Here is a 57,671-nt window from a genome sequence, read left to right as displayed (position 1 = left end):
GCACGCATGCGGCAGCTCACCATCGAACGCCAGTTCTCCGGGCGAAGCCTCAGGCTTTCCACGCTGATGCGCATTCGCTGGCTGGCCATCGGCGGCCAGACGGCGGCCGTGCTGGTCGTCGGCCTCTGGTTCGATTTCCCGCTGCCGTTCGGGGCCTGCTTCACGCTGATCGCGATTTCCGCCTGGCTGAACATCGCGCTGCGGATACGCTTTCCCTCCTCGGTGCGGCTGATCCCGACCTGGTCCTCGGCGATCCTCGCCTTCGACATCCTGGAACTGAGCGGGCTCCTCTATCTCACGGGCGGGCTGGAAAACCCCTTCGCCGTGCTCCTGCTGGCGCCGGTCGTGCTGTCCGCCGGCACGCTGCAGCCGGACAAGACGTTTCTGCTGGGCGCGCTGGTGCTGGCGGCCGCGACGGCTTTGGTCTTCGAGCACATGCCGCTGCCGTGGTTCGCTGGCAGCCGGTTCGTGGCGCCTCTGCATTATCTCGGCGGCGTGTGGATCGCGCTCATGTGCGCGCTGGGCTTCATCGGCTTCTACGGCTTCCGCGTGGCGCAGGAAGCGCGGGAACTGGCGGAAGCGCTGGCGGCGACCGAACTGATCCTGCAGCGCGAACAGCACCTTTCCGCCCTCGACGGGCTGGCGGCGGCGGCGGCGCACGAGCTCGGGACGCCGCTCGCCACCATCGCGCTGGTGGCCAACGAGCTGGAAAGCGAGATCACCGACGACGATCCCCGCGCCGACGACATCCGCCTCCTCAAGGCGCAGTCGCGCCGCTGCCGCGAGATCCTGTCCAAGCTGACCTCGCTCTCCTCCGCGCCGGAAGAGCATCTCGGCCGCATGTCCTTCTCGCAGATCCTGGAGGAGGTCAGCGATCCGCATCATGATTTCGGCATCGATATCCGCGTGGAGCAGAACGGCGTCGGCGCCGAGCCGGTGGCGGTTCGCAATCCGGGCCTGATGTACGGCCTCGGCAACCTCGTGGAGAACGCCGTCGATTTCGCCCGCGAGGCGGTGGAGCTGGAAGCCTTCTGGGATTCCCGCACCGTGTCGGTGAAGATCTGCGACGACGGACCGGGCTTCTCGCCGGAAGTGATGGACCGGATCGGCGAGCCCTATGTGACGACGCGGCGGACCGACGCGAACGCGCTGCCGACGGGCGAGCATGGCGGCATGGGGCTGGGCTTCTTCATCGCCAAGACGCTGCTGGAGCGCTCGGGCGCGGAGCTCACCTTCACCAACCGCAAGGCACCCCGAACGGGCGCCGTGGTCAGCGTCACCTGGCCGCGTGGCGCCTTCAAGGAGCCGGAAACCGCCCCCTACAGGACCAAACCCATCGCGGTAACTTGATTACCCCGGGCGAGTTCTTACTTTAAGAAGAACCAGCCGGCGTGCGACGAAATGCCGGGCTGACTTTCATGAAAGTGGACCGATGTCGGATGTTTCTTCCGCCTTGGCCGCATCTGGCGACCAGACGCTTCTTATCGTTGACGACGACAAATCCTTCTCCCAGCGGCTCGCCCGCGCCATGGAGAAACGCGGCTTCCTGACGGAAACCGCCGAATCCGTTTCCGAGGCGAACGCCAAGGTGGACGCATCCGCCCCGGCCTTCGCCGTTGTCGATCTCCGGCTGGAAGACGGCAATGGCCTCGACGTGGTCGAGGCGATCCATTCCCGCCGGCCGGAGGCTCGCGCCGTCATCCTGACCGGCTACGGCAACATCGCGACGGCCGTGACCGCCGTGAAGCTCGGCGCCATCGACTATCTGTCCAAGCCGGCCGATGCCGACGACATTCATGCCGCGCTGACGCAGCGCCCGCACGACAAGGCGGAGCCGCCGGAAAATCCGATGTCGGCCGACCGCGTCCGCTGGGAGCATATCCAGCGGGTGTACGAACTCTGCGACCGCAACGTCTCGGAAACCGCGCGCCGCCTCAACATGCATCGCCGCACCCTGCAGCGCATCCTGGCCAAGCGCGCCCCGCGCTGAAGCTTCTTCCGCCTCCGCCGCATTCCTAGTGCGGCGGCGGGGGACAATCGGCCGACTCAGACTCGGTCCGGCGATCGGCCCGGGCGACGTCCAGCGATGAGATCGCGGGCCGTTTGCAGGATCGGCATTTGCCGGCTGGCGCGATCGAGCCGGCCATAGGCTTCCGGCGAAATCCACGGCATGATCCGCGAACGCCGATCCAGGAACAGGCTGAAGAAGCGTTCCGGGTCACTCCCGGCATAACGCGGCACGTTCTCCAGCCATTCCGCGCTGAGCCGGGCATCCCGTGCCGGCGCGGCCATCGCACGACGGCGCTCGCGCTCATAGGCCGACAAGGCAGCCTTGACCGTGAATTCGCGCGCGAGATGCCCCGCCAGGGCGGCCGCGTCCTGCATGGCCAGCCGCGTGCCGGAGCCGATGGAGAAGTGGGTGGTGTGCGCGGCGTCGCCGACCAGCACGAGATTGCCGTGAGACCAGCGCCGGTTCCGCACCAGACGGAACCTGCGCCACGCCAGCCGGCCCGGTGAGCCTTCTTCAGCGCTCAGGAGCGCGTGCCCGCCCAGCTCCCGCGCGAACAGCCCTTCGAGCTTCCTCAGGCTTTCCGCCGCTCCCATCCGGTCGAAACCGAGCCCGGCCCATGTCTCCGGCGCGCATTCGACGATGAAGGTGCTCGTCCCAGGGGCGAAGCCATAGGCATAGAACCAGATCCATCCGGCATCGGTGCGGGTAAAGCCGATGGTGAAGGCCTCGAAGAGCCTGGACGTGCCAAGCCAGACATATTTGTTCCGGCCGATGCCTATATTCGCCCCGAACTCTCGCGCGTGACCCTGCCGCAGGACGCTGCCCGCGCCATCGGCGGCCACCACGATGTCCGCTCCGGGCACGTCCGCCGGCGTCCGGATTTCGCTTTGGTGAAAGATCTCCACTCCGACATCGTTCGCGCGTTTCGTCAGGAGGTCCAGCAGGGTCTGGCGGCCGATGGCGAGGCCCGAATTCGCCCGGAAAAGCGGGGCGGCCCCGTTGATGAACATGGCCATGCTCGACCACGAGAGCGATTGTCGGAGAATCTCCGCGGCAACGGTCGCGTCGGCCGCATCGAGGTCGCGCAGGAAGTCCTGCCCGAAGGTCACGCCCCAGCCAAAGGTCGTGTGCGGCGCATTTCGCTCATGGACGGTCACCTGATTGCGGGCATTCTGCCGCTTCAGCAGGATCGAGACAAAAAGGCCTGCCGGTCCGCCGCCGATGCAGACGATCCTCATGGCACTCCCCTAGCGTTCTCCGGGATATTTAAGGACGCAGAAGGCGGAGGCAATTCTCCGATCGAGGTATGGGCAGGATCGCCCGCCGCGACTCAGAACCCCCCGGCGAGGGCCTCCGGGTCTTCCAGGTCATGCAGCCGGTGCGCGACGGCGCGGGCGATGCGGATCAGCATCTCCTTGCGCGTGGCGGCCGCGAGCTTCCGCTCCTCGCTGCCCCGGATGATCTCCGCTCCATAGGGATCGGCGACGATCAGGCCCGCTTCCTCCGGGAAGATCTCCGGCGGGACGTGAGGGCCGGTGGCGAAGAAGAACCGGTCGGAATGCATGAGGTAGTCCGGCCATTTGTTGTCGGCACGGAAATCCTCGATCGACGACTTGATCTCGATGATGGTGACGCCACCCTTGGGGCAGAGCGCGACCAGATCCGCGCGCCGGCCGGAGGGCAGGGTCACTTCCGGCACCGTGGCCAACCCCTCGGCCCGCAGGCGGCGGCAGACGCCGCGCCGGATCGCCAGCGCGCGTTCCGACTGGCGGCCGTCGACCGGCAGCGCGATCCGTTGCGGCACGGCGAGTTGTGACCCGGTAATGATCTGGACGGAGGTTCTGGACGCCATGGATTCACGCGAGGCCGTTCTGCGCCCCATTCTGGCACAGGTGGAGCTGCGGATCAAAGCATGAACGTTCAGGTGGCCGCCGGCGTGGCGAGCAGTCGGCCGCTCGACCGGTCCGCTGCCTCGATCTCCTTGAAGACATGCACCATGAAGGCGGTCGCGAAGAGAGGCGCGATCAGGTTCACGATCGGGATGGCCACGACCAGCGCGATCATGCCTCCCGCCATGAAGAGCTGGATCCCGTGCCGCTCGCGCATCGCCCTCACCGTCCGGGGATCGTGAAAGCGGAGCGCGGCCAGCTCGAAATATTCGCGGCCCAGGAGATAGGCGTTCGCCACGAAGAAGATCACCGCGCCGAAGCCCAGCACCAGCACCAGCGGCAGGGCCACCGCGTTGACGAGGAGAACCACCAGCGTGAAGCGCAGCGTGGCGACGATGGAGCGAACCGCCGGCATCGCCCGGCCGGGCGGGTCGCCGGCATAATGCGTCCGCTCCACGACCTCGGCGATATCGTCGAGGAACAGGCCGGCGAAGAGCGCGGTCACCGGCGCAACCAGGAAGGCCAGCCCGATCAGGAGACCGAGGCCGGACAGGATCGAGAACAATGTCTCGATCCAGCCGCGCGAAAAGCTGATGTAGTGGTGCAGGAGATAGTGGCCCGCCGTCCAGAAGACGGCGAGCAGCGCGAGCGTCAGCGCCAGCGATTTCCACAGCACCGCGCGGAACGGCCGGGTCCAGATTTCGGAGAGGGCAAGCGAGGCGGCTTCGATCACGGGCGCTCTTTCCGGCGGGGGAACCATCGTCGCGAGATAGGCCGCGGCGGGGAAGCCCGCAAGCCAGGCCACCCGGAAGGCGCGGCTTTATGAATTTGCCATGGCCGCCGCGATTCGCTACGCGACCCCGTCAAGCAAGGCGGGGACCATGGCCCAGGCGGATATCGATGTTCTGACGATCGGCAACGCGATCGTCGATGTGCTTACCCAGACGGAAGAGGACTTCCTGGTTCGCGAGAAGCTGGTGAAGGGCTCCATGCGCCTCGTGGATGCCGGGGAATCGGAGCGGATCTACGGCCTGATGGGGCCGGGCCAGCTCGTGTCCGGCGGCTGCGCCGGCAACACCGCCGCGGGCGTCGCCTCGCTCGGCGGCCGCGCCGCCTTTATCGGCAAGGTGCGCGACGACGATCTCGGCCGCTTCTTCCGCCACGACATGAATTCCATCGGCGTGCGCTTCCCCACCAACCCGCTCGGCGCGGACGGCACGGCGACCGGCCGCTGCATGATCCTGATCACGCCCGACACCGAGCGCACCATGAATACGTTCCTCGGCGCATGCCAGGAACTGACGCCGGCCGATCTCGACCGCCCGACGATCGAGGGCGCGGCGATCACCTATCTGGAAGGCTATCTCTGGGATCCGCCGAAGGCCAAGGAAGCGTTTATCGAGGCGGCGCGCATCGCCCATGCAGCCGGCCGGCAGGTGGCGCTCACCCTCTCCGACTTTTTCTGCGTCGACCGCTACCGCGAGGAATTCATCGACCTGATGAAGACCGGCACGGTCGACATCGTCTTCGCCAATCATCCCGAGGTGATGGCGCTCTACGGCACGGAGGATTTCAATGCAGCGCTTGAGCAGCTGGAGCGGGACGTGAAGCTCGCCTCCGTGACGCTCGGCGCCGAAGGCTCCCTGGTTCTCGGCGGCCCGGAAGGTCGTGTCCAGGTCGGCGCGCCGCCGGTCGACACCATCGTCGACAAGACCGGCGCGGGCGACCTCTATGCCTCGGGCTTCCTGTTCGGCCTGTCGCGCGGGGCGCCGCTCGGCCGCTGCGCCGAACTGGGCGCGCTTTCGGCCGGCGAGATCATCTCGCATGTCGGCGCGCGGCCCCTTGGTTCGCTGAAGAACCTCGCCGCACAGCGCGGGCTGTCGCTCTGACGCTCATTGTCGGCTGACAAAAAAAGGGCGGCCCGTGGCCGCCCTTTTGCTCTCCGGGAATGTTTTCCGCCTCAGAGAATAAAGCGGCTCAGGTCCGTGTTGCGGGCGAGATCGCCCACATGCTTCTCCACATAGGCGGCGTCGACCGACACGGCTTCGCCGGAGCGATCGGGCGCGGTGAACGAGATGTCGTCGAGGATCCGCTCCATCACCGTCTGCAGGCGGCGGGCGCCGATATTCTCCACCGAGGAATTGATCTCCACGGCGATCCGGGCGATCGCGTCGATGGCGTCGTCGGTGAAGTCGAGGTTCACGCCCTCCGTGCCCATCAGGACCTTGTACTGCTTGATGAGGCTCGCCTCGGTTTCCGTCAGGATGCGGCGGAAATCGCTTTCCGTCAGCGCCTGCAGTTCCACGCGGATGGGCAGGCGGCCCTGCAGCTCCGGCAGGAGGTCGGAGGGCTTGGCGACATGGAAGGCGCCGGACGCGATGAAGAGGATGTGGTCCGTCTTGACCGGCCCGTATTTGGTCGCCACGGTCGTGCCTTCCACCAGCGGCAGCAGGTCGCGCTGCACGCCCTCGCGGGACACGTCCCCGGCACGGCCCTCGCGGGCGCAGATCTTGTCGATCTCGTCGAGGAAGACGATCCCGTCATCCTCCACCGAGCGGATGGCTTCCTGCACGATCTGGTCCTGGTCCAGGAGCTTGTCGGCTTCCTCGTCGATCAGCAAGGCATAGCTGTCGCGGACATTGGTGCGCCGCGACTTGGTGCGGCCCTGCCCGAAGGCCTTGCCGAGCATCTCGCTCATGTTCATCACGCCGATGGACGCGCCCGGCATGCCCGGCACCTCGAAGGAGCCCGCGCCATTGCCGGAATCCTTGACCTCGATCTCGATCTCCTTGTCGTCGAGCTCGCCGGCCCGGAGCTTCTTGCGGAAGCTCTCGCGGGTGGTCGGGCTGGCATGGGCGCCGACCAGCGCGTCGAGCACGCGCTCTTCCGCCTGCTGGTGCGCCTTGGCCTCAACGCCCTTGCGCTTGCCTTCGCGCACGAGGCCGATCCCTGCCTCCACGAGATCGCGGATGATCTGCTCCACGTCGCGGCCGACATAGCCGACCTCGGTGAACTTGGTGGCCTCGATCTTGATGAAGGGCGCGTTGACCAGCCTGGCGAGGCGGCGGGAAATCTCCGTCTTGCCGACACCCGTGGGCCCGATCATCAGGATGTTCTTGGGCAGGATCTCGTCGCGCATCGGGCCTTCCACCTGCTGGCGGCGCCAGCGGTTGCGGAGCGCGATGGACACGGCGCGCTTGGCGTCGTTCTGGCCGATGATGAAGCGGTCGAGTTCGGAAACGGTTTCGCGGGGCGAGAAGGTGGTCATGATGATACTCCCACGGGGGGCAAGCGATTGAGCAGGGAATGCGGCCAGGGCAGGCCGCGAAGGAGGAAGGCGCGGATGGGCTGCCAGCCGGCGCCGAGACCGACGACGAGGGCGCCCAGAAGCAGCAATGTGACCGCCGAGATGCCGCCGGCGGAAACATTCGCGCCGTGCATCAGCGAGGCGATGGCGAAGCCGAGATAGCTGAGGGCGGCGACCAGCAGGGCGCGTCGGTCGATGGTCACGGCGACGACCGCAAGGACGATCACCAGGGCGATCACCGTGACCCCTTCGGCCGGCGTGAAGTCCATCCGGTCGTCCGGCACGATCAGCGAGATCACGGACTGCACGATCAGCGGCGAGGCGAAGAGGTGCAGCCAGAACGCCCGGTCGGACCGGAGGGTCACGCGGGCCGGATCGGAAAGATCGAAGGCCATCGCGATCACGAAAGTGACGATGCCGCAGCCCAGGATTATCAAGGCATGCCAGCGCCAGATCGCATCCGGTGCCCATTGCGCGATGACGGCCAGCAACGTGCCGACCGTTGCCGCGGCGATGGTGAGGACAGCGAAGGGCAGGCGGAAGCGTGCATAGAACAGGCAGGACGCCACGAGCCCGGTGATCGCCGCCGGCAAGGCTCCGGTCCGTGTCGCCGGGGCCCAGAGAACGGACCAGCTGACGCCATCCGCGAGCCCGGCCGCAGCCGCCGCGAAGGCGGTGAAGCCAAGCGCCAGCACGATGCCCGGCAGCACCAGCTTCTGGCGCGCCACGAAGAATTCCGCCAGCGCCCAGGCGAGCACCGCGCCGATGACCGGGCCGGCCACCAGCGGCAGGCCGTTGCCGCCCAGGAGCGGCCCGGCAATGCCCGCGCCGAAGAGCAGGATCACCACGCCGACCGTCAGGAAGACATCATGGAAGCCGCGCGCGAAGCGGACATGCTCGTCGTCGGGCGAGTGGGTGCCCTGGTCCGAGGCGAATGTCGCAGTCGAAGCCGGCCGGCTTTTCAGGAAACTGTCGAGCCTGTCCGCCTGCTCGGCACTGAGGATGCCGGCGCGGATCGCCGCGTCCCGTTCCTCAGGACTGAGCATCGAGCTGTTCCAGGATCACGCTCGCATTGGTGTAGACGCAGATTTCGCCGGCGATCTGCATGGCGCGACGGGCGATGTCCTCGGCGCTCCTGTCGGTGTCGGCGAGCGCGCGGGCGGCCGCCAGCGCGTAATTGCCGCCCGAGCCGATGGCGGCGATGCCGTTCTCCGGCTCCAGCACGTCGCCGTTGCCGGTCAGCACGAGTGTCGTCGCCTTGTCCGCCACGATCATCATGGCTTCCAGCCGACGGAGATATCGGTCCGTGCGCCAGTCCTTGGCGAGTTCGACGGAAGCACGCATGAGCTGCCCCGGATATTGCTCCAGCTTGGCTTCCAGCCGCTCCAGCAGGGTGAAGGCGTCGGCGGTGGCGCCGGCAAATCCGGCGATGACCTCGCCCTTGGCCAGCGGGCGCACCTTGCGCGCATTGCCCTTCATCACGGTCTGGCCCATCGTGACCTGCCCGTCGCCGGCCACCACGACCTTGCCGCCCTTGCGCACGGTGACGATGGTCGTGCCGTGCCAGGTTGCGTAGGGGGATTGTTCGCTCAAAGGAAACTCCTGCAGCAGGCCTTCCGGATCTCGTCGAGCCTCCGGGCAGCCCCTTGTTCACCGCGCTTATGTAATCATCCCGCCAAGTCGTGCAAACCGGGGCTGCAAACAGGAGCTTCGATGACCGCCGAAGCGCGCCGTCGCGCGGCTGTAGCGCGATGCGGACGAGCCTGTTAAAAGCCGGCGGGAGACATCGGGAAAGAGCCGCTGTGCGCACCGCAGAGATTTCGCGCAAGACCAACGAGACGGATATCTCCGTCGCTGTCGCTCTCGACGGGACCGGACGCTACGACGTCCAGACCGGGATCGGCTTTCTCGATCATATGCTGGAGCAGCTGTCGCGCCATTCGCTGATCGACATGACGATCCGCGCGAAGGGCGACCTGCATATCGATTTCCACCACACGGCCGAGGATGTGGGCATCGCCATCGGGCAGGCCATTTCCAGGGCGCTGGGCGACCGGCGCGGCATCACGCGCTACGCCTCGCTCGACCTCGCCATGGACGAGACCTGCACGCGCGCGGCGGTGGACGTCTCCGGCCGACCCTATCTGATCTGGAAAGTCGAGTTCTCCCGCGACAAGGTGGGCGAATTCGACACCGAGCTCTTCCGCGAGTTCTTCCACGCCCTCGCCCACAATGCCGGGATCACGCTGCACGTGGTCAATCATTACGGCGAGAACAACCACCACATCGCCGAGACCTGTTTCAAGGCGGTGGCGCGGGTGCTGCGGCAGGCCATCGCGATCGATCCGCGTACCGCCGACAGCGTACCGTCCACGAAGGGCACGTTGACGGGCTGAGCGATGAAGATCTTCACCATCCACACTCCGCCCGGCACGACAGGTGATGTGCCGCTTTCCGCCGGCGAGGCGGAGCGGGTCCGCTTCGTCAAGGACGGCTTCTCGTGGCCGGCCTTCTTCTTCGGCTTTCTCTGGTTCCTCTGGCACCGGCTCTGGCTGGGGCTTCTCGGCTACGTCGTCTATCTCGTCCTGCTGGGCGTGCTGGCGCAGTTCACCGGCGGCTTCGGCGGCATCCTGATCGCGTTCCTGGCCAAGCTGTTCCTCGGCTTCCAGGCCAACGAGATCAGGCGCTGGAGCCTGCGCCGTCGCGGCTGGCGGGAAACGGGCGGCATCGCCGCCGGCAGTCTGGGCGAGGCGGAGGTCCGCTACTTCGCCCGCCCCGCCAGTTCCCGCGCCACGGTCGAGGAAGAGGCGTCGGCGTCTTCGAACGGCGCGCCTCCGCCGGTGCGCCCCCCGCTGTCGATCTGGCGCGGCCGGGCCGACGAGGACAATCGCGTCGTCGGTCTGTTCCCGGAGGCGGAAGGGTGAGCGTCGCCATCATCGATTACGGCTCCGGCAATCTCCGCTCCGCCGCCAAGGCGTTCGAGCGGGTGGCTCGCGAGCAGGGCGCCGAAACGGTGCACGTCACCGCCGATCCGGACGTCGTCGCCCGCGCGGAACGCATCGTGCTGCCGGGCGTCGGCGCCTATGCCGATTGTCGGCGCGGCCTCGATGCGGTCGGCGGCATGGTGGAAGCGCTGACGGAAGCGGTGATGCGGCGCGGAACGCCTTTTCTCGGCATCTGCGTCGGCTGCCAGCTCATGGCTTCGCGCGGCGTGGAAAAGGAAGTGACGGCAGGCCTGGGCTGGATTCCCGGCGACGTGGTGGAAATCACCCCCGCCGATCCGCGGCTCAAGATCCCGCATATGGGCTGGAACAGCCTCGACGTGGCGCATCCGCATCCGCTCCTGGCCGATGTGCCGACGGGCGAGAACGGCCTCGACGCCTATTTCGTCCATTCCTATCACCTGAGGGCCGTCGATCCCGGCGACGTGGTCGCCACGGCGGATTACGGCGGCCCGGTCACAGCCATCGTCGGGCGGGACAATTACGCCGGCACCCAGTTCCATCCCGAGAAGAGCCAGGCCCTCGGCCTCGCCTTGATCGGCAATTTCCTGAGGTGGAAGCCTTGATCCTGTTTCCCGCGATCGATCTGAAGGATGGCGCCTGCGTCCGCCTGGTAAAAGGCGAGATGGAGCAGGCGACCGTCTATAATGCCGATCCCGCCGATCAGGCGCGCGCGTTCCGCGACATCGGCTTTCCCTGGCTGCACGTGGTCGATCTCAACGGCGCCTTTGCCGGAGAAAGCCGCAACGGCGAGGCCGTCGAGGCGATCCTGAAGGCGGCCGGCACCGAGATGAAGGTGCAGCTGGGCGGCGGCATCCGCGACCGCGCCGGCATCGAAGGGTGGCTGGCCAAGGGCGTCAGCCGCGTCATTCTCGGCACGGCGGCGCTTCGCGATCCCGATCTCGTGCGCGAGGCGGCGGCGGCGCATCCCGACCGTATCGCCGTCGGTATCGACGCACGCGGCGGCAAGGTCGCGGTGGAAGGCTGGGCGGAGACCTCCGACATGGAGGCCGTCGATCTCGCCCGCGCCTTCGAGGATGCCGGCGTTGCGGCGATCATCTACACCGACATCGACCGTGACGGCGTGCTGGCCGGCATCAACTGGGATGCGACGATCGCGCTGGGACAGGCCGTGTCGATCCCCGTCATCGCCTCCGGCGGCCTCGCCTCCATGGTCGACATCGAGCGGCTCACGAAGCCCGACGCGGCGATCCTCGAAGGCGCGATCTCCGGCCGCGCGCTCTATGACGGACGGCTCGACCCGTCCGAGGCCCTCAACACGCTGCGCGCCGCCCGGTGCTGGCCGATGACCCCCGGTCTCGGAGCCTTCTGATGATGCCGAAGGCCCGCGTCATCCCCTGCCTCGTTGAGAAGGACGTCCCGACCGCCCGTGGCGGCTCTGCCGCGAGGACGGGCAGAACAGGAAAGGAGGCCGTCCGATGCTGAAGGCCCGCGTCATTCCCTGCCTCGATGTGAAGGACGGCCCGTTCGTCCGCAGCGGCGTTGCCGCGAGGACGGGCAGAACAGGAAAGGCGGCCGTCCGATGCTGAAGGCCCGCGTCATTCCCTGCCTCGATGTGAAGGACGGCCCGTTCGCCCGCAGCGGCGTTGCCGCGAGGACGGACAGAACAGGAAAGGCGGCCGTCCGATGCTGAAGGCCCGCGTCATTCCCTGCCTCGATGTGAAGGACGGCCGCGTCGTGAAGGGCGTCAACTTCGTCGACCTGATCGATGCCGGCGATCCCGTGGAAGCGGCGAAGGCCTATGACGCGGCGGGGGCGGATGAGCTCTGTTTCCTCGATATCGGCGCGAGCCACGAGGGCCGCGAGACGATCTACGACGTGGTGGCGCGCACGGCTGAGCAGTGCTTCATGCCGGTGACCGTCGGCGGCGGCGTCCGCACCGTGGAGGATATCCGCAAGCTGCTGCTGGCTGGCGCCGACAAGGTTTCCATCAACACCGCCGCCGTCAACGACCGCTCCTTCGTGGCGCGCGGGGCCGACAAGTTCGGCGACCAGTGCATCGTGGTCGCCATCGACGCCAAGAAGGTGTCCGGCGAAGGCGAAAGCGAACGCTGGGAGATCTTCACCCATGGCGGCCGCAACCGCACCGGGCTCGATGCGGTGGAGTTCGCCCGGGAGGTCGTGAGCCTCGGGGCGGGCGAGATCCTGCTGACATCCATGGATCGCGACGGCACCAAGGCCGGGTTCGACCTGGCGCTGACCCGAACCGTGGCGGATGCCGTGCGCGTGCCGGTGATCGCGTCCGGCGGCGTCGGCACTCTCGACCATCTGGTGGAGGGCATTCGCGACGGCCATGCCGGGGCGGTGCTCGCCGCCTCGATTTTCCATTTCGGCACGCATACGATCGGCGAGGCGAAGGCGCGACTGGCGCAAGCGGGCATTCCCGTGCGCCACACCGCTTCTGCCTGACGCGCCACGGAACCCGCTCAATGACCGACTTCACGCTGGAAGACCTGGCCGACACCATCGCGCTGCGCGCTCGCTCCGAAGATCCCTCGTCCTATACGGCGAAGCTCTTCCGCAAGGGCCCGGCGAAATGCGCGCAGAAGCTCGGCGAGGAAGCCGTCGAGGCGGCGATCGCCGCCGTGCAGGGCGACCGCGCCGGCCTCGTGGGCGAGGCGGCCGACCTCCTCTATCATCTCCTCGTGGTGCTGGAAGTGTCCGGCGTCAGCCTCGACGAGGTGAAGCAAGAGCTCGGGCGCCGCACGCAGCAGACGGGGCTGGAAGAAAAAGCGGCGAGAAACCCCGCATGAGGATGCCGTGATGATGGTGGCCCCGAGAAGCGTGGGAGTCCGGGCATGATGGATCAGATCGCCCGGGGCTCGCTGTCGCCCTACCGATTCTTCGCGCTGGAGGACTGGGCCAAGCTCCGGGCCGACACCCCGATGACGCTTTCGGCCGAGGACGTGCGGGCGCTGAAATCGCTCAACGATCCGATTTCCCTGGCGGAGGTGGAGCAGGTGTTCCTGCCGCTGTCGCGCCTGCTGAGCTTCTACGTGGAGGCGATGCAGGGCCTCTTCGACGTGACGCGGCGCTTCCTCAACACCGACGAGGGCCGCAAGACGCCCTTCGTCATCGGCATCGGCGGCTCCGTCGCCGTGGGCAAGTCCACGACCGCGCGCATCCTGCGCGAACTCCTGAAGCGCTGGCCTTCCGCGCCGCAGGTGGAACTCGTCACGACCGATGGCTTCCTGTTTCCGAACGCGGTGCTGGAAGCGGAAGGGTTGATGGGCCGCAAGGGCTTCCCGGAAAGCTACGACGTCGGGACGCTCCTGAACTTCCTGTCCGACATCAAGGCGGGCAGGGAGCGGGTGACAGCGCCGGTCTATTCGCACATGGAATACGACATCGTCCCGGGCGCGGTGCAGGAGATCGGCCAGCCGGATATCCTGATCCTGGAGGGGCTCAACGTCCTGCAGACCCGCGATCTTCCGTCCGCCGGCAAGATCATCCCCTTCGTCTCCGACTACTTCGACTTCTCGATCTATATCGACGCCGACGAGGATGCGATCCGGCACTGGTATATCGATCGCTTCATGCGGCTGCGCGAAACGCGGTTCCGCGACCCCAAATCCTACTTCCACAAATATGCGGAAGTCGGCGAGCCCGAGGCGCACGAGATCGCCCGCGATCTGTGGGAGCGGATCAATCTCGTCAACCTGCACCAGAACATCCTGCCGACGCGCCCCCGAGCGGACCTGATCCTGCGCAAGGGGGAAGACCACGCGGTGGTCGAAGTCGCGCTGCGGCGCCTCTAATCCCGGAGACCAGCCTTGCCTTCGCCCTTCACTCCCCGCACCGCGCGCGACCGGACCATCGTCGCGCTCGACCTGCCGACCCCGCGCGCCGCCTCCGATCTGGTTGACCGGCTCGGCGATGCCGTGAGCTTCTACAAGGTCGGCATGCAGCTGGTCTTTGCCGGCGGCCTGCCGCTGGTGCAGGAACTCGTCGGGCGCGGCAAGCAGGTCTTTCTCGACATGAAGCTGCTCGACATCGACAACACGGTGGCGGGCGGCGTGAACAGCATCGCGGGCCTCGGCGCGACCTTCACCACGATCCACGCCTATCCCAAGGCGATGCGGGCCGCCGTCGAGGCGCGCCCGGCCGGCAGCGTCGGCCTGCTCGCCGTTACCGTGCTCACCTCCATGAGCGATTCCGACCTGCGCGATGTCGGCTATTCCGCCCCTGCCGCCGAACTCGTCGCGCGCCGGGCCGAGGATGCGCTCGCCGCCGGCATGGACGGGATCGTCTGCTCCGGCGAGGAAGCGGCCGTCGTCCGCAAGATTGTCGGTCCTGACATGATGATCGTCACGCCCGGCATTCGCCCGGCCGGCGGTGCCGCCGGCGACCAGCGCCGGGTCATGACGCCCGCCGCCGCGATTTCCGCCGGCGCGGATTACCTTGTGGTCGGGCGTCCGATCACGGCTGCCGCCGATCCGGTGGCCGCCGCCAACGCAATCGTCGCCGAAATCGAACAGGCGCTTTGAGGGAGAAAACAATGGCGAAGGGCTACTGGATCGTCCGCATGGACGTCACCGACCCCGAAATCTACGGCAAGTACGTCGCGGCGAATGCCGAGCCGTTCGCGCGCTACGGCGCCCGATTTCTGGTGCGCGGCGGCAGCTTCGAAGCGCCGGAGGGCACCGCCCGCAGCCGCAACGTGGTGATCGAGTTCGACAGCTACGAGACGGCGCTCGCCTGCTTCCACGATGAAGCCTACCAGGCGGCGAAGGCGATCCGCGATCCTGTCGCGACCGGCGAGGTGGTGATCATCAGCGGCTATGAAGGCCCGCAGCCGGGCGCCTGAGATGAGCGGCGCGCCGGGCACTCCCTTCAGTTCCGACGAAGTCGGCCGCTATGCCCGCCACCTCGTGCTGCCGGAGGTGGGCGGCGCGGGTCAGCAGCGCTTCCGGGGCGCGCGCGTTCTGGTGATCGGCGCGGGAGGGCTCGGCTCGCCGGTCGCTCTTTACCTTGCCGCGGCGGGGATCGGCACGCTCGGGCTCGTCGACGACGACGAGGTGAGCCTGTCCAACCTGCAGCGGCAGGTGCTGCATGACACGGCCGCGATCGGCTCGCTGAAGGTCGAAAGCGCCCGCGACGCGCTCGCTCGGTTGAACCCGCATGTGCGGGTGGAGATCCATCCCGTGCGGGTGACCGGCGACAATGCCCGCGCGCTGATCGGCGGCTACGACGTGGTGGTCGACGGCTCCGATAATTTCGCGACCCGCTATCTCGTGGCGGATGTTGCGGCCGAAATGGGAAAGCCGCTGGTGACCGGCGCAGTCGGCCGTTTCGACGGCTCCGTGACGACGCTGCTGCCGTTCGAGGGCGACAATCCCTCCTATCGCGATCTCTTTCCGGAGAAGCCGCCGGAAGGGCTGGTGCCGAGCTGCGCGGAGGCCGGCATTCTGGGCGCGGTCACCGGCGTCATCGGCTCGCTGCAGGCGCTGGAAGTCCTGAAGGTGGTAGGCGGCTTCGGCGAGCCGCTGGTGGGGCGGATCCTGCTTTACGACGCCCTGTCGCAGCGGTTCGACGAGATCCGCTACCGGAAAAAGCGCGCCGAATTCACCTCGCGGTAACCATGAGCGGAGCATCCTAAGCCTGAGAGGCGCTGCCGCGCGAGACCGTGTGCGGCTGGCGACCATTCAGGAGAACACTCATGTCGATCGCCCGGTTTCCGGTGAAGGCGCTCGCCCTTGGCGCCGTCCTGCTGGCCTCCTGCTGCGGGATCGCCTCGGCGGCCGCACCCAGCAAGGACGCCAGCGGCCTTCCCGTTCCGCGCTTCGTCAGCCTGAAGTCCAATCACGTCAATATCCGCAAGGGGCCGGGGCAGGACTATCCCATCGCCTTCATCTTCGTGCGCGCGGGGCTGCCGGTCGAGATCGTCCAGGAGTTCGGCAACTGGCGGAAGATCCGCGATTCTGAAGGCGACGAGGGCTGGGTGCTGCACAGCCTGCTCTCCGGCCGGCGCACCGCTCTGGTGACGCCGTGGCAGAAGGACGGGACCATGGCGCTCCATCGCACGGCCAGCGATGCCGACCAGGTCGTGGCCTATCTGGAGCCCAGCGTGATGACCGTGGTCGACAAATGTTCGGGCAGCTGGTGCCTTGTCGACGGGACGGGTTTCCGCGGCTGGATCGAGCAGGAACGGCTCTGGGGCGTTTATCCCCAGGAGAAGGTCGACGAATAAGGAGCCCGCAGGCCCCCGATGCAAAACCGATGAAGATGCCGCCGAAGGGCCGCCGGCGACTTAGCCGCGCGGCTCTTTCTTCTTGCGCACGCGAACGACCACCTCGACGGATGTGACTTCCATGCCTTCCGGGGCGGCCGGGATCTGGTCGAAATGCACGTCCCCATGCATGTCGATCAGCTTGTGCTCGCCTTCCACGAAGAAGTGATGGTGGTCGGAGATATTGGTGTCGAAGTAGGTGCGGCCACCATCGATCACGACTTCGCGCAGGAGACCGGCCTCGGTGAACTGATGCAGCGTGTTGTAGATCGTGGCGACGGAAACGCGCACCGATTCCGCCAGCGCTTCCTCGTGAAGGCCTTCCGCCGAGATATGCCGGTCGCCCTTGGCGAAGAGGATGCGCCCGAGTGCCACCCGCTGACGCGTCGGCCGCAGCCCGGCGTCCCGCAGCTTGGCCACGATGTCGCCGCTGGTTTCCGCGCCGCTTTCCGGCTGCCATGAAGTCACGTCGTGATGCATTCCGATTTCACTCAGTCTGCCGCTCGGAATTGAACAAGTTTTTCTTATATGACGATTATGGCGCGATGCACAACCGCATGGCGCTTCCGTTTGCCGCGGCCTGGCATTTCCCGCGCGGCATCCCTGTGTTAGGACGACGCGAAACATGATGACGAAAAGCCCCGGGGAGGGCAGAAGCGAGCTTATGACCGAGCGCCAGACGCGATACGAATACGAGGATCTGCTGGCCTGCGCCCGCGGCGAGCTCTTCGGCGAAGGCAATGCCCAGCTGCCGCTGCCGCCCATGCTGATGTTCGATCGGATCTCCGAAATCTCCGAAACGGGCGGCGAGCACGGCAAGGGCTTCATCCAGGCCGATCTCGCGATCCGCCCGGACCTCTGGTTCTTCGCCTGCCATTTCAAGGGCGATCCGGTCATGCCGGGCTGTCTCGGCCTCGACGCCATGTGGCAGATGCTGGGCTTCTTCCTGGGCTGGCTCGGTGGCAAGGGGCGCGGCCGTGCGCTCGCCGTCGGCGAGGTCAAGTTCTCCGGCATGGTGCTGCCCACCGTGAAGCAGGTGCAGTACGGCATCGACCTGAAGCGCGTCGTACGCTCGCGGCTGGTGCTCGGCATCGGCGACGGCTGGCTCAAGGCGGATGGCGAGGTCATCTACCGGGCGAACGACCTGAAGGTCGGCCTTTTCCAGACTTGAACGAAGGATGGGGCTCCGCGCCCTCGTCACCGATGTATAGAAGGAGTTCGCCATGAGGCGGGTCGTCGTCACCGGCATGGGCATCGTTTCGTCCATCGGGAACAACACGCAGGAGGTGCTGGCGAGCCTCCGGGAAGCGCGCTCGGGCATCGTCTTCGCCGAGGACTACAAGAAGCACGGCTTCCGCTCGCAGGTGCATGGCGCGCCGACGCTGGATCCCGCCGAAGTTCTCGACCGCCGCGCGCTCCGCTTCCATGGCGGCGGCACGGCTTGGAACCAGGTGGCGATGGAGCAGGCGATCCGCGACGCCGGGCTGGAAGAGCGCGAGATCTCCAACGAGCGCACGGGCATCATCATGGGCTCCGGCGGCCCTTCCACCCGCGCCATCGTCGAGGCCGCGGACAAGACCCGCGAATCCGGCTCCACCAAGAAGGTCGGCCCCTTCGCCGTGCCCAAGGCGATGTGCTCCACCGCCTCCGCCACGCTGGCGACCTGGTTCAAGATCAAGGGCGTCAATTATTCCATCTCCTCGGCCTGCGCGACGTCCAATCATTGCACCGGCAACGCCTACGAGATGATCCAGTACGGCAAGCAGGACGTGATGTTCGCCGGCGGCTGCGAGGAACTGGACTGGACGCTGTCGGAGCTTTTCGACGGCATGGGCGCCATGTCCTCCAAGTTCAACGACACGCCGCAAAAGGCGTCCCGCGCCTATGACGCCAACCGCGACGGCTTCGTCATCAGCGGCGGCGCCGGCGTGCTGGTCCTGGAAGAGCTGGAGCATGCCAAGGCGCGCGGCGCGCGCATCTACGGCGAAGTGACCGGCTACGGCGTCACCTCCGATGGCAGCGACATGGTCGCGCCGAGCGGCGAGGGCGCGGCGCGCTGCATGCGCCAGGCCCTTTCCACGGTGAAAGGCAAGGTCGACTACATCAACCCGCACGCCACCTCCACGCCGATCGGCGACCTCAAGGAGATCGAGGCGATCCGGGAAGTCTTCGGCAACGAAGACAAGTGCCCTCCGATCGCGGCGACCAAGTCGCTCACCGGTCACTCGCAGGGCGCCACCGGCGTGCACGAATCCATCTACTCGCTCCTGATGCTGAACAACGGCTTCATCTGCGAGAGCGCGAATATCGAGGAACTGGACCCGCTCTTCGAGGACATGCCGATCGTCCGCGAGCGGCGCGACAATCAGGAACTCGACTGCGTGCTTTCCAACTCCTTCGGCTTTGGCGGCACCAACGCCACGCTGGTCTTCCAGCGCCACGATTCCTGAGGTCACAGAATGACGAAGTTGCTGGAGGGCAAGCGTGGCCTGGTGATGGGAGTGGCGAACGACCACTCGATCGCCTGGGGCATCGCCAGGGCTGCCGCGGAGCAGGGCGCCGAGATCGCCTTCACCTATCAGGGCGATGGCTTCGGCCGGCGCGTCGAGCCGCTGGCCAAGTCCATCGGGTCGGACCTGCTGCTCCCCTGCGACGTGGAGGATGCCGCATCGGTGAAGGCCGTGTTCGAGCGGATCGGCGAGAGCTGGGGCAAGCTCGATTTCGTGGTCCATGCGATCGCCTTCTCCGACAAGACGGAGTTGAAGGGACGATACGCCGATACGTCGCGTGACAACTTCGTCCGCACGATGGTGATCTCCTGTTATTCCTTCACTGAGGTGGCGAGGCATGCCGCGCCGCTGATGACCGATGGCGGCTCGCTCTTGACGCTGACCTATGCCGGCTCCCAGCGGGTCATGCCGAACTACAACGTGATGGGTGTCGCCAAGGCGGCGCTGGAAGCCTCCACCCGTTATCTGGCGGCCGATTACGGCGAACTCGGCATCCGGGTGAACGCGATCTCGGCCGGTCCGGTGCGGACGCTGGCCGGCACGGGCGTCTCCGACGCGCGGCTGATGTTCAACTATCACCGCGATAATGCCCCGCTTCGCCGTTCGGTGACGATCGAGGACGTGGGCGGTGCCGGGGTGTACCTCGTCAGCGACCTCTCACGGGCGGTAACCGGTGAGATCCATTATGTGGATTCTGGTTACCACATCATCTCCATGCCGCGGCTTCAGGCGCTGAAGGCCCAGGAGACGCCCGCGCGATCGTCTCTCGCGGCCGAGTAACCTCGGCATTCCGCGTTCTTCGCAGGCGTTCGTTTCAGCGCGTCGGACCCCTCCGACGCGCTTTTCTCTTCCGATTTGATCGAAATTGATCTGAACTGACGGCAATCCGCGGCTTTGTGGTCCGATGCCAAGGGAATTTCTGCAAATTCGCTTGATTTCATTCATCAATGCATAAGACCCTGCTCGCTATCTTGGGTTTATCGGGCTGTACGTTGAAAAGCCCCATGGGAAGGGCACCTGTGGCTGGACGTCTGAACAGGCGAATTGCGTTGCTTGCCAAGATCGCGGCCGTTCTGGCCGTGACGGCGATCGCGGCCGGCCTGATCGGCAACAGCGGCATCACGGCGGGACTGAAGCACAACGCGCTGATGAACTCGGCGCTGTGGGCGCGCTCCGCCGAGCGGCTGGGGCTCACCGGCGAGAACGGCGGCCCGGCTCCGGATGTCCAGGGCCTGAGCGACCTGATGAACGCCACCTCCGCGGATGCCGTGGTGCTTCTCGACGAGCGTGGGCCGATCCGCGCGCTGGCGCCCGGCGCGGCGGACGGAACCCGTCGCTTCAAGGTCGACGTGCCGGAGTGGAAGTCTCGCGATCCGTCCACGCAGGCCTATAGCGCGGGCCACCTCAGCCCCTTCTTCACCTCCGACTTCCGAACCTGGGTGGTGCTGCCCGAACTTCAGGCATCGAACGGCCGCCGGGTGGCGATCCGCATCGACCAGTCGGACGAAGCCTCGTCGCTGGTCCACTTCTATGAGCGGCAGATCCTTTATCTCCTCAGCGTGGCGGCGATCACCTTCTGCTCCTTCATGGCCGGTTATACCTACCGCTCGCGCAAGCTGGCGCTGGAAGACATGCACATCCGCCATCTCGCGACACATGACGGGCTGACGGGACTGCCCAACCGTAAGCAGTTCCTGGAACATCTGCAGGAGGCGGTCGCCCTTTCCAACCAGGGCGGCACCAAGACGGCGCTGTTCCTGCTCGATCTCGACGGCTTCAAGGCGGTCAACGACACGCTGGGCCATCCGATCGGCGACGAGCTGCTCCGGGCAGCCTCGCAGCGGCTCAAGCAGTCGCTGCGGGCGCAGGACATGCTGGCGCGTCTTTCTGGCGACGAGTTCGCCATCGTCCTGTCCGACGTCACTGCGTTCGGCGTGCTGCCTCCCTTCGCCGAGCGCGTGCTCCAGCTCCTGCACACGCCGTTCCGTATCCAGGGACATGACGTGACGGTCGGCTGTTCCATCGGCCTCGCTGTGGCGCCGGACAATGCTGACGATAGCGAAAAGCTGATCCGCAACGCCGATTTTGCCCTCTACCGCGCGAAGAGCGAGGGCCGCGGCTCCTGGCGGTTCTTCGATCCCAAGATGGAAGAGGACCTCGCCAGCCGCCGAATGCTGGAAGACGGGCTGCGCCATGCGCTGGAGAACGATCTTTTCCAGGTGCTCTACCAGCCGCAGATCGATCTCGCGAGCGGGCGTGCCGTAGGCTACGAGGCGATGCTGCGCTGGGCCCTGCCCGGCAAGGGCCTGATACCGGCCGGCGTCTTCGTTTCGCTGGCGGAAGAGACGGGCCTCGTCGTGCCCATCGGCGAATGGGTTATCCGGCAGGTTGCGCGCGATGCGGCTCGCCTTCCCCGCGATCGGCGGATTGCCATCAACATCTCCGCTACCCAGCTGCGCCGCGAGAACATCGAGCGCGTGCTGATGCAGACGCTGGCCGACGAGAAGCTGGAGAGCTCCCGCATCGAGATCGAGGTGAACGAGGGTGTGCTCGGCCGCGACGAGGAGATGATCTTCGCCCGTCTGATGCGGCTGCGCGAGAAGGGCTTCACGATCGTGATGGATTCCTTCGGTGTGGGCGCCATGAGCCTGGGATTGCTGGCGCGCTTCACCTTCGACAAGGTCAAGATCGACCGGGCGCTGATCTGGGATACCGGTGCCGGCAAGAACGCCCATGCGGTGCTGACCGCCATCTGCGATGTCTGCCGGTCGTTGGGCGTGCGGGTCGCCGGGCAGGGCGTCGAGACGTACGAGCACACGCAGGTCCTGCGCAGCGTCGGCTGCGCGGAGGCGCAGGGCTTCTATTTCGCCCCGCCGATGACGATCGACGAGATCCTGCAGCAGGAAGACGGGCAGCTCCAGGCCATCGCCTGAGGCTCGACGAGCCGCTCGCCGGGCGCGTCATCGGTCGGTGCGCTGACGCCCAGCCCGGTCCAAGCTAGCCGGATCCACCGCAGCGTGGCCCTGCCGGAAGCGGCTCATTCGCCCCCTTCGACTACCCATTCCGCCACCGAGTGCTCGCCCATTCTGACGTCGCCCCGTGCCGCGATCAGTCCCGGCGAGCGTTTCCCCTGAGCTGCCCTCCATGGGGCGGTGATCGGTGATTGGGTGCAACCAGTTGAAACAAGTGGCCGGATGTTGCCTCTTCGCACCGCCACGGCGCCGCGATCGGGGCGTCGTTCCCGTCTGCAGTCTACGGGCGCCATGGCTTTCCCGGCACGCCGGACGGGAGTGCGCCAAGCCATGCGGGATGAGCAGAAGCGCGCCTGAATACGTCAATCGGGACGGCTCCCGATAGGTCCCACCCTGAGAAACCACGATACTGAGCGCACCCGCCCGGGTCGGGAACGCGCCTGTCGCATCGCAACTATCCCCGGACATAGGGGCAAAGAAAAAGGGCGCCCGAGGGCGCCCTTCTTGTTCCTTGCTGCCGGAGCGATCAGGCGGCGGCTTCGCCGCCTTCGATCTCCTTGCCGGTCGTCTGGTCGACGATCTTCATGGAGAGGCGGACCTTGCCGCGCTCGTCGAAGCCGACGAGCTTGACCCAGACCTTGTCGCCTTCCTTGACGACTTCGGTGGTCTTCTCCGGGCGCTTCTCGCTGGTGAGCTGCGAGATGTGCACGAGGCCGTCACGCGAACCGAAGAAGTTCACGAAGGCGCCGAAGTCGACCGTCTTGACGACGGTGCCCTGGTAGATCGCACCGACCTCCGGCTCGGCGGCGATGCCGTTGATCCAGCGGATGGCCGCGCGGATCGACTCGCCGTCGGCGGAGGCGATCTTCACCGTGCCGTCGTCCTCGATATTGACCTTGGCGCCGGTCTTTTCCACGATTTCGCGGATGACCTTGCCGCCCGAGCCGATCACTTCACGGATCTTGTCGACGGGGATCTTGATGACTTCGATGCGCGGCGCATGCTCGCCGAGCTCCGGACGGGCGCCGCTCAGCGCCTTTGCCATCTCGCCGAGGATGTGGATACGGCCGCCCTTGGCCTGATCCAGCGCGGTGCGCATGATCTCTTCGGTGATGCCGTTGATCTTGATGTCCATCTGCAGCGCAGTGACACCGTTCTCCGTGCCGGCCACCTTGAAGTCCATGTCGCCGAGGTGATCCTCGTCGCCCAGGATGTCGGAGAGCACGGCGAAGCGCTCGCCTTCCTTGATGAGGCCCATCGCGATGCCCGCGACTGGCGACTTCAGCGGAACGCCCGCGTCCATCAGCGACAGCGAGGTGCCGCAGACGGTCGCCATGGAGGACGAGCCGTTGGACTCGGTGATCTCGGAGACGGCGCGCAGCGTATAGGGGAACTCGTGCGGGGCCGGGAGCATCGGATGGACCGCGCGCCAGGCAAGCTTGCCATGGCCGATCTCGCGACGACCGGGCGAACCCATGCGGCCGGTCTCGCCGACCGAGTAGGGCGGAAAGTTGTAGTGCAGCATGAAGCGCTCCTTATAGGTGCCCTCCAGGCTGTCGATCATCTGCTCGTCCTCGCCGGTGCCGAGGGTCGCGACCACGAGGGCCTGCGTCTCGCCGCGGGTGAAGAGGGCGGAGCCATGCGCGCGCGGCAGAATGCCGACTTCCGCGACGATCGGGCGGACGGTGACGAGGTCGCGGCCGTCGATGCGGCTGCCGTCGTCGAGGATGCGACCGCGGACGATTTCGCTTTCGAGCTTCTTGAAGAGCTCGGAGACGACCTGCGGGGCTGCGGGCGTCTCGGCACCTTCACCGGAAAGCGCGCTCTTGACCTTGGCCTTCGCGGCGTCGATCGCTTCGCGGCGTTCGGCCTTGGCGGTGATGGAATAGGCGCTGCCGAGATCGGCGGCGGCGATTTCCTTCACACGGGCGAACAGGGCCGAGTGGTCCTCGGGATTGTGGGCGCGGGGTTCCTTGGCGGCGCGCTCGGCCAGCTTGATGATCGCTTCGATCACCGGCTGGAAGCCCTTGTGGCCGAACATCACGGCGCCGAGCATGATATCCTCGGCGAGCTCGTCGGCTTCCGATTCAACCATCAGGACGGCGTCGCCCGTACCGGCGACGACGAGGTCCAGCTTGGATTCCTTGATGTCGTCCACCGACGGGTTCAACACGTAGCTGCCGTTGATGTAGCCGACGCGGGCGCCACCGATCGGACCCATGAAGGGCACGCCGGACAGCGTCAGGGCGGCGGAGGAGGCGACCATCGCGACGATGTCGGGATCGTTCTCCAGGTCATGCGACAGGACGGTGATGACGACCTGCGTCTCGTTCTTGTACCCATCGGCGAAGAGCGGGCGGATGGGACGGTCGATCAGGCGGGAGACCAGGGTCTCCTTTTCCGAAGGACGGCCCTCGCGCTTGAAGAAGCCGCCCGGGATGCGACCGGCGGCGTAGGCCTTTTCCTGGTAGTTGACGGTCAGGGGGAAGAAGTCCTGGCCCGGCTTGGCCTCCCGGGCGGAGACCACGGTGGCGAGCACGGTGGTTTCGCCATAGGTGGCGAGGACGGCGCCGTCGGCCTGGCGGGCGATCTTGCCCGACTCCAGGACGAGCTTGCGTCCGGCCCAGTCGATTTCTACGCGTTGTACATCGAACATGGATATTCCTTAGGTTCGGGTTTCGAAACGAAAGGAGCCATGCGCAAGACGACGGGGCGCTTCCGTCGGCCTCTGGGCCCGACCTGAAGCGTCCGGCAATCCTGCCATGGCTGGTCCTTCCGTCATGCGAAAACGGCGGCCCGAGAGCCGCCGCATTGTCCTTAGCGGCGCAGCCCGAGGCGGCCGATAATAGACTGATAGCGCGCTTCGTCCTTGGCCTTCACGTAATCGAGAAGGCGACGGCGCTGGGACACGAGCTTCAGCAGGCCACGGCGGGAATGGTTGTCCTTCGTGTGGTGCTTGAAGTGCTCGGTCAGATTGGAAATACGCTCTGACAGCACCGCGATCTGAACTTCCGGAGAGCCGGTGTCGGTCGCGTTGGTGGCGTATTCCTTGATGAGTTCCTGCTTGCGTTCAGCGGCAATCGACATCGGTCATCCCTTGAGTTGGCCGGCACTTCAGCCGGCGAGATTGAACACACGTTTGGGATTGAATGCGCCTTGGTCGATCTCGCCGAGCGCGACGGGAAGGCCGTCGAAGATCGCGTAAGCGGGACCGGATATGACGGGCGCGTCCCGTCCTCTCAAGATGACGGCCTGCCCTCGTTTGAGGCGGGCCGCATCGCGGTCAGTCATCAGCAGGGCCGGGATGCCGTCCAGCGCTGTTTCGACCGATCGTAAAGCACTGGCGGCCAGGAGGCCGTCAGCAGCGTCGAGGTTATGACGCATTTCGTTGAGTTCTTCCAGCGGAATCATGAGATCCTCGCTGAAGGGACCCACCATCAGCCGGCGCAGGCCGACGATATGGCCGCGCGTGCCGAGCCGACGACCCATGTCGCGCGCCAGGGCACGTACGTAGGTCCCCTTGCCGCATTCGGCGAGAAACACGGCAGTATTCTCGTCCGGGCATTCCGCCAGATCCAGTCGGTGCACCACGATCTCGCGTGCCTCAAGCTCCACCGTCTCGCCTTCGCGCGCGAGGTCGTAGGCGCGCTCGCCCGCGATCTTGATGGCGGAATAGGCGGGCGGGATCTGCAGGATATGTCCGGTGAACTCGGGGATGACCGCCTCGATCTCCGCGCGGGCGGGGCGCACGTCTGAGGTCTCGATCACCGGGCCTTCGGTGTCGTCGGTCGCCGTCTCCTCGCCCCAGCGGACGACGAAACGATAGACCTTGCGGCCGTCCATCACATAGGAAACGGTCTTGGTCGCCTCGCCCAGAGCGATCGGCAGACAGCCGGAGGCGAGGGGATCGAGCGTGCCGGCATGACCGGCCTTCTGGGCGTTGAACAGGCGCTTGACCCTGGCAACGGCCTCGGTGGACGTCATGCCGAGGGGCTTGTCCAGCACTACCCAGCCATCGACCTTGTTGCCGTGCTGCTTGCCGCGACGTCCCATCAGGCCTTGTCCTCTGCGTCGTCGTCGCCCTGGTCCTCGTCCCCGAGATCGCGAACGACGTCGGGCGAGCGAAGCAGCGCGTCGATCCGGCGGTCGTCCTCGAAGCGTGTATCGAGGCGGAAACGAAGGTCCGGGATCGAGCGCATCTGGCTGATGGCCGGAGCCATTCGGTTGCGCAGAAAGCTGGCGCCGTGGTTCAGCGCGGCCAGAATGGCGTCGCTCTGGCTCTCGACGAGCGGAGCGACCAGTACCGTCGCGTGGCGAAGATCGGCCGACATGCGGACTTCCGCGATGGTGATCAGGTGGCCCTGCAGATGCGGATCGCTGAATTCCCCGCGCGAGAGGACTTCAGCCAGCGCGTGACGTACGAGTTCGCCGACACGCAGCTGACGCTGCGAGGCCTGACCGGGTTTGGATGGTTTTGAACGGCTCATCTCGGATCATCTGTGAGGGGCGGACGGCGTCATGTCGTATGGCGTGACGCGAACGGCAGAACCCCGGCCCGACGGGCCGGGGTTCTCTCTGCTTGCGGACCCGCTTAGAGCGTGCGGGTGATCATCTCGACGCGGAAGCACTCGATGACGTCGCCGACGCGCATGTCCTCGTAGCGTTCGAAGGCCATACCGCATTCCTGACCGCCGTTGACCTCGCGGACCTCGTCCTTGAAGCGCTTCAGCGTGGAGAGCTTGCCCTCGTGGACGACCACGTTGTCGCGGATCAGGCGGACACCGGAACCGCGTTCCACCTTGCCTTCGGTGACGCGGCAACCCGCGACCTTGCCGACCTTCGTGATGTTGAAGATCTCCAGGATCGAGGCGTAACCGATGAAGGTTTCGCGACGCTCAGGCGGCAGCAGGCCGGACATGGCCGACTTAATGTCATCCACGAGATCGTAGATGATGCTGTAGTAGCGGATCTCGACGCCCTCGCGGGTCGCCGCATCGCGCGCCTGCTTGGAGGCACGAACGTTGAAGGCGATGATCGGAGCCTTGGAGGCGGCGGCAAGGCTGACATCGGACTCGGTGATGCCACCGACGCCGGAGTTCAGGATCTGCGCGCCGACTTCCTCGGTGCCGAGCTTGGTGAGCGAGGCGACGATCGCCTCGACCGAGCCCTGCACGTCGCCCTTGACGACGACCGGGAACAGCTTGCGGCCGGCGGTCTGCAACCGGCTCATCATCTGCTCCAGCGAGCCACGGGCGCCGGCCATGCTGGCCGCCTGCTTCTCGCGGCGAACGCCTTCGCGATATTCCGTGATTTCACGGGCGCGGGCTTCGTTCTCGACGACGCCCAGGCGATCGCCGGCTGCCGGCGTCCCCTGGAAGCCGAGAACTTCGACCGGCATGGACGGGCCGGCTTCCTTCACCTGCTCGCCGCGATCGTTGAGCAGGGCACGAACGCGGCCCCACTGGGCACCGGCCACGACGATGTCGCCGACATGCAGCGTGCCGCGCTGGACTAGAAGCGTGGCGACCGGGCCGCGACCGCGATCCAGCTGGGCTTCCACCACGATGCCTTCGGCGTCGCGCTCCGGATTGGCCCGAAGATCGAGCACTTCCGACTGCAGCAGGATGGCTTCCAGCAGCTTGTCGAGGTTGGTCTTCTGCGTGGCAGAGACTTCCACTTCGAGCGTGTCGCCGCCCATGCTTTCAACCTGGATCTCGTAGCGAAGCAGCTCGGTGCGAACATGGTTCGCATCGGCGCTCGGCTTGTCGATCTTGTTGATCGCAACGATGATCGGCACGTTGGCTGCGCGAGCGTGGTTGATCGCCTCGATCGTCTGCGGCATCACGCCGTCGTCGGCCGCGACGACCAGGATGACGATGTCTGTCGCCTGTGCACCACGGGCACGCATCGCCGTGAAGGCTTCGTGGCCGGGGGTGTCGATGAAGGTGATCTTCTGGCCGTTCTGCTCGACCTGATAGGCACCGATATGCTGCGTGATGCCGCCGGCTTCGCCGGACACCACGTTGGCATGGCGGATGGCATCGAGCAGAGAGGTCTTGCCGTGGTCGACGTGGCCCATGATGGTCACGACCGGCGGACGCTGCTGCAGGTCGTCGGTCACGTCGGCGACGCCGAAGAGGCCTTCCTCGACGTCCGAGGCGGCGACGCGGCGCACATTGTGCCCCATCTCTTCCGCGATCAGCTGCGCCGTGTCGGCATCCAGGATGTCGGTGATCTTGACCATGTTGCCGGAGCGCATGAGCAGACGGATCACGTCCACCGCACGCTCGGCCATGCGGTTGGCGAGGTCCTGCACGGAGATCGCTTCCGGGATCACCACGTCGCGAACGATCTTCTCGTTCGACGGGTTGAAGCCGTGCTGCTGGCGCATCTGCTTTTCGCGCTTGCGGCGCACAGATGCCAGCGAACGTTCGCGATCACCCTCGGTCGTCTCAAGGGCGTTGGTGACGGTCAGGCGGCGACGGCCTTCGCCACCGGGAGTGGCCTTCGTGCGGGCGGGCTTCGGAATCTCGATCCGCTTCGGACGATTGAGCGAGGAGGGAGCTTCCGGGCCGCGAGGCGCGGCACCGGCCGGACGGCCCGCCGCGGTCGGGCGAACGCCGGGCGCGGATGCACCACCTGAAGGACGCGAGGATGCGCCCCCCGGACGGGCGGAGGAACCGCCATCATTGCCAAGACGGCGGCGCGCTTCTTCCTCGCCCCGCTTCTTGGCCTGATCCTCGGAGGCACGACGGGCGTCTTCCTCGGCGCGACGGGCTTCCGCCTCGGCACGCTCCTTGGCGAGCCGGACATCCTCCTCGGCGCGACGCTTTGCGTCCTCTTCCGCCTGGATGCGCTCACGGGCCTCGCGAACGCGAGCCTCCTGGAGAGCAAGCGTACGGGCGTCGCGCTCATCGGCGGTCAGCGTGCGAAGCACGACGCCGCTGCGGTTGCGCTGCTCGGGACGGCGCTGCTGCTGGCCCTGGTTCGGACCCTGTGCCTGCGGACGGCCACCGGCACCGGCGCCTGCTGCACCGCGACCGGCTGCTGCCGGACGGTTCTGGCCGGCCGGCGCGGCGCTGGTGCGCTGCGCGGGAGCCGGTGCAAGCTGGCGGGGCTGGCCGCCGGCTCGATTGGCCAGCTGTGCGGCCGTGGGCTGAACCGTGCCGGTACGGGAAGCCGGAGCGGGGGCTGCAGGAGAGGGGGCTGCAGGAGAGGGGGTTGCCTGAGCCGGAGCCGAAGGAGCTTCGGTTGCTGCCGGAGCGGAGGCTGCTGCCTCAGCGGCTGGGGCAGCACTTTCCGCGGCCGGGGCCGTTGCGGGAGCGGCAGGCTCGGCCGCGACGGTCGGTTCGGGACTGGCGGGCTGGGGAGCCTGGACCTGGATCACCGGCGGCTTGCCTGCGGCGGCCTGCGGCGCAGTTTCCTGGGCGGCAGGCGCCGGTTGCCGTGTGTCGGTCTGGGCTGTCGACTCGACGTCGCGCTCGTTCGGGGCGGAAACGAAGCGGCGCTTCTTCTCCACCACTACCGACTTGGAACGCCCGCCGGAAAAGCTCTGGCGGACTACATCCGAGCCGCCCTTCAGGGACAGCGTCTTGCGTCCCTCGACCCGGATCGTCTTGTCGCCTTTGCTGGTCGTATCATTCATTCGTCGTCGTTCCTGGCGTCGTCTGGCGGAAGGTCCGCTGTGTCGGTCGGGGTTTCGCGGGCAAGCTAGTCCGCAGCGCCGATGTAGCGCCGGAGGCGAATGCTCGCATCCACGAAACTTCTGCCTGCCGGGCTGTGAAGTACGGCAGCATGTATCACATTTGGCCGGCCCAATGCCAAACCCAATTCTTCCGTCGCGAAGATGCGGATGAGCTGGGGCCTCGGGACAGGCGTCTCGCTACTTGCAAAGCGGCGTCGAAGTGCCGCCTCGATCTTTCGTCTGCCGTCGTCGGCGCCATCGCTGGCCGTCACGAGGCCGGCCAGCTGGTCGCGCGCGATGGCGGCTTCCACCTTGGAGAAGCCCGCCACCACGGCGCCTGCCTTGCGGGCAAGGCCGAAGCGGCCAAGCGCCAGTTCGCGGAGCCGGGCCTCGACCTGGTCGGGCAGCTCCGCCGGTGCCTTCACCGCCGCCTTGAGGCTGCGGGCGAAGAGGTTCTTGCGCACGGCTTCCGCCACACGCTCACGATCGAGGCTGACCCACACCCCACGACCCGGAAGACGACGCCGGAGATCGGCGACGACCGTGCCGTCGGGAGCGGGCACGAAGCGGATGAGATCCGTCTCCGGCAACACCTGGCGCGTGACGATGCACGTGCGCTCGCGTTCCCGGCCCAAATCGTCCGCTTCGACAGTCTCTATCGCGTCCGCTTCGCTCAAACGGCGGCAGCCTCCTCGACTTCCTGCTCTTCGGCGACGGTTTCATCCTCGGCGGAGATGATCCCCGCCTGGACGCGCGCCGCCATGATCATCTCTTCCGCTTCCTGGCGGGAGATCTCGAAGCCCTGAAGGGCTCCTTCGAAACGTTTGGTCTCGCCGTCCTTGCGCTCCGTCCAGCCCACGAGGTCGTCGGCGGCGCAATAGGCGAGGTCCTCGACCGTCTTGACGTCGTTCTGGCCGAACGCCACCAGCATCGCGGTCGTCACGCCGGGAACGCTCTTGAGATCGTCCTCGACGCCAAGCTTGCGGCGCTCCTCGTCCTGCTCGTTCTCGATCTGCTCGAGATATTCCCGCGCACGGGTCTGCAGTTCCTCGGCGGTATCCTCGTCGAAGCCCTCGATCGAGGCAAGGTCGTCGAGATCGACGAAGGCCACTTCCTCAAGCTTGGCGAATCCTTCCGAGGCCAGGAGCTGGCCAACCATCTCATCCACATCGAGCGCTTCGGTGAAGAGTTCGGTCCGCTCGGTGAATTCCTTCTGCCGGCGCTCCGATTCCTCGTCCTCGGTCATGATGTCGATATCCCAGCCGGTGAGCTGGGACGCCAGACGCACGTTCTGTCCGCGACGACCGATCGCAAGAGATAGTTGGTCGTCGGCGACCACGACTTCAATACGTCCGGCGTCTTCGTCGAGAACAACCTTCGAGACTTCCGCCGGTTGCAGCGCGTTGACGATAAAGGTCGCCGCGTCCTGCTGCCACGGAATGATGTCGATGCGCTCGCCCTGCAACTCGCCGACGACCGCCTGGACGCGGCTGCCGCGCATGCCGACGCAGGCGCCGACGGGGTCGATCGAGGAATCGTTGGAGAGCACCGCGATCTTGGCGCGCGAGCCCGGATCGCGGGCGACCGACTTGATCTCGATGATGCCGTCGTAGATCTCCGGCACTTCCATGGTGAAGAGCTTCGCCATGAACTGCGGATGGGTACGCGACAGGAAGATCTGCGGACCGCGCTGCTCGCGGCGCACGTCGTAGACATAGGCGCGGATACGATCGCCGTACTTGAAGGTCTCGCGCGGGATCAACTCGTCGCGGCGGATCATCGCCTCGCCACGGCCGAGATCGACGATTACGTTGCCGTATTCGACGCGCTTCACCGTGCCGTTGACGATCTCGCCGATGCGGTCCTTGAAGTCCTCGTACTGACGGTCGCGCTCGGCGTCGCGAACCTTCTGCATGATGACCTGCTTGGCCGACTGCGCGGCGATGCGGCCGAAATCGAGCGGCGGAAGCGGCTCGGAAATGAGGTCGCCGACCTGCGCGGACGGATTGCGCAACCGCGCGTCGTCAAGCGCGATCTCGGTGGAGAAGTTCTCCGGCACGTCGACCACCTCGAGGAGGCGCTGCAGTCGGATCTCGCCGGTGCGACCGTCGATCTCCGCGCGGATCTCGGTGTCCGCGCCATAGCGCGACCGGGCCGCCTTCTGGATCGCGTCTTCCATCGCGGCGATCACGATCTTGCGGTCGATCGTCTTCTCCCGCGCGACAGCGTCGGCGATCTGGAGAAGTTCGAGCCTGTTGGCACTGACAGCCATCGATGTGCTCCGTCTGCTGGTCAGCTAGCGTTGTCGGTTTCGTCCGCCTGATCGGCGGCCGGAATGTCGTCGGGCGTCTTGGCCCGGGCGGCGCGTGCGCCGGCATCGTCGATCAAGGCATCGGTCAGCATCAGCTTGGCTTCCGCGATATCGTCGAGCGGCACGAAGGTCTCGTTGCCCTCCACGCCGTCGAGCCGGACACCCACGGTGTCGTCCTTGACACCGAGCAGGGTGCCGCGGAATTTCTTGCGCCCGTTCACGAGAACCGCCGTCTCGAGTCGCACCTCATGGCCCGACCAGAGGTCGAAATCCTTGGCGCGGGTCAGCGGCCGGTCGATACCGGGGGAGGAGACCTCGAGATGATATTCGCGATCGATCGGATCGTCGACATCGAGAGCCGGGGAAACAGCGCGGCTGATATCCTCGCAACCTTCCACCGTCATGGTGCCGTCCGGCCGCTCCGCCATGATCTGCAGCGTCATGCCGTTGAGGCCGGAAATCTTGATGCGCACGAGCTCATAGCCGAGATCTGCCACGACCGGCTCGACAATATGGGCGACGCGCGCTTCGGTCCCCGTTTCACGTATCAGACGACGAGTGTTCATCAGGCTCCGCAACCGCCGCCATCCCCGTGGGCTGACCGGCGGGCAATAAAAAAGAGCGGGACCGGCGGGACCCACTCTCGAAAAGGCTTACGAGATGTTGAAGTTCATATACTCCGGTAGTCGCGGAAGTTCAAGGCCCGGGAATCCGGGCGGGAAAGGGAGGCGGCCATGAGGGGAAACGTCGACGTGGCGGAAGACGAGCGCCGGGCGCGGCTGGAAGCGATCGTCCGCGCCGATCCGACGCTGATGCTGCTGCTTCGCACGCTCCGCTCCGTCGACCTGCCGCAATGGCGGCTGGCGGCGGGGTGCCTCTACCAGACGGTGTGGAGCGTCCTCTCGGACGTCCCCCGCGGGACGGGGATCCGCGACTATGACATCGTGTATTTCGACGCCGATCCCTCGTGGGAGGCCGAGGACCGGGCGATCCGCCGCGTCGGCGACGACCTGAAGAAGGTCGGGTTCGAGGGGGTGGCCGAGGTGCGAAACCAGGCGCGGGTGCATCTCTGGTACGAGGAGCGCTTCGGCGCGCCCTATGCGGCGCTCGCCTCGGCCGACGAAGCGCTTTCCCGCTATGCCGCCATCGTCCATGCCGTGGCGGTGCGGCTGGGGCCGGACGATCGGCTCGACATCGCCGCGCCCTTCGGGCTGGCCGATCTCTTCGACATGGTGATCCGGCCGAACGAGGCGAACCTTGCCCCCGGAAGTTACCTCGCCAAGGCGGAGAGGGCGCGGGCGATCTGGCCGCGGCTCACCGTGCTGCCCTGGCACCGGGAGGGCTGAAACCCGGGAGGGCCTAGGGAGAAGGGGCCGAGGAAGAAGAGGCCGGGCTCAGCGCTTGGTTGTCAGCAAAAGGGTCGGGCTTTTCTCCTCCGGCTCGCTGTCTTCCACGCGCTTGCGCCAGCGGCGCGCCTCGCGACCGTTGTCTCGCGCCGCCCGGCGATGGCGGCGCTGGCCGCCCCAGGTCACCAGTGCGCCGATCAGCGCGCCGATCACGAAGGTCGCGAAGGCGACCTGATAGAGCGCGAGCTGGATCTGGAGGACCGGATCGGCCGGGTTGAACGGGTTCAGGTGGATCGTGACGGCCTGATCGTTGGCCAGGGCCAGGATGGCGATCACCACCAGGATCGGAAGCAGGATCACCCATTTGATCAGCGTGCCAAACCAGCTCAAAACGTCACTCCTCGCCTTCGTTCAGACGTTCGCGCATCTCCTTGCCCGTCTTGAAGAAGGGGATGTACTTTTCCGACACGGAAACCTGCTCGCCGGTGCGCGGGTTCCGACCCGTGCGCGCCGGCCGGTTCTTCACCGAGAACGCGCCGAAGCCCCTGAGCTCCACCCGGTCGCCGCGCGACAGCGCCGACACGATCTCCTCGAGGATGGCGTTCACGATGTGCTCGACATCCCGCTGGTAGAGATGCGGATTCTGCTGGGCGATCCGCTCGATCAGCTCCGACTTGATCACCGATGCCCCCTAGCGACTGGATTGCGCAGGCTGCCAAACGGCCAGGAGCCCGTCAACCGAGAGCTGCCTGGGCAGGAAGGCCTGGGCGAAGGGGGCGAGGTCGTCGGACACTCCGAGGAGGCGGAGGAGGCCGGCGACGGCATGATTGCCGAGGAAGGGCAGGCCGCCCTGCTTCTTCTTCCACTCCACGAGGGGAAGCGAGGCGGAAACGCCCTTTTCCTTTTCAAGCCAGGCGCGGGCATCGTCCTCGTCGCCCACCTGGTCGATCAGGTGGTTGGTGACGGCCTGCCGCCCGGTGAAGACGCTGCCGTCGGAAAGTTTGCGCGCATCCGGCTCCGACATGCCGCGGCGATCCGCGACGAGGCCGACGAACCAGTTGAAGCTGTCGTTGATCATCGACTGCAGCATGGCGGTCGCGGCCGGGTCGGTCGGCAGGAAGAGCGAGGGCTGGCCCTTCAGGGGCGCGCTCTTGATCTCCTCGTACTTGACGCCGAGCTTGTCGAGCAGGCCTTCGATATGGCCGTATTCCAGGATCACGCCGATGGAGCCGGTGATCGTGGTGTCGCCGGCGAAGATGCGGTCGGTGGCGATCGCCGTCATGTAGGCGGCGGAGGCGCCGAGCCCGTTGATCACGGCCACGGTCGGCTTCTTGGCATCGGCGTCGCGGATCGCCTTGTAGAGCGCCTCGCCGCCGGAAGCCGCGCCGCCCGGAGAATTGATGCGGATCAGGATCGCCTTGACGGAGGAGGACGCGGCCGCCTTGCGGATCTGCTCGACCGCATCGGGCCGCGCGCCGATGAAGCCTTCCACGTCGATGCGGGCGACCTGCGGCTGCGCGCGCTTCAGCGAGGGCGCGTTGAAGCCCGCCGCGATGAGGATGGCGGCCACAAGGATCACGAAAGCGGCGATCCGCCAGAAGCTTGCCCGCCGCCTCAGGCGCCTGCGCTCCAGAATTTCGTCCGCATCCATTAATCGGTCTCCTCTAGGACTTCCGCAGTAGCAGCCCGGGGCGCCCGGTCGCAAGCGGCTGATTTGATTCACGAATGCGGTTTGATGTGGGCGAAGCGCCTGTCGCTCGCCGAAACTCGTGCCGATCTGCTAACGTCGCGCCATGCAGCACGTGCAGACGACAGAGAGCGGCGAGGATCCGGCCGCGCAGCGCATCACGCCGATGATGGAGCAATACATGGAGATCCGGGCGGTGAACCCGGATTGCCTGCTGTTCTATCGCATGGGCGATTTCTACGAGCTTTTCTTCGACGACGCGGTGATCGCCTCCAAGGCGCTGGGCATCACGCTGACCAAGCGCGGCAAGCATCTGGGCGAGGACATCGCCATGTGCGGCGTGCCGATCCATGCTTCCGACGATTACCTGCACAAGCTGATCGCCAAGGGCTTCCGCATCGCCATCTGCGAGCAGACGGAGGACCCGGCGGAAGCGCGCAAGCGCGGCTCCAAGTCGGTGGTGCGGCGTGCCGTCACGCGGCTGGTGACGCCGGGCACGCTGACGGAAGAAACGCTGCTGGATTCCGCCCGCAACAATTTCCTGGCCGCGCTCGTGCGCGTGGCGGGCTCCGAGGACGAGGGCGTGCGCTTCGCCGTTTCCTGGGTCGACATCTCCACCGGCGAGTTCCGCGTCGGCGAAGGCGCGCCGTCCGGCCTTTCCGCGCTGCTGGCCCGGATCGAGCCGCGCGAGGTGCTGGTGCCCGACCGGCTGGCGCAGGATCCGGAAATCCGCGCGGCGATCGCCGACGTCCACGCCGCGCTGACGCCGCTGCCCGGCTCCTTCTTCGACGCGGCGACGGCCGAGACGCGTCTCGCCACCACTTTCGGCGTGCAGACGATGGATGGCTTCGGCGCGTTTACCCGGGCGGAGTTCTGTGCCGCCGCCGCGCTGATCGCCTATGTCGACAAGACGCAGATTTCCCGCCGCCCGCCGCTGGAGCCGCTCCGCCGCGTGGCCGACCGCGAGACCATGCGCATCGATGCGGCGACGCGGGCGAACCTCGAACTCTTCCGCACGCTCTCCGGCTCGCGCGCCGGCAGCCTCTTCGCCGCCATCGACCGAACGCTGACCGGGGCGGGCTCCCGGCTTCTGGGCGAACGTCTCGCCAACCCGCTCTGCGATCCGGGGGCGATCGAGCACCGGCTGGCGGCCGTCGCCTACATGCTGGAAGCGGCCGATCTTCGCCGCGATCTCCGCGCGAGGCTGGCGCAGGCGCCGGACATGGTGCGCTCGCTCTCGCGGCTGGCGCTGGAGCGCGGCGGCCCGCGCGATCTCGAAACGATCCGCGTGGCGCTGAAGAGCGCCTCCGCCATTTCAGACCGCATGGGGCGGCAGGCGCTGCCGCTGCCGCCGGCGATCGCCGAAACCTGTCGCGAACTCGCCCGCGTGCCCGCCGATCTCGCTCATGAGCTCGGCTTCGCTCTCGACGATGAACTGCCGCTGCTGAAGCGCGATGGCGGCTTCGTGCGCGCGGGCTACAGGGCGGAGCTGGACGAGGCGCGGGCGCTGCGGGACGAAAGCCGCCGCGTCATCGCCGCCTTGCAGGCGCGCTACGCGGAGGAGACGGGCGTCCGCGCCCTGAAGATCCGGCACAACAACGTACTCGGCTATTTCGTCGAGGTGAATGCCGGCCAGGCGGCCCCGCTCACCGCCGAGGGTGGTGCCTTCATCCATCGCCAGACGCTGGCGAACGCGATGCGCTTCACGACGGCGGAGCTGGGCGAGCTTGAACGCAGGATCGCCGGCGCGGGCGAGACGTCGCTGCGCATCGAGCTCGGCGTCTTCGATCATCTGGCGGCGGAAGTGGAAAAAGCCTCCGGCGTGCTGCGAGCCGTCGCCAAGGCCCTGGCGGAGCTCGACGTCACCTGCGCCCTGGCGGAACTGGCGGAAGCGGAAAGCTATGTCCGGCCGGAAATCGACGATTCCCTCGCCTTCGACATCAAGGGCGGCCGCCACCCGGTGGTGGAGCAGGGGCTGCGGCGCGAGGGGCAGAGCTTCGTCGCCAACGACACCGATCTCGGCGGAGATGCCGGCGAGAAGGGCGGGCTGATCTGGCTGCTCACCGGCCCCAACATGGCGGGTAAGTCGACGTTTCTGCGCCAGAACGCGCTGATCGCGATCCTTGCCCAGGCCGGTTCCTTCGTGCCGGCGGCGAGCGCCCGCATCGGTGTCGTCGACAGCGTGTTCTCCCGCGTCGGCGCGGCGGACGATCTGGCGCGCGGACGCTCCACCTTCATGGTGGAAATGGTGGAGACGGCGGCGATCCTGAACCAGGCGGGCGAGCGCGCCCTGGTGATCCTCGACGAGATCGGGCGCGGGACGGCGACCTTCGACGGCCTTTCCATCGCCTGGGCGACGGTGGAGAACCTGCACGACGTCAACCGCTGCCGGGCCCTGTTCGCCACGCATTACCACGAGTTGACGGCGCTTTCCGCGCGCCTCAAGCGGCTCCACAACACCACGGTGAAGGTGAAGGAGTGGAAGGGCGACGTCGTCTTCCTGCACGAGATCATGGCAGGTGCGGCCGACCGTTCCTACGGCATCCAGGTCGCCAAGCTCGCCGGCCTGCCGGCGGCGGTGATCGGCCGGGCGAAGACCGTGCTGCAGATGCTGGAAAAGGGCGACCGCACCCGGCCGCAGCAGGCGATGATCGACGATCTGCCGCTGTTCGCCTCCCGGCCGAAACCGTCGGCCGAGGAGCCCGTTGCGGAAAGCCCGACGTTGAAATCGCTGGACGGGATCCAGCCCGACGATCTCACGCCGCGCCAGGCGCTGGAGGCGCTCTACGAACTGAAGCGGCTGCGCCGGCAAGAGGACGACCACACGCGATCGTGACCGCCTTGCGGCTTCGATAAGGCTGAAATCGGGCAGTGTTAACGCCCCGCTAACCTCATCGTTCAACCCTTCGGGCGCGGCACCCAACGCCGTCCACCCGCACGAAGGGACCCCGTTCACGATGAAGCTACAGATCCTGCTTGCACTTCTCACCCTGCTGACCGCGACGAATGCCTGGGCCGCGCCTTCGCGCCTGCTTGAGCGGGCCGGCAGCTGGAACGTGATGACCTACAAGAGCAAGCACGGAAAGGTCTGCTACTTCTACGCACGGCCGCAGACCCGTTCCCCGGCGGGGCTGGACCATGGCGACGTGTCGTTCTTCGTCAGCAGCAGCCCGAAGCAGGGCGTTCTGGGCGAGGCGAATTTCGTCGCGGGCTACGAGTTCCGCGAAGGCTCCGTGGTCGGCGTCGACGTGGACGGCGAGAACTTCACGATGTTCACCAAGAACGACAGCGCGTGGCTTTCCGGCCGCGAGCAGGATCGCAAGCTGCTGCATGCCATGAAGAAGGGCCGCACGATGACGGTTCGGGCGATCTCCGCGCGCGGCAATCCCACCCGCTACACCTTCGCGCTTTCCGGCGTCACCAAGGCCGCCGGCGACAGCCGCAAGGCCTGCCGCTGATGCCGTCCTCGGGTGAGGCCGGTACAAGGACGGCCGGAGCGCGCGTGAGGCTGGCGGGGGCGCTCCTCGTCCTCGCTTTCGTCGCCATGCTGCTGCCGGATGTCTCGGTCGCGGGACCGGCCGCGAAGCTGCCTTTGCCGCGCTTCGTGACGTTGAAGCGTTCCCATACCAATGTCCGAGTCGGGCCGGGCACCGATTATCCGATCAAGTGGATCTTCGTGAAGCCGGCCTACCCCGTCGAGATCTTCCAGCAGTTCGGCAACTGGATGCGGGTGCGCGACTGGACTGGCGAGGAAGGCTGGATCTACCATTTCATGCTGTCGGGAACGCGCAACGCGCTGGTCGCGCCCTGGCTGAAGAAGGGCGTCAACATGCGCACCGGTGCGGCCGTCACCGCGCGTGTCGATGCGGTCCTCGATCCCAGGGTGCTGGTCCACATCCACGAATGCGACGGTTCCTGGTGCGACGTGCAGGTGTCGGGCGACAATTTGCGCGGCTACGTGCGGCAGACCAATCTCTGGGGCGTCTATCCCGGCGAGACGTTGCAGACCTCCGGACTTTGGTAGGGAGGCCGTGGTGGGGCTGGCGGCTGCGGAAGGCGGAGTGCGACGGAGCGGCGCGTGGCCTTTCCCGTGCCTCGATCCGTTAGCAATTGTTGAGACGGGCGTGCTAATTCTGCCGCCGAATGACGATTGCGAACACTGACAGGCATTCCGTGAGCCGTACCCGCCACGTTGAGAGACCCGTTGAAGCCGAAAGGCTCTCCGCCGCCCTGAACGCGATCGCGGAGACGGGCGAACCGACATCGCCCGAGATCCGCAAGCGCATCCTGGCGGAACTCAAGGCGCATCTTGGCGAGGGCCGCGAGGCGATCCGCGCGAAACTCGACGAGGACGGGCGGGGTGGCCTTTGTGCGGAACGCCTGTCCGCGCTGATGGACGGGCTCGTGCGCGCGGTCTTCGACTTCGCCTGCAACTGGATCTGTCCGTCGCCCGACGCTCTGCTTGAAAGCTTCTGCCTCGCCGCCGTCGGCGGCTACGGGCGCGGCCGCCTGGCGCCGCATTCCGACATCGACCTGCTCTTCCTGTTTCCGAGCAAGCAGACGCCGCGCTCGGAAAAGGTGATCGAGTATCTCCTTTATATCCTCTGGGACCTTGGCCTGAAGGTCGGGCACGGCACCCGCACCGTTGCCGAGACGCTGAAATCCGTCCGCGAGGACATGACGATCCGCACGGCGGTGCTGGAAGCCCGCTTTCTCTGTGGCGACCGCGCTCTGTTCGACGAGCTCGTCCGCCGCTTCGATACGGAAATCGTGGCGGGCACCGCGCGCGAGTTCATCGCCGCCAAGCTCGCCGAACGGGATCAGCGCCATGCCCGCTCCGGCGTCTCGCGCTATCTCGTGGAGCCGCAGGTCAAGGATGGCAAGGGAGGCCAGCGCGACCTGCAGACGCTGTTCTGGATCGCCAAATACGTCTACCGGGTTTCCTCCAACGAGGCGCTGGTCGGGGCGGGTCTGCTCAGCCGCGAGGAATACCGGCTGTTCCGCCGCTGCGACGATTTTCTCTGGTCGGTGCGTTGCCACCTGCACTTCCTGGCCAACCGGCCGGAGGAGCGCATCTCCTTCGACGTGCAGCCGGAACTGGCGCGGCGCCTCGGCTACCAGAAGCATCCGGGCATGGAAGCGGTCGAGCGCTTCATGAAGCACTATTTCCTGGTGGCCAAGGATGTGGGCGACCTCACCCGCATCGTCTCCGCCGAACTGGAGGAGCGCGAGCAGAAGAACGTGCCGCGCCTCAGCCGCCTGGTGCGCAGCTTCCGCAATCCCCCGCGCAAGATCGGCGACGGTTCCCGTTTCATGGTGGACCACGACCGGATCAACGTGGCCAACGACCGTGTTTTCGAGAGCGATCCCGTCAACCTTATCCGCTTCTTCCATCAGGCGGCGGCGAGCGACCTGGCGCTGCATCCCGACGCGGTCCGGCTGATCACCCATTCGCTCGGTCGCATCGACCGCGCCGTGCAGCACGATCCCGAGGCCAACCGGCTGTTTCTGGAGATCCTGACCGATCCGGACCATGCCGAGCCGGTGCTCCGGGCGATGAACGAGACGGGCGTGCTCGGCCGCTTCATCCCGGAATTCGGCAAGATCGTCGCGATGATGCAGTTCAACATGTATCACCACTACACGGTCGACGAGCACCTCCTGCGCTCCGTGGGCTTCCTCGCCGGCATCGAGAGCGGGCGGCTGGCGGAGGATCACCCCCGCGCCTGCGAGGTGATGCCGACGCTGAAGGACCGCACCGTGCTCTATGTCGCGCTGTTCCTGCACGACATCGCCAAGGGCCGGCCGGAGGACCATTCCACGGCCGGCGCCCGGGTGGCCCGCCGCCTATGCCCGCGCTTCGGCCTGACGCCGCAGCAGACGGAAACCGTGGCCTGGCTGGTGCAGGAGCATCTCACCATGTCGATCACGGCGCAGTCGCGCGACCTTGCCGACCGACGCACGATCCAGACCTTCGCCAACGTGGTGCAGAGCCTGGACCGGCTGAAGATGCTGATGATCCTCACCGTTTGCGACATTCGCGCGGTGGGGCCGGGGGTCTGGAACGGCTGGAAGGGCCAGTTGTTGCGCACCCTCTACGCCGAAACCGGGACCATGATGACGGGCCGCTTCGAGGAGGCGCGGCAGAGCCGGGCGGTTCCCCATGCCAAGGCGCGGCTGGCGGAGAGCCTGGCCTCCTGGCCGGAAGCGGAGCGGGCGCGCATGCTCGACCTGCACTATCCCGCCTACTGGCTGCGCGTGGACCCGGACCGGCAGGCACGCCATGCCGAACTGATCCGCTCCGCCGACAGCGAGCATCGCAAGTTCGCCTACGAGGTGCGCCCGCTCGCCTTCGAGGGCGTGACGGAGGTGACGCTCTTCACCCCCGACCATCCGCGGCTCCTGTCCATCATCGCCGGCGCCTGCGCCGCGACGGGCGCCAACATCGTGGATGCGCAGATCTTCACCACCACCGACGGCCATGCGCTGGACACGGTTTTCATCTCCCGCACGCTGGACCACGACGAGGACGAGCAGCGGCGCGGCGAGCGCGTGGCGCTCCTGATCGAGCAGGCCCTGCAGGGCCGCGTCCGCATTTCCGAGGCGATGGACAGCAAGGCGCGCAAGAAGCGGCGCGGCGAGGCCTTCTCCATCGAGCCGCAGATCTCCATCGAGAACGAACTGTCCGACCGCCTCACCGTGGTGTCGATCGAGTGTCTCGACCGGACGGGCCTGCTTTACGATCTCACGCGCGGGCTTTCCGAGCTCAACCTCGATATCGCCTCCGCCCATATCGCCACCTTCGGCGAGCGGGCGGTCGACACCTTCTACGTGACCGATCTCGTCGGCCACAAGATCACCTCGCAACGCCGCCAGTCGGAGATCCGGATGCGTCTTCTCGGCGCCATCGGCGGCTCTTCCGCCGCCAGGGAGCAGAAAGCCTCGTGAGCCTCGCTCGTCAGTTTGCCGGCGTGGCTGGCTCCACGCTGGGCAGCCGCCTGTTCGGATTTTTGCGCGAAACGCTGATGGCGCTGGCGCTGGGCGCCGGGCCCTCGGCGGACGCCTTCTATGCGGCGTTCCGCTTTCCCAACCTGTTCCGCCGGCTCTTCGCGGAAGGCGCGTTCAACGCCGCCTTCGTGCCGATGTTCTCGCGCACGCTGGAAGGCGAGGGGCACGAGGCCGCGCAGAAGCTCGCCGACGAGGTGCTGGCCGTGCTCACGCTGGTACTCGGCGGCATCACCGCGCTGGTGATGATCTTCACGCCGCTGATCGTGGCGGCGATCGCGCCGGGCTTCACCAACGACAAGAGCAAGTTCGACCTGACGGTCCAACTCTTCCGGGTGATGTTCCCGTATCTGATCTGCATGTCGCTGACGGCGATGACGAGCGGCATGCTGAACGCCTATCGCCGCTTCATGGCGGCGGCCATGGCGCCGATCCTCCTCAACCTCGCCACCATCGCGGCGCTGCTGATCGGCGTCTGGATGCATGCGGACGGGCCGACGGTCGCCAGGCTGTTGAGCTGGTCGGTGCTGGTCGGCGGCGTGGCGCAACTCGCCACCGTGGTCATCGCGGCGCGCATGATCAAGATCCGCACGCGCCTGATCCGGCCGCGGCTGACCCCGGCCGTGAAACGGATGCTGTGGCTCGCCGCGCCGGTCGCCGTCTCCGGCGGCATCACGCAGGTGAACCTCTTCGTCGGCCAGATCATCGCTTCTGCCCAGCCCGGCGCCATCTCCATCCTGCAATATGCCGACCGGCTCTATCAGCTGCCGCTGGGCGTCGTCGGCGTCGCCATCGGCGTGGTGCTGCTGCCGGAACTCTCGCGCGCCTTGAAGGCCGGCAACGACGTCGAGGCGCGGCACACGCAGAACCGCGCGCTGGAATTCGCGCTGTTCCTGACGCTGCCGGCGGCCGTCGCGCTGTCCATCATCTCCGTGCCGATTATCCGCGTCCTGTTCGAGCACGGCGCGTTCTCGCCCGGCACCACCCTGGCGACGGCCCGCACGCTGGCGGTGTTCGGGCTGGGCCTGCCCGGCTTCGTGATGATCCGCGTCTTCGCGCCCGGTTTCTTCGCCCGCGAAGACACGCGCCGGCCCATGGTCTTCGCGGCGGTCTCCGTGGTCGTGAACGTCGTCCTGTCGCTGGTGCTGTTCCCCTACCTGATCGAGGCGGGACTGGCGGCGGCGGAAACCGCGGCCGGCTGGGTCAACGCGATGCTGTTGCTCTTCGTGCTGCGCCGCCGGGGCCATTTCGAGTTCGATCGCTCCCTGATCCGGCACTTTCCCCGGCTGGTCGTCTCCTGCGTCGTCATGGGCGCGGCGCTCTATGCGGCCAATCATGCGATGGCCGGCATCTTCCAGCCGCATACCGGCTTCGTCCGGCAGCTTGTCGCGCTGCTCGGCCTCGTGTTCGGCGGCGTCGTGGTCTATTTCGCCGCGGTGTTCGTCACCGGCGCGGCCGACATCCGGGGCCTTGCCCGCGGTTTCCTCCGCCGGCGCAAGGCGGCCTGAGGCGATGCGGATTCAGGCTCGTGGCTGTGCCGGACACGGCACGGTCCCGCGCCAAAGCGCCCCGCCCGTCCATTCGCGGGCGCATCGTCCTTGCGCCGCCCGCCCCGACTGCGATAGAGCGCCCGAACAGGAATTCGAGCGTTTCCGCACATGACCAGCTTCAGCCCGCGCGTCTTCTCCGGCGTCCAGCCGACGGGAAACCTGCATCTCGGCAATTATCTCGGCGCCATCGGCCGCTTCGCGGCGCTGCAGTCCACCCATGACTGCATCTATTGCGTGGTCGACCTCCACGCGATCACGCAGGCGCGCTCCGTCTGGGGCGGCCCGGAGGGGCTGCGCGAATCCACCCGCTCGGTGACCGCGGCCTATCTCGCGGCCGGCATCGACCCGGTGAAGAACATCATCTTCAACCAGAGCCAGGTCGAGGCGCATTCCGAGCTCGCCTGGGTGTTCAACTGCATCGCCCGCATGGGCTGGCTGAACCGCATGACGCAGTTCAAGGAAAAGGCCGGCAAGGATCGCGAGAACGCCTCCACCGGGCTCTTCGCCTATCCCAACCTCATGGCCGCCGACATCCTTGTCTACAAGGCGACCCACGTGCCGGTCGGCGAGGACCAGAAGCAGCACCTTGAGCTGGCGCGCGACATCGCGGGCAAGTTCAACAACGACTTCGCCGATGAAATCGCCGGCCAGGGCTTCGGCGAGGCGTATTTCCCGCTGCCGGAGCCGCTGATCCAGGGCGAGGCCGCGCGTGTCATGAGCCTGAAGGACGGCTCCAAGAAGATGTCGAAGTCCGATCCCTCGGACCTGTCGCGCATCAACCTGACCGATGACGCCGACGCGATCGCCCAGAAAATCCGCCGCGCCCGCACCGATCCCGAGCCGCTTCCTTCCGAAGTGAAGGGCCTGGAGGGCCGCGCGGAGGCCGACAATCTGGTGGGCATCTATGCCGCACTCGCCGGCATCTCCAGGGAAGCCGTCATCGCCGAGTTCGGCGGCGCGCAGTTTTCCACCTTCAAGCCGGCGCTGGCGGACCTCGCGGTCCAGAAGCTTGCGCCCATCGCCGGCGAGATGCGGCGGCTGACCGCCGATCCCGGCCATATCGACCAGGTGCTGGTCGATGGCGCCGACCGGGCGCGGGCGATCGCCGAGCCTGTCATGGACGGGGTCAAGGATATAATCGGCTTTATTCGGAAGCGCTGAAAGACGAACCGGATCGTTCGTCCGGCTTAGAATTCCATCAAAGGCCGTTCACGCGCTTGCGAGCAAAAACAGCCCTTCTTATATGAGCCGCAACCCGCAGGAGAACTCGGGAAACCGAGGGGCCCACGGGGTTCAGTGATGTTCTCATGGGGGCTGGTGGAAGCTTGCCGCTTCCCGTCGACGGATGCCCTTGGGTCTGTCCGGCCTGCTGAAAAAGGAGAGAGAAGATATGGCGAAAGTCATCGGCATTGATCTTGGCACGACCAATTCGTGCGTCGCCGTCATGGACGGCAAGACTGCAAAGGTAATCGAGAATTCCGAAGGCGCGCGCACGACCCCGTCGCAGGTCGCCTTCAGCGACGACGGCGAGCGCCTGGTCGGCCAGCCCGCCAAGCGTCAGGCGGTCACCAACCCCACGCGCACCATCTTCGCGGTGAAGCGCCTGATCGGCCGTCGCTTCGACGACCCCAAGGTCAAGCAGGACCAGAGCCTCGTTCCCTACCCGATCGTGCGCGCCGACAGCGGCGATGCGTGGGTGGAAGCGAACTCCGAGAAGTATTCGCCTTCTCAGATCTCCGCGATGATCCTCCAGAAGATGAAGGAAACGGCGGAAAGCTATCTCGGCGAGACGGTCGAGAAGGCGGTCATCACCGTTCCCGCCTACTTCAACGACGCCCAGCGCCAGGCGACCAAGGACGCCGGAAAGATCGCCGGCCTCGAAGTGCTGCGCATCATCAACGAGCCGACAGCGGCAGCCCTCGCCTACGGCCTCGACAAAAGCGAAGGCAAGACCATCGCGGTCTACGACCTCGGCGGCGGCACCTTCGATATCTCCGTGCTGGAGATCGGCGACGGCGTCTTCGAGGTGAAGTCCACCAACGGCGACACCTTCCTCGGCGGTGAGGACTTCGACATGCGCCTCGTCGAGTACCTCGTCGACGAGTTCAAGCGCGAGCAGGGCATGGACCTGCGCAAGGACACGCTGGCGCTGCAGCGCCTGAAGGAAGCGGCTGAAAAGGCGAAGATCGAGCTCTCCTCCTCGCAGCAGACCGAGATCAACCTGCCCTACATCACCGCCGATGCCTCGGGTCCGAAGCACCTGACGATGAAGCTGTCGCGCGCCAAGTTCGAGCAGCTGGTCGACGACCTCGTCCAGCGCACGATCCAGCCGGTCAAGGCCGCGCTGAAGGATGCCGGACTCACGGCCGCCAATATCGACGAGGTCGTTCTCGTCGGCGGCATGACCCGCATGCCCAAGGTGCAGGAAGTCGTGAAGCAGCTCTTCGGCAAGGAGCCGCACAAGGGCGTCAACCCGGACGAAGTCGTCGCCATGGGCGCGGCGATCCAGGCCGGTGTGCTGCAGGGTGACGTCAAGGACGTGCTGCTGCTCGACGTGACGCCGCTGTCGCTGGGCATCGAGACGCTGGGGGGCGTGTTCACCCGCCTGATCGACCGCAACACGACGATCCCGACCAAGAAGGGCCAGGTCTTCTCCACCGCCGAGGACAACCAGGGCGCCGTGACGATCCGGGTCTTCCAGGGCGAGCGCGAGATGGCGGCGGACAACAAGATCCTCGGCCAGTTCGATCTCGTCGGGCTGCCCCCGGCGCCGCGCGGAATTCCGCAGATCGAGGTGACCTTCGACATCGACGCCAACGGCATCGTGCAGGTTTCCGCCAAGGACAAGGGCACGGGCAAGGAGCAGCAGATCCGCATCCAGGCTTCCGGCGGTCTGTCCGACGCCGACATCGAGAAGATGGTGCGCGAGGCCGAAACCAACGCCGAGGCCGACAAGCAGCGTCGTGCGCTGGTGGAAGCCCGCAACCAGGGCGAGGCGCTGGTCCACTCCACGGAGAAGGCCGTCGCCGAGCATGGCTCCAAGGTTGGCGACGCTGAAAAGTCGGCGATCGAGACCGCTCTGGCCGACCTGAAGACGGCGCTGGCCGGCGAGGACCTGGACCAGATCCAGTCCAAGACGCAGGCGCTGGCCCAGGCTTCCATGAAGCTCGGCGAGGCCATGTACCAGCAGGCCCAGAGCGAGGGCGAGAACGGCGGCGAAGCGGCGGCCAAGGACGACGGTGTCGTAGACGCCGACTTCGAGGAACTGCCTGACGAAGACCGCAAGCGGTCTGCCTGAGCCTGAACTGAACCAGACGCCGCCCGGTCGAAAGGCCGGGCGGCTTCCTCTTACCTGAGATGCAGAACCCCTCGATGGCGAAGCGCGATTTCTACGAAGTGCTCGGCGTTTCCCGCACGGCCGACGAAAAAGAACTGAAGTCAGCGTTCCGGAAGCTGGCCATGCAGCTTCATCCCGACAAGAATCCCGACGATCCGACGGCCGAGGTCCGCTTCAAGGAGATCAACGAAGCCTACGAGATCCTGAAGGACCCGCAGAAGCGCGGCGCCTACGATCGCTTCGGCCATCAGGCCTTCGAGGCGGGCGGTGGCGGTTTCGGCGGCGGGCAGGGCGCCGGCTTCTCCTCGTTCACCGATATCTTCGACGACATCTTCGGCGAGTTCATGGGTGGCGGCGCGCGTCGCCCCTCCGGCGGTGGCCGGGAGCGCGGCTCCGACCTGCGCTACAATCTCGAAATCACGCTGGAAGAAGCCTTCACCGGCAAGACCGTCGAGATCGACGTGCCGACCAGCGTCACCTGCGACATCTGCACCGGCTCGGGCGCCAAGCCCGGCACCACCCCCAAGACCTGCCCGACCTGCGGCGGCGCCGGTCGTGTTCGCGCCAGCCAGGGCGGCTTCTTCCACATCGAGCGGACCTGCCCGACCTGCCAGGGCCGCGGCGAGATCGTCGTCGATCCCTGCGGCAAATGCGGCGGCTCCGGCCGCGTCACGCAGAACCGCACGCTGTCGGTCAACATTCCGGCGGGCATCGAGGACGGCACGCGCATCCGGCTCGCCAACGAAGGCGAGGCGGGACTGCGCGGAGGCCCCTCCGGCGATCTCTACATCTTCCTGTCGATCAAGCCGCACGCCTTCTTCCAGCGCGACGGCGCCGACATTTTCTGCCGCGTGCCCGTGTCGCTGACGACGGCGGCCCTGGGCGGCCAGTTCGAGGTTCCGGCCGTCGACGGCTCGCGGACCCGGGTCAAGGTTCCGGAAGGCACGCAGACCGGCAAGACCTTCCGCCTCAAGGGCAAGGGCATGCCGGTGATGCGGGCGCGTCATTCCGGCGACATGCATGTGCAGATCGTGGTGGAGACACCGCAGAGCCTGACCCGCCGACAGCGCGAACTGCTGGAAGAGTTCGAGAAGGTTTCCTCCGCGCAGAACAACCCGGAATCGACCGGGTTCTTCGCGAGGGTCAAAGACTTCTTCGACGTGCTCGGGGACAAATGAAGGCTTCGGCTCTTCTCCTCGGTCCGTTGCGGGAGGCATCGCCAGACTGCACCTGAACTGGGAGAAAGCATTTGACGCAAAGCCGGGAAAGATCTCTCCGAAGCCGTATCGGAGACGATGTTCGTTTCTTCAAGACCTGGACGACCAGCCCGCTCAAGCTCGGCGCGGTGACCCCCACCAGCCGGGCCCTCTCCCGCCTCATGGTGAGGCACGCCAATCCGGATCCGTCCGGTTATGTCCTCGAACTGGGGCCCGGCACGGGCGTGGTGACGGAAGCGCTGCTGGAATACGGTATTCCGGCCGAGCGGATCGTCAGCATCGAGTACGACCGGGATTTCGCCACGCTTCTCCAGAAGCGCTTCCCCGCCGTGAACGTCATCCGCGGCGACGCCTTCGCTCTCGACCAAAGTCTTGGCGCGTTCAGGGATGTCACCTTTTCCGCCGTGCTTTCCGGCGTTCCCATCCTGACCATGCCGCGTGACAAGCGCATCCGCTATATCGAGGCAGCGCTCGACCGGATGCCCGAAACCGGCGTCCTGACCCAACTCTCCTATGCCCTGACCCCGCCGCAGGATCCGGTCCCCGGCCGGTTCACGGTCGACAAGTCCAAGTGGGTTACCTTCAACCTGCCCCCCGGGCGCGTCTGGATGTACCGGAAGCCCACAGCCGGCTGACCAGGCCAAAGGCGCGGTACGCGGACATTCACATTTCTTTATATGTCTTGCCGCGCCATCGGCTCGCGTGATAGCTCAACCCCGAACGAAGATCGGAGACGACATGAGCGCGAGCCAGAATTACGCGGTGAAGGATATCGGCCTGGCCGATTGGGGCCGCATGGAAATCACGATCGCGGAAACCGAGATGCCCGGCCTGATGGCCGTGCGCGAGGAATTCCGTCAATCGCAGCCGCTGAAGGGCGCCCGCATCGCCGGCTCGCTGCACATGACGATCCAGACCGCCGTGCTGATCGAGACGCTGGTCGCACTCGGCGCGGAGGTTCGCTGGGCTTCCTGCAACATCTTCTCCACCCAGGACCACGCCGCCGCCGCGATCGCGGCCGCCGGCATTCCCGTCTATGCCCACAAGGGCGAGACGCTTGAGGAATACTGGGAATTCGCCGACCGCATCTTCGACTTCCCGAACGACGAGCCGGCCAACATGATCCTGGATGATGGCGGCGACGCCACCATGCTGATCCTGATCGGCTCCAAGGCGGAAACCGACCCGAGCGTGCTCGACAAGCCCGGCAACGAGGAAGAGGCGGCCCTGTTCGCCACGATCCGCCGTCGCCTTGCCCGCCAGCCCAATTTCTACTCCAAGGCCAAGGCGGCGATCCGCGGCGTCTCGGAAGAGACGACCACGGGCGTGATGCGCCTCTACGACCTGCAGAAGCGCGGCGAGCTGCCCTTCCCGGCGATCAACGTCAACGATTCCGTCACCAAGTCGAAGTTCGACAACAAGTACGGCTGCCGCGAGAGCCTGGTCGACGGTATCCGCCGCGCGACCGACGTGATGATGGCCGGCAAGGTCGCGGTCGTCTGCGGCTACGGCGATGTGGGCAAGGGCTCGGCGCAGTCGCTGCGCGGCTCAGGCGCCCGCGTCGTGGTGACCGAGATCGACCCGATCTGCGCGCTGCAGGCGGCGATGGACGGCTTCGAGGTGAAGACGCTGGAGCAGGCCGCCCCGACGGCCGACATCTTCGTGACGGCGACCGGCAACAAGGACGTCATCACGCTGGACCACATGCGCGCCATGAAGGACATGGCGATCGTCTGCAACATCGGCCACTTCGACAACGAGATCCAGGTCGCCACGCTGAAGAACTTCAAGTGGCACAACGTGAAGCCGCAGGTGGACCTCATCGAGTTCCCCGACGGCAAGCGCATGCTGCTCCTGTCGGAAGGGCGCCTGGTCAATCTCGGAAACGCAACCGGCCATCCGTCTTTCGTGATGAGCGCCTCCTTCACCAACCAGACGCTGGCCCAGATCGAACTCTGGACCAAGCCGGGCACCTACGAGAACCGCGTCTACGTGCTGCCCAAGCACCTCGACGAGAAGGTCGCCGCGCTGCATCTGGAGAAGCTCGGCGTCTCGCTGACGACGCTTACCGACGAGCAGTCCGCCTATCTCGGCATCTCGCAGACCGGCCCGTTCAAGGCCGAGCACTACCGCTACTGAGGTCGGCTCCCGATCGGGCGGCGCGGGACGGTTCCCGCGCCGCTTCTCCACCGGCTGGGCGGCCCGCACGCTTCCCGGCACGGCGGGGACGCGATAAGCTCCGCCAATGATTCGGGCAGGCCGACTGCCTGGACGCGGCGGGGCGAATGGCGACAACGAGACTTCCACGGGGCATGGGATCGCGAGGACATCGGCGCGGCGCCGCTACCATCGGCTCGCTTCTCTGCACCGCCGCCATCGCCACCCCCGCATCCGCCGCGCCGCTGGCCGGCAGCGGCTCCGCCTTCGGCACCGTCCTGGCCTTTTCCGTCTGCTCCGGCTCCGTGCTGGTCGCGGCGGCTTCGCTTTATCTTCTCGGCCGCTCGCGGCGCGACAACAGGCTCGGATCCGCGCAGGCCGAGATCGCCGATCTTCGCAGCCAGGTGGACCGAGCGGAAGCGCTGCTTGCCGCCGACGACCAGAAGACCATCGTCTGGGACGGCGCCTCCGCCAGCGCGGACGTTCTGGGCTCGCTTCCCGAGCATGTCGGCGCCCCCTTCGCCCGCTCCGAATTCCTGGCGATCTCCCGCTGGCTGCAGCCGGAGAGCGCGCAGTCGCTGGAAGAGGCCGTCAGCCGTCTCCGCCGCGGGGGCGAAGGCTTCCAGATGCCGGTCCGCACGGCGGCCGACGCGCTCCTTGAAGTCACCGGCCGCACCAGCGGCAAGCGCTCCCTCGTCCGCTTCCGTGAACTGAGCGGCGAGCGCCGCTCGCTCGCCGAGCTCAAGGAGCAGGCGGGCTACGTCGCCAACGAGATGGTGGCTCTCCGCACGCTTGCCGACGCGCTGCCCTTCCCCCTGTGGCGGCGCAACCGCACCGGCCGGCTCACCTGGGTGAACCGCGCCTATGTCGCCGCGACCGAAGCCGCCAATGTGGACGCCGTGCTCAGCATGGGCATCGAGCTCTTGCCGGCCCGCGCGCGCGATGCCGTCCGCGAGGCCCATCGCGCCGGCCGCAACTACGACGGCAGCGCCGGTGCCATCGTGGCAGGGGAGCGGCGCAGGCTGCAGGTGTCCGATATCCTGATCGACGACGGTTCCGTCGGCGGCGCGGTCGACGTTTCCGAGATCGACGTGGTCCGCACCGAGCTGAAGCGCGTCACGGAGAGCAATGCGAAGACGCTGGATCTCCTGACGGCCTCCGTCGCGATCTTCAACCGCGAGCAGAAGCTCCTCTTCTTCAACGAGGCGTATCGCCGGCTGTGGGGTATCGCGCCGGCCTTTCTCTCCGGCAATCCCGACGAAGCGTCGATCCTCGATCATCTGCGCGCCGACCGGAAGCTGCCGGAACAGGCGAATTACCGCGAATGGCGCAAGCGCCACCTCGACGGCTACCGCACCGTCGAGACGCGCGAGGAATGGTGGTATCTGCCGGACGGCCGCTCGCTGCGCATGGTCGCGGTGCCCAATGCCGAGGGCGGCCTGACCTATATCTTCGAGAACGTCACCGAGCAGCTTTCGCTGGAAAGCCGCGTCAACGCGCTGTCGCAGTTGCAGGGTGAAACGCTGGATCATCTGACCGAGGCCGTCGCGGTGTTCGGCACCGACGGCCGGCTCCGGCTCTTCAACCCGGTCTTCGTGAATATCTGGCGCCTGTCGCCCGCCAAGCTCCGCGAGGAGCCGCATATCAACGATATCATCGGGGAGTGCTCGGCGATCTACAAGGACGCCGGGACCTGGGACGCGGTGCGCAACGCCGTCACCAATCTCGACCATGCCGAGACGATTTCCGGCCGCATGCATCGGCCCGACGAGAGCGTGATCGATTTCGCCACCGTGGCGCTGCCGGAAGGCATGACCATGGTCACCTTCGTGGATGTCAGCGACAGCGCGCGCATGCAGCGGGCGCTGAGCGAGCGCAACGAGGCGCTGGAAGCGGCGGACCGGCTGAAGACCGACTTCATCCAGCATGTCTCCTACGAACTCCGCTCGCCCCTGACCTCCATCATCGGCTTCGCCGAGATGCTGTCGGACGAGACGATCGGCGGCCTGAACCCGCAGCAGCGCGAATACATGGACCACATCGCGTCCTCGTCCTCCGCGCTGCTGGCGATCATCAACGATATCCTCGACCTCGCGACCGTGGACGCCGGCATCATGGCGCTCGACATTCGCGAGGCCGATATCCGCGCCGTCGCCGAAGCCGCGGTGGAGGGGCTGCGCGACCGGCTGGCGGAGGGCCGGCTGACGCTGGACATCACCATTCCCGCCGGCATCGGCACCTTCCACGTGGACGAGCAGCGCGTCCGGCAGATCCTGTTCAACGTGGTGTCCAACGCGATCCGTTTCTCCCGCGAGGGCGGGCGCATCGAGGTCGCCGGCGAGAAGCGCGGCGGCTGGGTGACCTACACCGTCCGCGACGATGGCATGGGCATCGCACCGGACATGCTGCCCAGCGTCTTCGAGCCCTTCGAGGGACGTGCCTCAGGCGGTCGGCGTCGTGGCCCGGGCCTCGGTCTTTCCATCGTGAAGAGCCTCGTGGAACTGCATGGCGGTGCCGTCGACATCCAGTCGCACGAAGGCACGGGGACAGTCGTAACCGTGCGGTTGCCCGTCCTGCCCAGCGCGGCCGCCGCCGCCGCCGAATAGAAGACCGCCATGGCACACGATTTCCGCACCATCCTGGAGGCGCATCTCCCGGACGAGGACGCCACCGGCCGGCTGGCGCAGGATCTCGCGACCGCGCTCCTGCCCGGCGATCTCGTGCTTCTCTCCGGTGATCTCGGTGCCGGCAAGACGAGCTTCGCCCGGGCCCTGGTCCGCGCGCTCGCCGGCGACGCCGAATACGAGGTGCCGAGCCCGACTTTTCCGATCCGTGTCGACTATGCCTTTCCCCGCCTGAAGCTCGCCCATGTGGACCTCTACCGCGTCGCCGGGCCGGACGAGGCGGAAGAACTCGGTCTGGAAGAGGTGTTGGAAGACGGCGCCCTTGTCGTGGAATGGCCGGAGCGGTTCCCCGACTGGCCGTCGGCCCGGCGTCTTGAAATCGTCCTGACACCCGAGGGCAGCGGCCGTAATGTGGCGATTGCCGGCGGCGAGCACTGGCAGGCGAGGCTGGCGCGCAGCCGCGCCGCGCGCCGTTTCCTCGATGCCGCCGGCTGGATTGGCGCCGGGCGCAATCCCATCGTCGGCGATGCCTCCAGCCGCGCCTATGAGCGTGTCCGCCATGACGGGCGCGTGGCGATCCTGATGAACGCGCCGGCCCGGCCCGAAGGTCCCGCCCTCTACGATGGCCGGAGCTACGATGCGCTGGCGCACCGGGCGCTGGACGTGCGGCCGTTCCTGGCCATCGACGCGGCGCTGCGAGAGCACGGCTTCCGCGCGCCGGAAATCTTCAGGGCGGATGCGGAAGCGGGGCTGGTGCTGCTGGAGGATCTCGGTGGCGACGGGCTGCTGGACGCCGAACGCCGGCCCATCCTGCCGCGCTATGAGGCAGCGATGGAGTGCCTCGCCGCCATGCACGCGGTGGACTGGCCGGATACGGCCGAGGGCGCCGGCGGTCCGCACAAGGTGCCGCCCTACGACCGCGAGGCCCTGCTTGTGGAAATCTCGCTTTTCCCCGACTGGTTCTCCCGCGTGCGGGGCGAGAGGGCCTTTCCGTCGGAAGATCTCGAACCCTTCCTCGCGGCATGGAGCGGTGTTCTCGGCCGGCTCGACTGGACGGCGCGCACCTGGGTGATGCGCGATTTCCATTCCCCCAATATCCTCTGGCAGGATGAGGCCGAAGGCACCGACCGGATCGGCATCATCGATTTTCAGGACGCGCTGGTCGGCCACCCCGCTTACGACGTGGCATCGCTGGCGCAGGATGCGCGCGTCCCCATGAGCGCGGAAGAGGAAGCGCGGCTGAAGCGGCATTACCTTGAGGCGCGTCGCGCGCTGGGCTCCTTCGACGAGGAAGGCTTCGACGCCGCCTATGCGATCCTCGGCGCGCAGCGCGCCACGAAGGTGCTCGGCGCCTTCACCCGATTTGCGGTGGTGGAGGGCAAGCCGACATACCAGCGCCATCGGGAGCATGTTAAGGGCCTGCTCAGGCGCAATCTCGCGCATCCCGCGATGGCTGACCTGAAGGCCTGGTATGATCCCTATCTCTGAAATGCGGAGGCATCCATGATCCAGCCGAAAACGGCTATGGTTCTCGCTGCTGGCTACGGCAAGCGGATGCGGCCCGTCTCCACCACGACACCGAAGCCGCTGGTGCGGGTGAACGGTCGCTCGCTCATCGATTATTGCCTGAACGGCCTGGTCGAGGCCGGCGTCGAAACCGCAATCGTCAACGTCCATTACCTCGCCGATCTGGTCGAGGCGCATCTGGGCAAGCGCCGCGCCCCGGAGATCGTGTTTTCCGACGAGCGCAAGCAGCTTCTGGACACCGGCGGCGGCATCAAGCGCGCGCTGTCGCATCTCGGCGAACAGCCGTTCTTCCTCCGCAACTCCGATTCCTTCTGGCTGGAAGGCGTGCGCCGCAATCTCGACTGGCTTTCCGCCGGCTGGGACGACGACCGGATGGACGCGCTGCTGCTGGTCGCGTCGACCGTCTCGTCGGTCGGCTACCAGGGGCGCGGCGACTTCACGCTCGACAAGCATGGCGTGCTGAGCCGCCGGCCGGAGCGGACCGTTGCCCCCTTTGTCTATGCCGGCGCGGCGATCCTGCATCCGCGCCTCTTCCGCGACACGCCGGACGGGCCGTTCTCGCTCAATCTCCTCTTCGACAAGGCCATTCGCGAGGGGCGGCTCTTCGGCGTCCGGCTCGACGGCGTCTGGATCAATGTGGAAACACCGGCGGCCATCGCGGTGGCGGAAACGGCCCTCCTGGAAAGTGCCTGAGCGCGATATAATCTAGGGATTCTCAACGATCGAATCCTCGAAAGCGGAGTTCCATGCGGCCAAGCCACGTCTTCACGATCCCGCCGGGTGCTCCCTTTCTCGACACGCTGGTCGACGCATTCCTCGGCGGTGAGCTGATCGAGGGGTTCAGCGCCTCGGCCGATCCCTTTGCCCTGGCCGACGCCACGATCTACCTGCCGACCCGGCGTGCCGCGCGCGCCATTCGCGAAAGCTTCCTCAAGGCGTGCGGCAAGGCCGTGCTGCTCCCGACGATCCGCACGCTGGGCGACGTGGACGAAGACGAGTTCAGCCTCGACGGAAGCCTGCCGGGCGCGCTGGATGCGGATGGCCTCGGCCTGCCCCCGGCGATCTCCGCCATGCGCCGCCAGTTGGAGCTTTCCACACTGGTGCTCGCCTGGTCCGGCGCGACGTTCCGCCAAGCTGCGGGCCTCGGTGACGAGCCGCCGCTGGTGCAGGCCTCGCCTGCCGATGCGGTCCGCCTCGCGGCGGCGCTGGCGCAGTCCATCGATCAGGTAGGTTCCGGCGGCCCCGGCTGGCAGGCGCTGGAAGGCGTGCTCGATCGCGGCGAACTCGCCCGATACTGGGAAATCACGCTGAGCTTCCTCAGGATCGCGACGGAAGCGTGGCCGCAGCATCTCCGGGAGCAGGGCCTCATCGATCCCGGCATCCGGCGTGACCGGCTGGTGCGCGCGGAAGCGGAGCGGCTTGCCGCCCACCCCCCGCGCGGCCCGGTGATCGCCGCCGGCTCGACCGGCTCGGTGGCGGCCACTGCCGCGCTGCTGGCCGCCATCGCCCGCCTGCCGAATGGCGCCGTGGTGCTGCCCGGGCTCGATACCGACCTCGACGCCCCGAGCTTCGAGGCGATCGGTGCGGAGGCGGAGGGCCCGGCCGGGCTCGGCCATCCGCAATACGGCCTGAAGCTTCTTCTGGAGAAGCTGGAGGTCCCGCGGCACGAGGTGCGCAGCCTCGGCGAGGTCGCCCCGGCCATGGCGCTTAGAACCCGCACCGTCTCCGAAGCGATGCGGCCCGCCGATACGACGGAGCTCTGGACGCAGAAGCCGCTTTCCCCGGCGGATCGGGCGGAGGCGCTCGGCGGCTTGAGGCTGGTCGAGGCCGCCAGCGAGCGGGAGGAAGCGCTCGCCGTGGCCCTGATCCTGCGCGGGAGCCTGGAAATTCCCGGGCAGGTCGCGGCTCTGGTGACGCCGGACCGCGGATTGGCGCGCCGCGTGGCCGTCGAGCTTCGCCGCTGGGATATCCGCGTCGACGATTCCGGCGGCATTCCCTTCGCGCGCACCCGGCCGGGCGTGCTGGCCCGGCTAGTCGCCGACGTGGCGCTTGGCGGTTGCCGGGCGGAAACGCTGCTGGCGCTGCTTCGCCATCCGCTCACGACGCTGGGACTTGCCGCGCCGGAAACCCGCGCCGCCGCTCGCGCGCTGGAACGGGCCGTCCTGCGCGGCCCGCAGCTGAAGCCGGGGCTGGACGCGCTTGCCCATGCCCTTTCGGTCCGCTCCGACGTCCGCGCGGCGCAGGAGGACGGCAGCGGCACCGAGCGGCTGGGTCCTGCCGCGAGCGGCCTCTCCGGCGCCGACTGGAATGCCGCCGCCGATCTGGTCGAGCGGTTGCGTGGTGCGCTGGCGCCGCTGGAAGTGCTGCGGGATGCGGACGGTCCGGTGCCGCTGGAGGCGCTGGTTGCCGCACATTGCGAAGCGCTGGAGGCCGTCGCCGCCGATGCGGGCGGGCAGGCGGACGCGCTGTTTGCGGGAGAAGCGGGCGAGGTGCTGCGCCATACGCTGGAAGAACTGCAAGCCGCGGCCGGACATGGGCCGGATGTGAAGCCCTTCCTGTATCCCGCGCTCTTTCTCGCGTTGCTGGACGGGCTCGTCGTGCGCCAGCCCGGCGGCACCGACCCCCGCATCCATATCTGGGGTGCGCTGGAAGCGCGGTTGCAGCGCGTCGACGTGATGGTGCTTTCGGGCCTGAACGAGGGCACGTGGCCCTCGCAGACCCGCCTCGATCCGCTGCTCTCGCGACCGATGCGAGCCGCGCTGGAACTGGAGCCGCCGGAGCGCCGCGTTGGCCTCGCCGCGCATGATTTTGCCCAGGCGCTCGGGCAGAAGGAAGTGTGGCTCACCCGCTCCGACCGCGAGAACGGAGAACCGCGCGTCGCCTCCCGCTGGCTGCAGCGGCTGCTGGCGCTGGCGGGCGAGGGCTTGGCGAAGGATCTCGGCCAGCGTGGCGAGCCGATCCTCGCGGCCGCTCGTGCCATCGATGCGCCGCGCGCCGCCGTGGCGCCGACCGAGCGCCCGAATCCGCGCCCGCCTTTGGCGCTTCGGCCGAAGTCGCTGTCGGCGACGCAGATCGAGACGCTGATCCGCGACCCCTATGCGATCTATGCGCGCCACGTCCTCAAGCTCAGGCCCTTCGAGGATCTGGCGCGCCTGCCCGACGCCTCCGAGCGCGGCACGCTGATCCACGACATCCTGCAAGCTTTCGTCGAGGAGCGGCCCGCCGGTCCTTTCGACGATGCCGCGCGGGACCGGCTGCTGGATCTCGGCCGCGCCGCTTTCGCGA

The 57,671-nt window shown here is 66.9% G+C and carries 51 protein-coding genes (1 of these 51 only partly in view); 33 read left to right on the top strand and 18 right to left on the bottom strand.

Going from position 1 to position 57,671, the window contains the following annotated elements; translation table 11 throughout:
• The first annotated feature begins 6 nt into the window (after window positions 1-6).
• Both BMY25_RS08710 and BMY25_RS08705 read left to right on the top strand, forming a co-directional pair.
• Entirely contained in the window at window positions 7-1,350 is a 1,344-nt protein-coding gene (locus tag BMY25_RS08710) for an ActS/PrrB/RegB family redox-sensitive histidine kinase (RefSeq protein ID WP_092496253.1), read from the top strand.
• A gap of 82 nt (window positions 1,351-1,432) precedes the next feature.
• On the top strand, window positions 1,433-1,990 hold the full coding sequence (locus tag BMY25_RS08705) for an ActR/PrrA/RegA family redox response regulator transcription factor (protein WP_092496252.1): 558 nt from the start codon (window positions 1,433-1,435) through the stop codon (window positions 1,988-1,990).
• 56 nt (window positions 1,991-2,046) lie between these two features.
• Here BMY25_RS08705 and BMY25_RS08700 read toward each other — a convergent pair whose 3' ends face one another.
• The 3 genes from BMY25_RS08700 to BMY25_RS08690 form a co-directional block, all read right to left on the bottom strand.
• Window positions 2,047-3,249 (bottom strand): FAD-dependent monooxygenase, encoded by a 1,203-nt coding sequence (locus BMY25_RS08700; RefSeq protein WP_092496251.1) that lies wholly within the window; start codon window positions 3,247-3,249, stop codon window positions 2,047-2,049.
• A gap of 92 nt (window positions 3,250-3,341) precedes the next feature.
• Window positions 3,342-3,863 carry an MmcB family DNA repair protein gene (locus BMY25_RS08695; RefSeq protein ID WP_092496367.1) on the bottom strand — a complete coding sequence of 174 codons (522 nt, stop codon included), beginning with the start codon at window positions 3,861-3,863 and terminating at the stop codon, window positions 3,342-3,344.
• Between the two features lie 68 nt (window positions 3,864-3,931).
• Window positions 3,932-4,633 carry a sulfate transporter family protein gene (locus BMY25_RS08690; RefSeq protein ID WP_092496366.1) on the bottom strand — a complete coding sequence of 234 codons (702 nt, stop codon included), beginning with the start codon at window positions 4,631-4,633 and terminating at the stop codon, window positions 3,932-3,934.
• Between the two features lie 148 nt (window positions 4,634-4,781).
• Here BMY25_RS08690 and BMY25_RS08685 point away from each other — a divergent pair, with 148 nt between their 5' ends.
• Window positions 4,782-5,789, top strand: a complete 1,008-nt coding sequence (locus tag BMY25_RS08685; RefSeq protein ID WP_092496250.1) for an adenosine kinase — start codon at window positions 4,782-4,784, stop codon at window positions 5,787-5,789.
• Between the two features lie 71 nt (window positions 5,790-5,860).
• Here BMY25_RS08685 and hslU read toward each other — a convergent pair whose 3' ends face one another.
• From hslU to hslV, 3 genes are read right to left on the bottom strand one after another with little or no spacing between them, the layout of a single operon-like run.
• Window positions 5,861-7,168, bottom strand: a complete 1,308-nt coding sequence (gene hslU / locus BMY25_RS08680) for an ATP-dependent protease ATPase subunit HslU (RefSeq protein ID WP_092496249.1) — start codon at window positions 7,166-7,168, stop codon at window positions 5,861-5,863.
• Complete coding sequence (locus BMY25_RS08675; protein WP_092496248.1) at window positions 7,165-8,253, bottom strand: hypothetical protein; 1,089 nt, start codon at window positions 8,251-8,253, stop codon at window positions 7,165-7,167. Before BMY25_RS08675 ends, hslU begins: the two co-directional genes overlap by 4 nt.
• Window positions 8,240-8,800, bottom strand: coding sequence for an ATP-dependent protease subunit HslV (hslV, locus tag BMY25_RS08670; protein ID WP_092496247.1), 561 nt, complete (start codon window positions 8,798-8,800; stop codon window positions 8,240-8,242). The genes BMY25_RS08675 and hslV overlap by 14 nt, the downstream gene beginning before the upstream one ends.
• Window positions 8,801-8,958: 158 nt before the next feature.
• Here hslV and hisB point away from each other — a divergent pair, with 158 nt between their 5' ends.
• The 11 genes from hisB to BMY25_RS08615 all read left to right on the top strand — a co-directional run bounded on the left by hisB (window position 8,959) and on the right by BMY25_RS08615 (window position 16,420).
• Window positions 8,959-9,603 (top strand): imidazoleglycerol-phosphate dehydratase HisB, encoded by a 645-nt coding sequence (hisB, locus tag BMY25_RS08665; protein WP_092496246.1) that lies wholly within the window; start codon window positions 8,959-8,961, stop codon window positions 9,601-9,603.
• A gap of 3 nt (window positions 9,604-9,606) precedes the next feature.
• Window positions 9,607-10,131: a DUF2628 domain-containing protein gene (locus BMY25_RS08660; protein WP_092496245.1), complete on the top strand. Its 525-nt coding sequence runs from the start codon at window positions 9,607-9,609 to the stop codon at window positions 10,129-10,131.
• Window positions 10,128-10,775 carry an imidazole glycerol phosphate synthase subunit HisH gene (gene hisH / locus BMY25_RS08655; RefSeq protein ID WP_092496244.1) on the top strand — a complete coding sequence of 216 codons (648 nt, stop codon included), beginning with the start codon at window positions 10,128-10,130 and terminating at the stop codon, window positions 10,773-10,775. Before BMY25_RS08660 ends, hisH begins: the two co-directional genes overlap by 4 nt.
• The gene (hisA, locus tag BMY25_RS08650; protein WP_092496365.1) at window positions 10,772-11,542 is read left to right on the top strand and encodes a 1-(5-phosphoribosyl)-5-[(5-phosphoribosylamino)methylideneamino]imidazole-4-carboxamide isomerase; all 771 of its coding nucleotides are present in this window, start codon (window positions 10,772-10,774) and stop codon (window positions 11,540-11,542) included. Before hisH ends, hisA begins: the two co-directional genes overlap by 4 nt.
• Before the next feature lie 314 nt (window positions 11,543-11,856).
• Window positions 11,857-12,639: an imidazole glycerol phosphate synthase subunit HisF gene (gene hisF / locus BMY25_RS08645; RefSeq protein WP_092496243.1), complete on the top strand. Its 783-nt coding sequence runs from the start codon at window positions 11,857-11,859 to the stop codon at window positions 12,637-12,639.
• Window positions 12,640-12,659: 20 nt separating this feature from the next.
• Window positions 12,660-12,983, top strand: a complete 324-nt coding sequence (locus BMY25_RS08640) for a phosphoribosyl-ATP diphosphatase (protein WP_092496242.1) — start codon at window positions 12,660-12,662, stop codon at window positions 12,981-12,983.
• A 45-nt stretch (window positions 12,984-13,028) separates the two neighbouring features.
• Window positions 13,029-13,988 carry a type I pantothenate kinase gene (gene coaA / locus BMY25_RS08635; protein ID WP_092496241.1) on the top strand — a complete coding sequence of 320 codons (960 nt, stop codon included), beginning with the start codon at window positions 13,029-13,031 and terminating at the stop codon, window positions 13,986-13,988.
• A 15-nt stretch (window positions 13,989-14,003) separates the two neighbouring features.
• The gene (gene pyrF, locus BMY25_RS08630; protein ID WP_092496240.1) at window positions 14,004-14,717 is read left to right on the top strand and encodes an orotidine-5'-phosphate decarboxylase; all 714 of its coding nucleotides are present in this window, start codon (window positions 14,004-14,006) and stop codon (window positions 14,715-14,717) included.
• Between the two features lie 11 nt (window positions 14,718-14,728).
• Window positions 14,729-15,037 (top strand): DUF1330 domain-containing protein, encoded by a 309-nt coding sequence (locus tag BMY25_RS08625; protein WP_092496239.1) that lies wholly within the window; start codon window positions 14,729-14,731, stop codon window positions 15,035-15,037.
• 1 nt (window position 15,038) lies between these two features.
• The gene (locus BMY25_RS08620) at window positions 15,039-15,809 is read left to right on the top strand and encodes a molybdopterin-synthase adenylyltransferase MoeB (protein ID WP_092496364.1); all 771 of its coding nucleotides are present in this window, start codon (window positions 15,039-15,041) and stop codon (window positions 15,807-15,809) included.
• Between the two features lie 80 nt (window positions 15,810-15,889).
• Window positions 15,890-16,420, top strand: coding sequence for an SH3 domain-containing protein (locus tag BMY25_RS08615; RefSeq protein WP_092496238.1), 531 nt, complete (start codon window positions 15,890-15,892; stop codon window positions 16,418-16,420).
• A gap of 60 nt (window positions 16,421-16,480) precedes the next feature.
• Here BMY25_RS08615 and irrA read toward each other — a convergent pair whose 3' ends face one another.
• Window positions 16,481-16,939, bottom strand: a complete 459-nt coding sequence (gene irrA, locus BMY25_RS08610) for an iron response transcriptional regulator IrrA (protein ID WP_092496237.1) — start codon at window positions 16,937-16,939, stop codon at window positions 16,481-16,483.
• A gap of 184 nt (window positions 16,940-17,123) precedes the next feature.
• Between irrA and fabA the strand changes: the two genes are divergently transcribed.
• The 4 genes from fabA to BMY25_RS08590 all read left to right on the top strand — a co-directional run bounded on the left by fabA (window position 17,124) and on the right by BMY25_RS08590 (window position 21,902).
• Window positions 17,124-17,630: a 3-hydroxyacyl-[acyl-carrier-protein] dehydratase FabA gene (gene fabA / locus BMY25_RS08605; RefSeq protein WP_092496236.1), complete on the top strand. Its 507-nt coding sequence runs from the start codon at window positions 17,124-17,126 to the stop codon at window positions 17,628-17,630.
• 52 nt (window positions 17,631-17,682) lie between these two features.
• Window positions 17,683-18,909, top strand: coding sequence for a beta-ketoacyl-ACP synthase I (gene fabB, locus BMY25_RS08600; protein WP_092496235.1), 1,227 nt, complete (start codon window positions 17,683-17,685; stop codon window positions 18,907-18,909).
• A gap of 9 nt (window positions 18,910-18,918) precedes the next feature.
• A complete protein-coding gene (gene fabI, locus BMY25_RS08595; protein ID WP_092496234.1) occupies window positions 18,919-19,749 on the top strand; it encodes an enoyl-ACP reductase FabI in 831 nt (276 codons plus the stop codon).
• A 269-nt stretch (window positions 19,750-20,018) separates the two neighbouring features.
• The gene (locus tag BMY25_RS08590) at window positions 20,019-21,902 is read left to right on the top strand and encodes a putative bifunctional diguanylate cyclase/phosphodiesterase (protein WP_177176790.1); all 1,884 of its coding nucleotides are present in this window, start codon (window positions 20,019-20,021) and stop codon (window positions 21,900-21,902) included.
• Between the two features lie 565 nt (window positions 21,903-22,467).
• Here BMY25_RS08590 and pnp read toward each other — a convergent pair.
• From pnp to rimP, 8 genes are all read right to left on the bottom strand, one after another.
• Window positions 22,468-24,597 carry a polyribonucleotide nucleotidyltransferase gene (gene pnp, locus BMY25_RS08585; protein ID WP_092496232.1) on the bottom strand — a complete coding sequence of 710 codons (2,130 nt, stop codon included), beginning with the start codon at window positions 24,595-24,597 and terminating at the stop codon, window positions 22,468-22,470.
• 161 nt (window positions 24,598-24,758) lie between these two features.
• Window positions 24,759-25,028, bottom strand: coding sequence for a 30S ribosomal protein S15 (rpsO, locus tag BMY25_RS08580; RefSeq protein ID WP_092496231.1), 270 nt, complete (start codon window positions 25,026-25,028; stop codon window positions 24,759-24,761).
• A gap of 27 nt (window positions 25,029-25,055) precedes the next feature.
• A complete protein-coding gene (truB, locus tag BMY25_RS08575) occupies window positions 25,056-25,994 on the bottom strand; it encodes a tRNA pseudouridine(55) synthase TruB (RefSeq protein WP_092496230.1) in 939 nt (312 codons plus the stop codon).
• Window positions 25,994-26,428 carry a 30S ribosome-binding factor RbfA gene (gene rbfA, locus BMY25_RS08570; RefSeq protein ID WP_092496229.1) on the bottom strand — a complete coding sequence of 145 codons (435 nt, stop codon included), beginning with the start codon at window positions 26,426-26,428 and terminating at the stop codon, window positions 25,994-25,996. The genes truB and rbfA overlap by 1 nt, the downstream gene beginning before the upstream one ends.
• Window positions 26,429-26,532: 104 nt before the next feature.
• Window positions 26,533-29,586: a translation initiation factor IF-2 gene (gene infB, locus BMY25_RS08565; RefSeq protein ID WP_092496228.1), complete on the bottom strand. Its 3,054-nt coding sequence runs from the start codon at window positions 29,584-29,586 to the stop codon at window positions 26,533-26,535.
• Window positions 29,587-29,651: 65 nt separating this feature from the next.
• Window positions 29,652-30,302 carry an RNA-binding protein gene (locus tag BMY25_RS08560; protein ID WP_092496227.1) on the bottom strand — a complete coding sequence of 217 codons (651 nt, stop codon included), beginning with the start codon at window positions 30,300-30,302 and terminating at the stop codon, window positions 29,652-29,654.
• Window positions 30,299-31,897, bottom strand: coding sequence for a transcription termination factor NusA (gene nusA, locus BMY25_RS08555; RefSeq protein WP_092496226.1), 1,599 nt, complete (start codon window positions 31,895-31,897; stop codon window positions 30,299-30,301). The genes BMY25_RS08560 and nusA overlap by 4 nt, the downstream gene beginning before the upstream one ends.
• 20 nt (window positions 31,898-31,917) lie before the next feature.
• Window positions 31,918-32,502, bottom strand: coding sequence for a ribosome maturation factor RimP (gene rimP, locus BMY25_RS08550; RefSeq protein ID WP_092496225.1), 585 nt, complete (start codon window positions 32,500-32,502; stop codon window positions 31,918-31,920).
• A 168-nt stretch (window positions 32,503-32,670) separates the two neighbouring features.
• Between rimP and BMY25_RS08545 the strand changes: the two genes are divergently transcribed.
• Window positions 32,671-33,282: a nucleotidyltransferase family protein gene (locus BMY25_RS08545; RefSeq protein ID WP_092496224.1), complete on the top strand. Its 612-nt coding sequence runs from the start codon at window positions 32,671-32,673 to the stop codon at window positions 33,280-33,282.
• A gap of 48 nt (window positions 33,283-33,330) precedes the next feature.
• Here BMY25_RS08545 and BMY25_RS08540 read toward each other — a convergent pair whose 3' ends face one another.
• From BMY25_RS08540 to sppA, 3 genes are read right to left on the bottom strand one after another with little or no spacing between them, the layout of a single operon-like run.
• The gene (locus tag BMY25_RS08540) at window positions 33,331-33,672 is read right to left on the bottom strand and encodes a LapA family protein (RefSeq protein WP_092496223.1); all 342 of its coding nucleotides are present in this window, start codon (window positions 33,670-33,672) and stop codon (window positions 33,331-33,333) included.
• Between the two features lie 4 nt (window positions 33,673-33,676).
• Window positions 33,677-33,964, bottom strand: coding sequence for an integration host factor subunit beta (gene ihfB, locus BMY25_RS08535; RefSeq protein ID WP_092496222.1), 288 nt, complete (start codon window positions 33,962-33,964; stop codon window positions 33,677-33,679).
• 9 nt (window positions 33,965-33,973) lie between these two features.
• Complete coding sequence (gene sppA / locus BMY25_RS08530) at window positions 33,974-34,933, bottom strand: signal peptide peptidase SppA (protein WP_092496221.1); 960 nt, start codon at window positions 34,931-34,933, stop codon at window positions 33,974-33,976.
• A 142-nt stretch (window positions 34,934-35,075) separates the two neighbouring features.
• On the opposite strand from sppA, the gene mutS reads away from it, so the two are divergent.
• The 14 genes from mutS to addB form a co-directional block, all read left to right on the top strand.
• Window positions 35,076-37,805 (top strand): DNA mismatch repair protein MutS, encoded by a 2,730-nt coding sequence (gene mutS / locus BMY25_RS08525; RefSeq protein WP_238858229.1) that lies wholly within the window; start codon window positions 35,076-35,078, stop codon window positions 37,803-37,805.
• 121 nt (window positions 37,806-37,926) lie between these two features.
• Window positions 37,927-38,427, top strand: a complete 501-nt coding sequence (locus BMY25_RS08520; protein ID WP_092496220.1) for an invasion associated locus B family protein — start codon at window positions 37,927-37,929, stop codon at window positions 38,425-38,427.
• A 44-nt stretch (window positions 38,428-38,471) separates the two neighbouring features.
• Window positions 38,472-38,993: an SH3 domain-containing protein gene (locus BMY25_RS08515; RefSeq protein WP_177176789.1), complete on the top strand. Its 522-nt coding sequence runs from the start codon at window positions 38,472-38,474 to the stop codon at window positions 38,991-38,993.
• 119 nt (window positions 38,994-39,112) lie between these two features.
• Complete coding sequence (locus BMY25_RS08510; RefSeq protein WP_092496218.1) at window positions 39,113-41,917, top strand: [protein-PII] uridylyltransferase; 2,805 nt, start codon at window positions 39,113-39,115, stop codon at window positions 41,915-41,917.
• A complete protein-coding gene (gene murJ / locus BMY25_RS08505) occupies window positions 41,914-43,482 on the top strand; it encodes a murein biosynthesis integral membrane protein MurJ (protein WP_092496217.1) in 1,569 nt (522 codons plus the stop codon). The genes BMY25_RS08510 and murJ overlap by 4 nt, the downstream gene beginning before the upstream one ends.
• Window positions 43,483-43,632: 150 nt before the next feature.
• Entirely contained in the window at window positions 43,633-44,685 is a 1,053-nt protein-coding gene (gene trpS / locus BMY25_RS08500) for a tryptophan--tRNA ligase (protein WP_092496216.1), read from the top strand.
• A 229-nt stretch (window positions 44,686-44,914) separates the two neighbouring features.
• The gene (dnaK, locus tag BMY25_RS08495; protein WP_092496362.1) at window positions 44,915-46,822 is read left to right on the top strand and encodes a molecular chaperone DnaK; all 1,908 of its coding nucleotides are present in this window, start codon (window positions 44,915-44,917) and stop codon (window positions 46,820-46,822) included.
• Between the two features lie 74 nt (window positions 46,823-46,896).
• Window positions 46,897-48,039: a molecular chaperone DnaJ gene (gene dnaJ, locus BMY25_RS08490; RefSeq protein WP_092496361.1), complete on the top strand. Its 1,143-nt coding sequence runs from the start codon at window positions 46,897-46,899 to the stop codon at window positions 48,037-48,039.
• Window positions 48,040-48,110: 71 nt separating this feature from the next.
• Window positions 48,111-48,713: a class I SAM-dependent methyltransferase gene (locus BMY25_RS08485; protein ID WP_092496215.1), complete on the top strand. Its 603-nt coding sequence runs from the start codon at window positions 48,111-48,113 to the stop codon at window positions 48,711-48,713.
• A 103-nt stretch (window positions 48,714-48,816) separates the two neighbouring features.
• A complete protein-coding gene (gene ahcY / locus BMY25_RS08480; RefSeq protein ID WP_092496214.1) occupies window positions 48,817-50,217 on the top strand; it encodes an adenosylhomocysteinase in 1,401 nt (466 codons plus the stop codon).
• 173 nt (window positions 50,218-50,390) lie between these two features.
• Window positions 50,391-52,841, top strand: a complete 2,451-nt coding sequence (locus tag BMY25_RS08475; RefSeq protein WP_177176788.1) for a sensor histidine kinase — start codon at window positions 50,391-50,393, stop codon at window positions 52,839-52,841.
• 9 nt (window positions 52,842-52,850) lie between these two features.
• Entirely contained in the window at window positions 52,851-54,347 is a 1,497-nt protein-coding gene (tsaE, locus tag BMY25_RS08470; RefSeq protein WP_092496212.1) for a tRNA (adenosine(37)-N6)-threonylcarbamoyltransferase complex ATPase subunit type 1 TsaE, read from the top strand.
• Between the two features lie 15 nt (window positions 54,348-54,362).
• Entirely contained in the window at window positions 54,363-55,079 is a 717-nt protein-coding gene (locus BMY25_RS08465; RefSeq protein ID WP_238858227.1) for a nucleotidyltransferase family protein, read from the top strand.
• A gap of 53 nt (window positions 55,080-55,132) precedes the next feature.
• On the top strand, window positions 55,133-57,671 hold the 5' portion of the coding sequence (gene addB / locus BMY25_RS08460; RefSeq protein ID WP_092496211.1) for a double-strand break repair protein AddB. The gene runs 605 nt beyond the window's last position; 2,539 of the gene's 3,144 nt are visible here — the first part of the coding sequence; the start codon lies at window positions 55,133-55,135; its stop codon lies off the right edge, out of view.

The organism is Faunimonas pinastri (assembly GCF_900110915.1).
GTDB lineage: Bacteria > Pseudomonadota > Alphaproteobacteria > Rhizobiales > Afifellaceae > Faunimonas > Faunimonas pinastri.
Note: the sequence above shows the minus strand (reverse complement) of the source record. Positions and strands in the feature narration are given on the sequence as shown.

Bases quoted from the DNA above. Each gene is read 5' to 3' on its own strand.
- BMY25_RS08640 (WP_092496242.1), top strand. From the start codon at position 12,660: ATGACCGACTTCACGCTGGAAGACCTGGCCGACACCATCGCGCTGCGC.
- BMY25_RS08620 (WP_092496364.1), top strand. From the start codon at position 15,039: ATGAGCGGCGCGCCGGGCACTCCCTTCAGTTCCGACGAAGTCGGCCGC.
- BMY25_RS08510 (WP_092496218.1), top strand. From the start codon at position 39,113: ATGACGATTGCGAACACTGACAGGCATTCCGTGAGCCGTACCCGCCAC.
- rbfA (WP_092496229.1), bottom strand. From the start codon at position 26,428: ATGAGCCGTTCAAAACCATCCAAACCCGGTCAGGCCTCGCAGCGTCAG.
- BMY25_RS08695 (WP_092496367.1), bottom strand. From the start codon at position 3,863: ATGGCGTCCAGAACCTCCGTCCAGATCATTACCGGGTCACAACTCGCC.
- mutS (WP_238858229.1), top strand. From the start codon at position 35,076: ATGCAGCACGTGCAGACGACAGAGAGCGGCGAGGATCCGGCCGCGCAG.
- ahcY (WP_092496214.1), top strand. From the start codon at position 48,817: ATGAGCGCGAGCCAGAATTACGCGGTGAAGGATATCGGCCTGGCCGAT.
- fabB (WP_092496235.1), top strand. From the start codon at position 17,683: ATGAGGCGGGTCGTCGTCACCGGCATGGGCATCGTTTCGTCCATCGGG.
- BMY25_RS08625 (WP_092496239.1), top strand. From the start codon at position 14,729: ATGGCGAAGGGCTACTGGATCGTCCGCATGGACGTCACCGACCCCGAA.
- BMY25_RS08675 (WP_092496248.1), bottom strand. From the start codon at position 8,253: ATGCTCAGTCCTGAGGAACGGGACGCGGCGATCCGCGCCGGCATCCTC.
- infB (WP_092496228.1), bottom strand. From the start codon at position 29,586: ATGAATGATACGACCAGCAAAGGCGACAAGACGATCCGGGTCGAGGGA.
- dnaJ (WP_092496361.1), top strand. From the start codon at position 46,897: ATGGCGAAGCGCGATTTCTACGAAGTGCTCGGCGTTTCCCGCACGGCC.
- nusA (WP_092496226.1), bottom strand. From the start codon at position 31,897: ATGGCTGTCAGTGCCAACAGGCTCGAACTTCTCCAGATCGCCGACGCT.
- hisB (WP_092496246.1), top strand. From the start codon at position 8,959: ATGCGGACGAGCCTGTTAAAAGCCGGCGGGAGACATCGGGAAAGAGCC.
- BMY25_RS08710 (WP_092496253.1), top strand. From the start codon at position 7: ATGCGGCAGCTCACCATCGAACGCCAGTTCTCCGGGCGAAGCCTCAGG.
- hisF (WP_092496243.1), top strand. From the start codon at position 11,857: ATGCTGAAGGCCCGCGTCATTCCCTGCCTCGATGTGAAGGACGGCCGC.
- coaA (WP_092496241.1), top strand. From the start codon at position 13,029: ATGATGGATCAGATCGCCCGGGGCTCGCTGTCGCCCTACCGATTCTTC.
- dnaK (WP_092496362.1), top strand. From the start codon at position 44,915: ATGGCGAAAGTCATCGGCATTGATCTTGGCACGACCAATTCGTGCGTC.
- tsaE (WP_092496212.1), top strand. From the start codon at position 52,851: ATGGCACACGATTTCCGCACCATCCTGGAGGCGCATCTCCCGGACGAG.
- BMY25_RS08660 (WP_092496245.1), top strand. From the start codon at position 9,607: ATGAAGATCTTCACCATCCACACTCCGCCCGGCACGACAGGTGATGTG.
- truB (WP_092496230.1), bottom strand. From the start codon at position 25,994: ATGGGACGTCGCGGCAAGCAGCACGGCAACAAGGTCGATGGCTGGGTA.
- fabI (WP_092496234.1), top strand. From the start codon at position 18,919: ATGACGAAGTTGCTGGAGGGCAAGCGTGGCCTGGTGATGGGAGTGGCG.
- BMY25_RS08615 (WP_092496238.1), top strand. From the start codon at position 15,890: ATGTCGATCGCCCGGTTTCCGGTGAAGGCGCTCGCCCTTGGCGCCGTC.
- pnp (WP_092496232.1), bottom strand. From the start codon at position 24,597: ATGTTCGATGTACAACGCGTAGAAATCGACTGGGCCGGACGCAAGCTC.
- irrA (WP_092496237.1), bottom strand. From the start codon at position 16,939: ATGCATCACGACGTGACTTCATGGCAGCCGGAAAGCGGCGCGGAAACC.
- BMY25_RS08520 (WP_092496220.1), top strand. From the start codon at position 37,927: ATGAAGCTACAGATCCTGCTTGCACTTCTCACCCTGCTGACCGCGACG.
- sppA (WP_092496221.1), bottom strand. From the start codon at position 34,933: ATGGATGCGGACGAAATTCTGGAGCGCAGGCGCCTGAGGCGGCGGGCA.
- BMY25_RS08545 (WP_092496224.1), top strand. From the start codon at position 32,671: ATGAGGGGAAACGTCGACGTGGCGGAAGACGAGCGCCGGGCGCGGCTG.
- trpS (WP_092496216.1), top strand. From the start codon at position 43,633: ATGACCAGCTTCAGCCCGCGCGTCTTCTCCGGCGTCCAGCCGACGGGA.
- BMY25_RS08475 (WP_177176788.1), top strand. From the start codon at position 50,391: ATGGGATCGCGAGGACATCGGCGCGGCGCCGCTACCATCGGCTCGCTT.
- fabA (WP_092496236.1), top strand. From the start codon at position 17,124: ATGACCGAGCGCCAGACGCGATACGAATACGAGGATCTGCTGGCCTGC.
- hslU (WP_092496249.1), bottom strand. From the start codon at position 7,168: ATGACCACCTTCTCGCCCCGCGAAACCGTTTCCGAACTCGACCGCTTC.
- BMY25_RS08685 (WP_092496250.1), top strand. From the start codon at position 4,782: ATGGCCCAGGCGGATATCGATGTTCTGACGATCGGCAACGCGATCGTC.
- BMY25_RS08465 (WP_238858227.1), top strand. From the start codon at position 54,363: ATGATCCAGCCGAAAACGGCTATGGTTCTCGCTGCTGGCTACGGCAAG.
- rimP (WP_092496225.1), bottom strand. From the start codon at position 32,502: ATGAACACTCGTCGTCTGATACGTGAAACGGGGACCGAAGCGCGCGTC.
- rpsO (WP_092496231.1), bottom strand. From the start codon at position 25,028: ATGTCGATTGCCGCTGAACGCAAGCAGGAACTCATCAAGGAATACGCC.
- BMY25_RS08705 (WP_092496252.1), top strand. From the start codon at position 1,433: ATGTCGGATGTTTCTTCCGCCTTGGCCGCATCTGGCGACCAGACGCTT.
- BMY25_RS08700 (WP_092496251.1), bottom strand. From the start codon at position 3,249: ATGAGGATCGTCTGCATCGGCGGCGGACCGGCAGGCCTTTTTGTCTCG.